Genomic DNA, 57,478 nt, shown 5'->3' on the forward strand with positions numbered 1-57,478 from the left:
GCGCAGTGTCGTCCAGGCGGGCTCCGGTGTCTTGGATCTGCCGCACGTGCGCCGAGTTGATCCGCGCCTCGGTGAACGCCTGCATCGTCACCGGGTACCGGGTGACGAGTTCTGCGGCGCGGGCCATCCGGGCCTGCACGACCCGGTCCGACATGTGCAGCACTCCCGCCAACTCCGCCGCGACGGACCGGGACGCAAGCTCCACCGACTCACCCCGCCCGGCCGGGCCCTCCTCGGCGGCGAGGTGCTCGGCGAGCCGGTGCGCGACGGCGAGATGCGCTTCCTTCAGCGCCTGCAACCGGATGATCGTGGCTTCTGTCGTCTCAAACCCATCCACCAGCGCGGCCAGCACGACGACCGGATCCACCGGGTCCACCCCGGGATCAAGAACCGTGCCGGTCGAGCTCGTCATACCCCCATTCAACCCGGGGCCACCGACATTCCAGACCCCGAAAGAACCAGATCAGGCTTAGAAAAGACCACGAACAGATCACGAAATCCAGACCTCGATCCAACACCCGCTTCTCGTGGATCGAAGAAGACATCGACCACCCGACACGCCCGCGTCATCGAACACCGATCAGCTTTCCCGGTATGCATATACTCGGAAACAGATTCCGGGAAAGGAAATACTCATGTCGGTGCGCCAGAGCCTTCTCGCCATTCTCGATCAAGGCCCGTGTTACGGGTATCAGCTGCGTGCCGAATTCGATCGGCGCACCGGCTCGACCTGGCCCCTCAACGTCGGTCAGATCTACAACACGCTCGAACGTCTGGAACGCGACGGGTTCGTCGAGCGCGGCGACGCCGACGACCAGGGGCATGTGTACTGGGCGATCACGGACGCCGGATCCGCGGAGGTCGCGGGCTGGCTCTCCTCCCCCGTCGAGCGCGCCACCGGCACCCGCGACGAACTCGCGATCAAGCTCGCCGTCGCTGCGACGCTGCCCGGCATCGATGTCGCCGCCGTCTTCCGCGCGCAGCGAGCGGCCTCGCTCGCACGGCTGCAGGAGCTGCAGGGTTCGGCGCCGATCGCCGCGACATCAGACGGACCCGAACAGCTCGCCCGAGCGCTCGTGATCGACGCGCTGATCTCCACGGCTGAGGCTGAGCTGCGCTGGCTCGACCAGGCCGAACAGCGCGTCGCCGCGCATCCGCAGCACACCCTCGCGCTGGAGCTGTCGACAGAGCACCCCAAGCGCGGCCGCCCTGCGCGCGTCGTCGTCTGAGCACGCGAGGCGGCGAGCGACGGCCTGATCGCCGAGGGCGTAGCGGATCCACAGCCCGCGCACGGTCCGGGACCATAGGATCGGCGCATGGCCGGTTTCTGGGGCAGACGCAAACGTGAACAGGAAGAACTGCAGGCGCAGGACGCGGATCTCGCGCGTCGCGCCGAGCAGGCGATCGTCGCCGCCGACGAGCGGATCCGCACGTCCTCCGACGAGCTGGCCTTCGCCACCGCCGAGCTCGGCGACGAGATGACGGCCGACTTCAACCAGGCGCTCGAAGCGGTGCGCACTCACATGGGCGAGGCGTTCCAGCTGCACCAGCTGAACCACGACGAGATCCCGGACACCGCGGAGGAGCTGCGCACCCGCAACGCCCGCATCGTGCAGCTGTGCCAGTGGGCCGAGGACCTGATCGACGAGAAGTCCGCCGCGATCGCCGACGCGGTCGCGCGCGTGCGCAACGCACCGCAGGTGGTCGCCAAGGTGCGGGCGGACGCGGCGACGCTGGAAGGCCGCGTGCCTCAGGCGCAGGCGTCGGTGGAGCGGCTGGCCACGCGATACTCCGATGCCGCCATGCAGCGCATCGCCAAGAGCGCCGAGGAGGCGGCTCAGCTCGTGGTCTTCGCGAACCACGGGGCCGACGTGTTCGAGCGGCGCCGCGACGCCGGCCGCAATCAGGAGGCCGTGCTCGCGCTCGAGACGGCGACCGAGGCCACACGTCGCGCCGCGGCCCTGCTGGACGCCGTGGACGACTTCGAGATCGAGGCGCTGCGGGCCGAGTCCACACTCGCCGAGGTCGTCGCCGACTCCCGAGGCGATCTGGCCGCTCTGCCGATGGCTCCCGATGCACCGACCGTGGCCGCGGCGGCGACCGAGCTGCAGCGCGCGCTGAACTCGCTCGCCCCTGCGGGCAGCCGGACCGACCCGTTCGGGGAGCTCACCCGCCTGCGCGCGGCGAACACCGCGCTGGATGCGGCCATCGCGGCCGCCCGCTACCGCGCGGAGCACCCGCTGCCCACGATCGCCACGGTGCAGCATGCGCTCGATGACGCGGACCGGCAGCTCGGAGTCGCGCGCGGCCTGATCGAAGGTCACCGCGGCTGGATCGGCGCGGATGCCCGCACGCGCCTCGCCGAAGCCGAGCGACTGCGCGTGGACGCGCCGTCGCTGCTGCCCGCCGAGGAGACCCGCGAGGAGGCTCTCAGCACCGCACGACGTGTCGCGCAGCTCGCCGCGGAGGCGCTGCAGCTCGCCCAGCACGACATCGACCGGTCCCGCCCCGACCAGGGCTGGGGTGGAGGCGGCGGCTGGGGCGGAGGTGGCGGCAACGGCTGGGGCGGCGGACGCGGATCCGGCGGCGGAGACGTCGTGACCGGCGTGCTCGGCGGCCTCGTCATCGGCGGGCTCCTCGGCGACATCTTCGACTGACGGCGTCGGCTCATCGGGCCGCTCCGCAGCGGATCCGGCACGATCGCACCTCGCACACAGTGATGCACCCCGGCCTCGAAGGCCGGGGTGCATCGTCGTCTGACCGAGGGCCGTCAGCTCACGAGAGCCTCGACGGGAGCCGCCTGGGTGGTGAGCGAGATCACGCCGTAGTCCCAGCCCTTGCGGCGGTACACGACGCTCGGGTGGTCGCTGCGCGCGTCCACGAACAGGAAGAAGTCGTGCCCGACCAGCTCCATGCGGTCGACGGCCTCCTCGACGGTCATCCACTCCGCATCGAAGTTCTTCGTGCGGATGACGACCGGGGAGTACTCCTCCTCGACCTCGATGGTCGGGATCGCTCCCGTCGAGACCGCGTGCAGAGTGTCCGCGGAGACGGGGCTGACGTCGATGCCCGCGAGCTCGCCGGTGCCCTTCTCGAAGCGCGCGCCGCGCGGATGGTGACGGCCGTCGATGCGACGCTCCTTGGCCCGCCGGACCTGCTCGATGAGCTTGTCCACGGCCAGATCCAGCGCCACGAACTTGTCCGCGTCGCGCGCCTCCGCGCGCACCAGCGGCCCCTTTCCGATGAGAGTGAGTTCGACGGTCTCGTCCTCCACATGACCGCCGCGATAGGAACGATGAGTGACCTTCACGTCGAGGCTCTGCGCCTTCGTCGCGATAGTCGCGATCCGTGCGGTCTTCTCTTCGACCACCGCTCGGAATCGATCGCTGATGCCGACTCCGACACCGACGATGTTCGTTTCCATCCTGACCTCCTTGTTCCGGTCCGCCCGGCCAAGGGCGGACCGTGGTCGCCTTTGTGAGTCCCCACCGTAGTCGTCGGATCCCGTGATGTCATCCACAATTCATCTGCGTGTCGTGAGGATCCGCATCAGGGTCCGCCATGATGTGCATCCGCGCCGTTCGCGCACCGTTCGCGGCGGCGCGCGAACGGCAGCCGGGACGTCATCCCCGTCGCCGGGTGGCCGCGACAGCCACCCCGCCCACGACCAGGAACCCCGCCGAGCGGAGCGCTCTGGCGGCCTCCTCGCAGGTCGCCCCTGTGGTGATCACGTCGTCGACGATCAGGGCGGCCCGGCCGCCGCCCGCCCTCGTGGCGACGAGACCACCGGCGAGGTTGCTCCGGCGCTCCTGCACGCCGAGTCCGCGCTGATCCCGCACCCGGCGCGTGTAGGACAGCGCCCGCAGGATCGGGATACCCGTGCCGCGGGCCAGCAGCTCCGGCAGCCGGAATCCCCGCCGCCGAAACGCCGCCCGCGTCGTCGGCACGGGCACGACGACGTCGATGCGATGCGGCGGAGAAGCTCCGCTGCACAAGTCGTCCACGGCCGCATCGAGCGCCGGCCGCAGCGACCGGATCAGCGAGGTCTGGCCGTCCTCCTTGACCGCGCGCAGCACGGCCGCCGCGGCGCTGTCGAACACGAGCCCTGCGCGCAGCGCGACGACCTCGGAACGGGGCCGCACCACGCTCGGCGCGAGACCGACCGCACACGAGCCGCACAAGGCCGTGCCGGCCGCGCCGCAGCCGGCACAGACGGAGGCGAAGGCGAAGTCGGCGACCTCCCGCAGGAGCCGGCGCACGACCCCGTCGGCGGGCAGCAGGACGGATGACATCTCGCGGGGCATGCACCCAAGAGTGCCCGCCTGGCATCATCACCCGAGGTCCGCGACCGCGATCGGCGCGGAACGGGCGCAATCCGGCGCCTGTGCAGGATGGTCGATGCCGTCCGTCGACCCGATCTCCGCGCGGATCCGGACCTTCGAGGACCGCGGGCTTCAGCCGCCCAGCTGCACGGCGAGCACCTTGACGTTCGTGCTCACCTGCGTCGGAGTCGGTCCGCTGCGCACCCACAGCACGCCGTTGCCGAACAGCTGCACGCTCGTGGTCGGCGATGCCGGCGCGATCGACTGGGTCGCATCAGGCACGTCGACGGTCTTCGCAGGTCCGCCGACCTGCTGCGCGCGCAGAACCATGCTGGACCCGTCGGTCGTGAGCACGCCCACGGTCGCATCATCCAGCCAGGCGATGTCCGTCGCCCCCGCCGGCCAGGCGATCACGTTCGGGTTCGCCACGCCGATCGCCGTGGGCGCACCGCGGTCGTCCCGGGTGATCGCCGCGACCTCGATGCGGACCTGACCGTTCGCGCTCACGGCCATCGCGAGCCGGGCGCCGTCCCTGCTCACCGCCATCGCCGTGATCTGACCGGCATCCGCGGGTCCGGCGAGGGCCGGCTGGGACTTCCCCAGGCTGGACCAGGCCAGGATCGACGAGGGCGACGTCTGCGGCACGGTCCAGATGTAGCCGAACGGATCCAGCGTCGGCGGGATGAGCCCGGGGCGCGTGTCGATCTCGTCGGTCCTGCCGTCTGTGACGGCGTACACGATGCCGCTCGCGCCCTGCACAGCCACGCGCTGGGCGCCGGTGGCCGCACGAATCGCGGTGATCGGCTCGGGGAAGCCCTCCAGCGGCGCCGAGACGCCGGCGATCGGCACGAGCTCGCCGCCCGCCAGATAGCCGAACCCCTTGTCCGTCAGCACGAGTGGGCGCGGGTCGACCGACGTCGACGACGCCGGGGCGGACCCCGCGCTCAGATCACGACCCGCCACCGTGAGCTTCACCTGCAGCACGCCCAGCCCGCTCAGGCTGCGCTCGAGCTGAGTGCGCATACGCGCCAGCGTGACCGGATCCGCGTCCGCGGCCGCAGTGGTGAGGGCCACCTCGGCGACCTGCGAATCCAGGGTGACGGTGTTGCGGCCCAGCGCGATGTCGCCGGTGAACGCCGTGCGCACCGCGCCGGTCAGCCAGGAGCTGGGCTTGCCGCTGACCAGCGACTGCACGATTCTGCTCGCAGTGTTCTCCCGCTTCGGGAACCACCGCACATCGGGAACCAGGTAGGTCCAGGTCGGATCGAAGTACTGCAGCTCGTAGGGGGCGAACACGTCGGCGGCCGCGAAGGAGTCCGCATCCAGCACGATGCCGTCGGGCGCCGCCGAGATCCGCCACTGCCCGTCCTTGTTCTTCACCAGCTCGAACGGAAGGTCGGCCGCGCGGTTCACGGGAGTCCCGGAGTAGGCGCCCGTCTCGTCCACGATTCCGGTCTGCTGCAGGCCCAGGCGCACGGACGCCGAGGTGGCGTCCTTCGGCAGGTCGGGCAGGTCGAAGCGGCGCCCGGCCGATCCGGTGTCGATCGTGACCCCGGCATCCGGCTTCCATTTCTGGGCCTCGCCGGAGGTGAGGAACTGCCGCGCGATGCCCCAGCTCTCCTTCGGGCTGGAGGCCGCGTCGATGAACCCGCGCACGATCTCCTTGGGATCCATCCCGTCCGATGGCCCCTGCGGCACGAACGCGAGATCCGACCCGCCATCGTTCTGATCGGCGGCGAGCCCCGGCCGCACGTCACCGGTCACAGGCAGCGACGCGCAGGCGGTGAGCCCGAGGAGAGCAAGCGCGACCGCCGCCCCACGCAGGATCCGTCCGATTCTCATGACTCCTCCTGCCCTCCGGCGGTCGGCGTCATGCGCGCCTGATCGCCGGGCTGGACGATCGGCGCGGTGTTCACGCCGATCTCCGCGATCGCTTCGACCGGCTCCAGAGGCACCGGCGACGCGCCGTCCAGCGGTTGCGCGCCGCGCGGCAGCGTCAGCACGAAGTTGGTGCCCTCTCCGGGCTGCGACCAGACGGCGAGGGTGCCCCGATGCAGCCGCGCGTCGCCCAGAGCGATCGACAGTCCCAGTCCGGTGCCGCCGATGGTGCGCGTGCGCGAGGGGTCCGCCCGCCAGAACCGGTCGAACACGCGCTCCGCGTCCTCGGCGGTCATGCCCATGCCGCGATCGCGCACGCCGACCGCCACCGCATCCTGGCCGCTGTCCACCGTGATGACGATGGGCCGTCCCTCGCCGTGCTCGATCGCATTGCCGATGAGGTTGCGCAGGATGCGGCGCACGCGGCGCGGGTCGAGATCTACCGGGGTGTGCCCGCCGGGGGCGACGAAACGCAGCTCCGTGTCGTGCGTCGCGGCCAGCGGACGCATGTCGTCCACCATGTCCTCGGCGAGGTGCGCGAGGCTGATCGCCTCGGTCTCCAGCTGCACGGAGCCCGCGTCGTAGCGGCTGATCTCCAGCAGATCCGCGAGCAGCGTGTCGAATCGGTGCACCTGCGTCTGCAGCAGCTCCGCGGTGCGCGCGGTCGTCGGGTCGAATTCGTCCCGGCGATCGTTGAGCATCTCGGCCGCCAGCCGGATCGTGGTCAACGGCGTGCGCAGCTCATGCGACACGTCCGACACGAATCGCTGCTGCACGAGCGACAGTTCGCCGAGCTCCTTGATCTGCGCCTCGATGCTGTCGGCCATCGCGTTGAACGAGCGCCCGAGCGTCGCGAGCTCGTCCTGACCGCGCACGGGCAGGCGGACGTCGAAGTCGCCGCCGGCAAAGCGCGCGCTCGTGTCGGCGGCCTCCGTGATCGGATGCACGACCGTGCGCAGCGCGAACCAGGCGATCAGCCCGATCAACGCGACGAGCACGATGCCCGCCACCCACAGGCTCCCCTGTACGAGCACGAGAGTCTGCTCGGTGTCGGTCAGGTCGTAGGCGATGTAGAGGGCATACGAGCCCAATCCCGAGGCTGTGAGCTGCTGCCCCACCAGGATCCCCGCGTGCGTGGAGCCGTCGGCGTCTCTGAGCGCGACCGGCTGCCACCACTGCTTGGCACTGTCCTTCGCGACGCGCTGCTGCAGCTGATCGGTGACGAGCTCGTCCCGACTGAAGCCGCCGAGCGTGAATCCCGCCGACGACGGCCGGGAATCGAGCGGGAAGACGCCGAGCACCCTCGACGACGAGACGGTCTGGACCGTGTCGCTGACGTCGCGCATCAGCCCGAACACGGCCGTCTGCGTCCCCTGTGTGTTCGCGGAGGTCAGAACCGCCTGCGCCGACCTGGCCGCGCGGGACGCGTCGTTGAGCGCCTGGTCCTTGCGCGACTCCCAGAGGTTGTTCTGCACCGCGAGCGCCATCGCCACGCACGTCACGAGCACCGCGACGCTGGTGAGCGCGAGGGCGATCACCAGGGTGCGGAACCGCAGCGACTGCCGCCACAGCTGCGCGGCGCGATGCCTACTGCGGCGCACGCCCCGCACGGCCGCGCCGGCCAGCGCCACGGTGTTCGTCATCGGCGGACTTTCAGCATCGGCGGGGACCGCTTCTTCTCGGCCGGGGCGTCGGCATGACCCGGATGCGGGTCAGACCACGCTCCCGGCGCGATATCCGACGCCGCGCACGGTGGTGACGATGCGCGGGTTGTCCGGATCGAGCTCGACCTTGGCGCGCAGGCGCTGCACGTGCACGTTCACGAGGCGGGTGTCGGCCTTGTAGTGGTAGCCCCACACCTGCTCCAGCAGCATCTCGCGGGAGAACACCTGCTGGGGCTTGGAGGCGAGCGCGACGAGCAGCTGGAACTCCAGCGGCGTCAGCGCGATCGGCGCACTGCCGCGGCGGACCTCGTGCGCGTCGACGTCGATCGTGAGGTCTCCGATGCGCAGCACCTCACTGGTGGACTGCGGGGTGGGACGCAGACGGGTGCGGATGCGCGCGACGAGCTCCTTCGGATTGAAGGGCTTGACCATGTAGTCGTCGGCGCCGACCTCGAGGCCTCGTACGACGTCCGCCGTGTCGCTGCGGGCCGTGAGCATGATCACCGGCACCCCGGACTCGGCGCGGATGCGGGTGCAGATCTCGATGCCGTCCATGCCGGGCAGCATGAGATCCAGCAGCACGAGATCCGGACGCTGCGCGCGCCACTCGTCCACGGCCTTCGCGCCGTCCGCGCAGAACACGGGCTCGAAGCCCTCCGTGCGCAGCACGATGCCGATCATCTCGGCCAGGGCCGTGTCGTCATCGACCACGAGGATGCGTGAGGTCATGGGCGGGCAGTCGTCTTTCGGATCTCGCGTTGTTTCGGATCTCTTGCGGGACGTGGGCGCGGGCGAGCGCCCCCACGTCGGTCCAGCGTACTTCACGACCCGCGGAAGTCGTCCGAAGGGTGCCCCGCGGGCGCGGTCGCGTCGCCGGACCCGGTGTCACGGCGGTGTGACACGATGGACCCACACGCGAACCGGAGGACTCGTGAGCCAGCAGAGTGTGAACGCGCAGGGCTGGACGCCCGCACCCAAGCCCGGCCTGATCCCGCTGCGCCCGCTCGGGTTCGGCACGATCCTCGGGAAGTCCTTCGCGGCGCTGCGGCACAACCCCAAGGTGCTGTTCGGCTTCGCCGTCGTGGTGCAACTGGTGGTGATGATCGTGGTCCTGGCGGTCATCGGCGCGGTCTCGTTCGCGACCCTGAGCCGACTGAGCACCGTGCAGGCGGGAAGCCAGGAGTGGATCACGCTCTACGTCGGCTCGATCGCGTTCATCGGACTCGCCGGCCTGCTGATGGGGCTGTTCTCCGTCGCGTTCAGCGCGATCGTTCAGGGCATCGTCGCCGCCGATGTGCGGGCGGCGGTGCTGCGTGAGACCGCGACGCTCGGCGCCCTGTGGAACCGAGTGCGCCCCGCGGCCTGGCGGCTCATCGGCTACACGCTGCTCTACGGCGTCGCGGGCATGGTGGCGGCCGTCCTCATCATCGGCGTTCCGTTCGTCGCCATCGCGGTGCCGACCGGTTTCGACGGCGCCGGCATCGCCTTCGCGATCATCGCCGTGCTGGCGGGGATCGCCGGAATCGTGGTGCTGTCGATCTGGGTCGGCACCAAGCTGATGCTGGTGCCGTCGCTGCTGGTGCTCGAGGGCGCCGGCGTGCGCGCCGCGATCGCGCGCTCCTGGCGGCTGACCCGCGGGCGGTTCTGGTTCGCCTTCGGGATCGTGTTCCTCATCGGGGCGATCATGTACGTCGGCACGCAGGCGATCAGCACTGTCGGCAGCCTGGTCACCTCGCTGTTCGGCCCCGTGCTCAATCCCACGGGCGGCACCGACTTCTCCCTCACGGTGAGCACGATCGTCGGCCTCGTCATCACCGAGATCGTCGTCGTCGTGCTGCAGTCCATCAGCTCCGTCGTCCAGTCCACCGCGGGCGCGCTCGTCTACATCGACTGCCGGATGCGCTACGAAGGTCTGGATCAGGATCTGATGGCGACCGTCGAGCGCCGCGCGGCCGGTCTCGACGACGGCACGGATCCGTTCCGGGTGGATCAGGCCAGGGCCGTGCGAGCGGGCTTCCGGCCGGCTCCGGCCGCGATCCCGTATCCGCTGCCGCCCGGGCCGGTTCCGGGATACCCGGCTCCTCAGGGATACGCCGGGGCACCGTTCCCCCAGGGCTACGCGGGACCACCCGCGCCACAGGGCTACCCGGCCGTGCCGCCCTACGCCGCTCCGGCCGTCCCGCCGTCCGCGCCCCAGGGCCAGCCCGTCGTACCGCCCTCCGCGGCTCCGGCCGCTCCCCCGGCACCCCCCGCGCCGCCCGCACCCCCGGCCCCGATCCCGCCCGCGCAGCAGAGCCCGTGGGCCGCCCCGGCGCCCGGCGAGGGATGGACCGCGCCCGGATCCGATCGGCCATGACGGGTCACGCCCTCCGTGCCGTCCTGATCGCCCTCCCCACGGCGCTCGGCGCGAAGCTCGCAGCGATCCCCCTCATCCCCGACGGCGACGGCGCGCGCGAACTGGCGGAGAAGGAGCTGGCGAAGCCCGAGTACCAGGCCGCGAAGCCCACGCTCATCGACCAATGGGCGCGCGCCGTGATCGACTGGCTGGCCGACCTGTTCACGCCGCAGCACGCCGTCGACCTCGGCCCATGGGCCGCGATCGTGATCGGCGCCGTGCTCGTCGCCGCTCTCATCGCGGTGCTGCTGATCTGGGGACGTCCGCGGCGCTCCCGATCCCGTTCTGCCGGATCCGTGCTCCTCGGATCCGCCGACGATCGCACCGCCGCCCAGCTGCGCGCCGACGCCGAGCGCGCGGCGCGAGACGAGGACTGGGCCGAGGCGATCGTGCTGCGCTACCGCGCCGTCGCGCGATCCCTCATCGAACGCGACCTCATCGCCCCCGCCCCCGGAGCGACCGCGCAGACGATCGCCCGCGAGGCCGTGGTGCCGTTCCCCGGCGAGGGCGAGGCGCTGCACACCGCCGCGGTGGCCTTCGACGACGTGCGCTACCTCGGCCATCCCGGCACCTCCGCCCAGTACCGTGCGCTCGCGGAGATCGACGATCGACTGCGCGCGCTGCGCCCGCAGGCGCTGCCCGAGGCGGTGTCCGCATGAGCAGCGCCGCTCCCCCACGCCCACCCGCGCCCACCCGCACCGACGGCCGATCCGGCGCCCCGTCCTCCGCGGACGACGCCCGTCCCGCCAGCACGCTCGTGCGTGCTCCGCGCCGGGTGCGGCGGATCCTGGGCTGGGTCCTGGTTGTCGCGCTCGTCCTCGTCGTCGCCGCCGCGGGCCTGCTGCTGACGTCGTCCTCGCCCGCGCAGCGGGACGCGCTCGACCCGGAGCGACCGGGCCCGGGCGGCATGCAGGCACTCGCGCAGATCCTCCGCCAGCAGGGCGTCACGGTCGAGGTCGTGCGCTCGCACGCCGACGCCGCGGCCCGGCTGGACGACGAGACCACTCTCGTGATGAGCGACCCGAGTCCGCTGACCGACGCTGCCGTCTCGCAGCTCGTGGATGCCGCGCACGACGTGGTGCTGATCTCCCCGAGCTCGCGGATGCTGCGGATGCTGGATCTCGGCGCCTACGCCTTCACGTCCTCGCCGGCCCGCGTCCGCGCGGGCTGCGACGTCCCCGCCTTCGCACACGTCGGGACCATCGCCCCGGGCCAGCTGTTCCTTCCTGACCCCGGCGTCACGGCCTGCTTCGGCGACGCGGCCGAGGGCGCCGCGGTGCTGATCGCGGAGGGCGACGACGGCCGTCACGCGATCGTCGACGGTGCCGCGCTGTTCACGAACGAGCATCTGGCCGAGAACGGCAACGCCGCGCTCGGTCTCGCGCTGCTCGGCGCACGGCCGCACGTCGTCTGGTACGTGCCCTCCTACGACGACTCCGATCGCACGGACATCGACGTGCCCAAGAGCCTGGCCGACCTCACTCCGGGGTGGGTGACGCCCGTGATCGTCCTGGGGATGATCACCGCCCTTCTCGCCGCCGTCTGGCGCGGGCGCCGGTTCGGACCGCTCGTCTCCGAGACTCTGCCGGTCACGGTACGGGCCTCCGAGACGATGCTGGGCCGCGCCCGGCTCACCGCGAAGGCCGCCGACGCCGCGCACGCCGCTGATGCGCTTCGCGCCGGCACGCTCTCCCGCCTCGCCGCGCACCTGGGCCTGGCCGCCCGGGCGGATCCCTCAGCCGTGGCGGACTCCGCCGCAGACCGGATCCGCGTGGACCGGGCCGACTGCCGCGCCCTGCTCACCGGCCCGTTGCCCGGCAGCGACGCCGAACTCGTCCCCTACGCCCGCCGCCTCGCCGAGCTGGAGACCGCCGTCGAGAACGCCGTCCGCATCGAAAGGAGCACCCCGTGACCGATCGTCCCGGCACCGAATCCGCAGGATCCGCCTCGCCCGGATATCCGCCGGCGCCGCCCGCACCTCCCGCGGCACCGACCCAGACCTCGTCCGGCACAGCCCCGTACGGAGCGGCGCCCGTACAGGCATCCCCGATGCTGTCCGGACAGGGAGCCCCGACGACCGGATCCGATGACGTCGCACTCCGCCAGGCGATGCAGCGCGTCCGCGCCGAGGTGGACAAGGCCGTGGTCGGCCAGGCCGGCACCGTCACCGGGCTGCTCGTCGCGCTGCTGGCGCGAGGCCATGTGCTGCTCGAGGGCGTGCCGGGGGTCGCGAAGACCCTGGTGGTGCGCGCATTCTCCCGAGCGCTCGGGCTCGACACCAAGCGCGTGCAGTTCACCCCCGACCTCATGCCCGGCGACGTCACCGGTTCGCTCGTCTACGACGCGCGCACCGGAGAGTTCGAGTTCCGCCGCGGACCGGTGTTCACGAACATCCTGCTCGCCGACGAGATCAACCGCACCCCGCCGAAGACCCAGGCGGCGCTGCTGGAGGCGATGGAGGAGCGCCAGGTCTCCTCGGACGGCGCGAGCCTGATGCTGCCGGATCCGTTCCTCGTCGCGGCGACCCAGAACCCGATCGAGCACGAGGGCACCTACTCCCTGCCGGAGGCGCAGCTGGACCGCTTCCTCATGAAGCTCGTGGTCGGCATGCCGGAGCGCGACGCGGAGGTGTCGGTGCTGCGTCGCCACGCCGACGGCTTCTCGCCGCGGGAGCTCACGGATCTGCACCCCGTGGTCAGCGCCGACGAGATCCTCGCCGCGCAGCAGGCCGCCGGCCGCGTGCAGGTGACGGACGACGTGCTCGGCTACGTGGTCGACCTCGCCCGCGCGAGCCGGCAATCGCCGTCCGTGCAGCTGGGAGCCTCACCCCGCGCGTCGACGGCGCTGCTCGCCGCCGCGAAGGCCTGGGCCTGGCTGAACGGTTCGAGCGCCGTCACCCCCGACCATGTGCAGACCATGCTGATCCCGGTCTGGCGGCACCGTCTGCAACTGCGCCCCGACGCCGAGATGGAGGGCGTATCGGCCGACGCCGTGCTCAGCAGCGTGGTGCAGCAGACCCGCGTCCCGATCTGAGCCGCGGAGACCTCCCCCGTCATGTTCCTCACCGGTCGTCTCGTGATCGTCGCCGCCCTGGGCGTCGTCCCGCTGGTGCTGCTCGATGCCCTCGGAGTGCCGCCGTGGTTCGTTCTGCTCGGATGGCTCGCGCTGTGCGCGGTACTGGTCGGCGTCGACCTGCTGGCCGCGGCCCCGCTCGGCGCACTCCGCGTCGCACGCGAGGTGCCGAACCGCGTGCGGCAGCACGAGCAGGTCACCGCCACCCTGATCGTGCAGAACCTCGGCGAGCGCCGGCTGCGCGGGCAGCTGCGCGACGCCTGGCAGCCGACCGCGGGCGCCGCGAACCGGGCCAGGGCGTCGCTGGATCTGCCCGCCGGTGAGCGCCGGCGCGTACCGATCACGCTGCTGCCGCGCCGCCGGGGCGAGCTGGCGAGCGAGTTCGTCGCCGTCCGCTCCGCAGGGCCTCTGGGACTTGCGGGACGCCAGGGGCGACACCGTGTCCGCGGCGCGATCCGCGTGCTGCCGCCGTTCACCTCCCGCCGGCACCTGCCCTCGCGGCTGGCACGGCTGCGCGAACTGGACGGCAACACGAGCGTGCAGGTGCGCGGACAGGGCACCGAGTTCGATTCGCTGCGCGAGTACGTGCGCGGCGACGACGTGCGCTCCATCGACTGGCGCGCCACCGCCCGCGCCGGCACCACGATGCTGCGCACCTGGCGTCCGGAGCGCGATCGGCACGTGGTGATCCTCATCGACACCGGGCGCACCGCGGCTGCGCGCGTCGGCGACGGCACGCGCCTGGACGCGGCCTACGAATCCGCGCTGCTGCTGTCGGCGCTCGCCCAGCGCGCGGGCGACCACGTGCACCTGCTGCTCTTCGACCGTGCCGTGCGCGGCAGGGTGAGCGGTGTCGACGGTCCGGCTCTGCTGCCGGCCCTCTCCGACGCGATGGCCCCCGTGCACGCCCGTCTCGTCGACACCGACTGGGGCGCCGCGTTCGCGGCGATCCGCTCGGTCACCACCCGCCCGTCACTCATCGTCGTGCTCACCGCGCAGGACGCCGTGGAGAGCGCTCGGTCGTTCCTCGGCGCCTTCCCGAACGCGTCGCGCGCGACGACGATCCTGGTCGGATCCTCCACCGACCTCTCGATCGATGACCTGGCGCGCGCCAGGCACTCCCGTGAGGACGTCTATCTCGCGGCCGCCGCGGAAAGGACGCTCGCCGATGCCGCACGCGTGGCGGACGCGATCCGGCGCGCCGGAGGCGAACCGCTCTCCGCGGATCCGGACGACCTGCCGCCGCGCATCGCGGACCGCTACCTGGAGCTCAAGGCGGCGGGCCGGCTCTGAGCGCGGCGCCGGGGTACGGACGCCCTGACCGCGAGACGGCAACGGCGTCGCGAAACAGCATGACAATCATGCAGTCTCGGAACGCGGATGCAGTCTCGCGGTCCCCGCCCGGGGCGATCCCGCTCTCTGGCGACGACCGACTGACGGCACCGAGGGTGCGACACGCCCAGACGACCGTAGCTTTTCCTGAATCATTCAGGAAAAGCTACGGTGGAGGAATGGACACCTCCGCGATCCTCCGCGACGCCGGCCTGCGCGTCACCGTGCAGCGCATCGCGGTGCTGCAGGCGCTCGCCCTCGCCCCGCACAGCTCCGCGGATCGCATCCACACCGCTGTCGAGGGCGCGGACATCGCCCTGCCGACCGTGCACGCGATCCTCGGCGACCTCGCCACAGCCGGAATCATCCGGCGGGTGAGCCTGCCCGACGCCGATCGTGCGCTCTTCGAGGTCGAGCCCGGTGACAACCACCACCACATGCAGTGCATCCGCTGCGGCCGTCTCGAGGTCGTCTCCTGCGCCGTCGGCGCCTCGCCGTGCCTGCACCCCGCCGAAGATCACGGCATGCGCCTGCTCGAGGCCTCCGTCACCTACCGCGCGGTGTGCCGCGCCTGCGACGAGGTGTCCCCGGCCGCCTGACCGAGACTCGCGCCGCCCGCCCGGGGATCCCCTCGGAGCGGTGATCGGCGTGCCAGAGACCCCACGAAAGAACAGGAAGGATCAGCCATGACTGAAGAACTCACCTGCCCGATCGACCACACCAGCAGCGCTCCTGCCCCGCGTCCCGCGGGCGGCCGCACCGGCAACACCGACTGGTGGCCGGAGCGCCTGAACCTGCGCCAGCTCGCGAAGAACCCCGCCGTCGGCGACCCGCACGGCGAGGACTTCGACTACCGCGCCGCGTTCGAGGCGCTCGACCTCGACGCCGTCAAGCGCGACATCGCCGCCCTGCTCACCGAGTCGCAGCCCTGGTGGCCGGCCGACTTCGGCAACTACGGCCCGCTCATGATCCGCATGGCCTGGCACTCCGCCGGCACGTACCGCGTGTTCGACGGCCGTGGTGGCGGAGGCAACGGTCAGCAGCGCTTCGCCCCGCTGAACAGCTGGCCCGACAATGTGGGTCTGGACAAGGCGCGCCGTCTGCTCTGGCCCGTGAAGAAGACCTACGGCAAGGCGCTGAGCTGGGGTGACCTGATGATCCTCGCCGGCAACGTCGCGCACGAGCAGATGGGCATGCCCACCTTCGGCTTCGCCGGCGGCCGAGCAGACGTGTGGGAGCCGGACGACGACGTGTACTGGGGCTCCGAGAAGATCTGGCTCGACTCCAGCGCCCGCATCTCCACCGACGAGCAGGGCGAGCGGTCGCTCGCGAAGCCTCTCGCGGCCACCATGATGGGCCTCATCTACGTCAACCCGGAGGGCCCCGAGGGCAACCCGGATCCGCTGCTCGCCGCGAAGGACATCCGCGAGACGTTCGGCCGCATGGCGATGAACGACGAGGAGACGGTCGCCCTGATCGCCGGCGGACACACCTTCGGCAAGACCCACGGCGCCGCCCCTGAGGCCGGCAACGTCGGCGAGTCGCCCGAGGGCGCCCCGATGGAGCAGATGGGCCTCGGCTGGAAGAGCAGCCACGGCGCCGGTCACGGCAACGACACCATCGGATCCGGCCTCGAGGTCACCTGGACCTATCACCCCACCCGCTGGGACAACGAGTTCTTCCACATCCTGTTCGCCTACGACTGGGAGCTCACCACGGGCCCCGGCGGCGGCAAGCACTGGAAGCCGAAGAACGGCGCGGGGTCCGACCTGGTCCCCGAGGCGCAGGGCGACGGCCGCCGCGAGCCGCGCATGCTCACCACGGATCTGTCCCTGCGCGAGGACCCGATCTACCGCGAGATCTCGCTGCGCTTCAAGGACGACCAGGAGGCGTTCACCGAGGCGTACAGCCGCGCCTGGTTCAAGCTGACCCACCGCGACCTGGGCCCGAAGTCCCGCTACCTCGGCGCCGAGGTGCCCGCCGAGGATCTGCTCTGGCAGGACCCGGTTCCCTCGCACGCCGGAGCACTCGTCGGCGCCGCGGAGATCGCCGACCTCGAGCAGCGCATCGCCGCGACCGGTCTCAGCGTGTCCGACCTGGTGTCGACCGCGTGGGCCGCGAGCTCCTCGTTCCGCGGCAGCGACAAGCGCGGCGGGGCGAACGGCGGCCGGATCCGCCTCGAGCCGCAGCGCAGCTGGGAGGTCAACCGCCCCGCCGAGCTCGCCCGTGTGATCGCGGCGCTCGAAGGCGTGCAGGAGGCGTTCAACGCCGCCGGCGGCGCCCAGGTGTCGTTCGCGGACCTCGTGGTGCTGGCGGGCAACGTCGGCGTGAAGCAGGCCGCGGCCGCCGCGGGGCGCGCCGTCGAGATCCCGTTCACGCCGGGGCGCACCGACGCCACCCAGGAGCAGACAGACGTCGCGTCGTTCCAGTATCTGAACCCGCAGGCCGACGGATTCCGCAATTACGTCAGCGACGTGGCGCGCGCGATCCCGGCCGAGCACCTGCTCGTCGACCGTGCCGGCCTGCTCACGCTGTCGGCGCCCGAGATGACGGTGCTCGTGGGAGGCCTGCGCGTGCTCGGCACGAACTGGGACGGATCCTCCTACGGCGTGTTCACCGAGACCCCGGGCGTGCTCACGAACGGCTTCTTCGTGAACGTGCTGGACCTGAACACGACGTGGAAGCCGCTCGACCCCGGCTCCCACGCGTTCCAGGCCACTGACGACGCGACCGGCGAGACGACGTGGGTCGGCACCCGCGCCGACCTCGCGTTCGGTTCGAACTCCGAACTGCGGGCGCTGGCCGAGGTGTACGCCAGCGACGACGCGAGCGCGAAGTTCGTCGACGACTTCGTCGCCGCATGGGTCAAAGTCGCCGAACTCGACCGCTACGACCTGCGCTGAGTCCGCAGCGCACGACGGCCCGCCCCGATCCCGGGGCGGGCCGTCGCCGTTGCGATGCCCGCTGCACCATGGCGGGTAGTGTCGCTGACGGACAGCGGCGCCCGCGGTCCGCGCGCCAGAGAGCAAGGAGCCCCATGTCGCCCTCCCCCGTCGACGCGTCGACCGCTCCGGAACGATCCCTCGCCCCGCGCCTGGTCGCAGAGGGACTCGGCACGTTCCTGCTCGTGGCCGCAGCGATGGGCACCGCCCTGTTCGCCTCGAGCCACTTCACCGACCCGGGCGCGCAGGGAGCCGTCTACCTCGCCGTGGCGCTCGCCGTGGGGCTCTCCGTCCTCGTCGGCGTCTACGCCTTCGGCCCGATCTCCGGTGGTCACTTCAACCCGGCCGTCACACTCGGGGCGGCGGCCGCGGGGCGGATCGCGTGGCGGGACGTCGGTCCCTATGTCGTCGCGCAGTGCGTCGGCGGCGTGGTGGCATCGACCGTGCTCACCCTGATCGGCACGTTCGGCCCGGACGGCTGGCTGCCTCGGGCGCAGGATGCCGGCTTCACCAGCAACGGCTGGGGCGCGCTCTCCCCCGGCGGCTTCGGCGTCTGGGCCGCGATCATCGCCGAAGTCGTGTTCACGGCGCTGTTCCTCTTCGTGATCCTGGGCGTCACCCACCCCGTGCGCGGCACGCCGTTCGCCGGCGTCGCGATCGGCCTGATGCTGACTCTGGGCGTGCTCGCCACCATTCCCATCGACAACGCCTCGCTGAACCCCGCACGGTCGCTCGCCACCGCGATCTACGGCGGCGTCGCCCCGCTCGCGCAGCTGTGGGTGTTCCTGGTCTTCCCGATCCTGGGCGCCCTGATCGCCGGCTTCACCTACCGCGCCCTGTTCGACCAGCCGAACCCCGCCGCCCAGAACTGACCGCGAGACCGAACCTGCGTCCCGAGACCGGCGATAAGAACCTCGGTCTCGGGACGCAGGTTCGGTTTCGCGGTCTGTCGCTCGACGGAGAGGCCGGATCCGGTGCCGGATCCGCCCGGAGGGCTCCCGAACGCGGCGTGCTCAGCCCGACACGAGCGTCGGCGTACCGGCCTCGAACTCGGCGAGATCGCCGCTCTCGCCGAGACGCTGGGCGCGACGACCCACGATCAGCATGTAGCCGGTGAAGACCGCGAGCGCGAGCGCGCCGATCCCGATCTTCACCGGCCAGGGCAGCCCCCAGCCGGTCACGAAGCCCTCGACCAGACCGGAGAGCCCGAGCGCGAAGACGAGCCCGATCGCGACCGTACCGAGCGAGCGCCCTGCGGCCGCGAGCGCCTCGCCGCGTGTGCGCTCCCCGGGCACCAGCCAGGCCCAGAAGATGTGCAGGCCCGCCGCCGCCGCGACGAAGATGCAGGTCAGTTCGAGCATGCCGTGCGGCAGCAGGTAGAGCACCACCACGTCGCCGCGTCCGAACGCGAACATGATCCCGACCGCCAGGCCCACGTTCACGGCGTTCTGCATGAGCACCATGATCGGCCAGATGCCGGTGACTCCGAGCAGCACGCACTGCGCGGCGATCCAGGCGTTGTTGGTCCAGACCATGCCGGCGAACTCGGCGGCCGGATTCTCGGTGTAGTAGTCCGTGAACGAGTGTTCGGCGTAGTACGTGAGGTCGGCCTTGGATCCGAGCGCCGCGACGAGAGCCGGATCCGAGGTGATCCAGATCGCGACGCCGACGATGACGACCAGGCTCGCGAGCGCGATGACCAGCGTGGTCCAGCGCAGCCGATAGAGCGCCGCGGGCAGCTGCCGGGTGAAGAAGCGACCGGTCTGGCGCAGCACGTTCTCCCCCTGGCCGGTGAGCCGCAACCGCGCCCTGGCGAGGATCGTGGAGACGTACGCGCTCTGCGGGGAGGATCCGACCGAGCTGCGCAGGTCGGCGAGATCCGCCGAGGCCGCACGATAGCGGGTGATGAGCTCGTCGACGCCGGCGCCGTCGAGCGACTGCCGGCTGAGCTCGTCCAGGCGCGCCCACTCGCGGCTCCTGGCATCGGCGAGTGCGTCGGCGTCCACGTGTTTTACTGTACCCATGTCGGATGCCAACGCCTCGAACGCGGTGGGCGCCGCGCATTCGAGCATGGCGCTCGACGGCGACGACGAGGTGCTCTCGGGCGAGGCGGTCGCGATCGAGGTGCAGCCGGTCGGCCTGTTCTTCCGTGCGCTGGGCGCCCTGATCGACGCCGCCCTGAGCTGGGCGGTCTTCTTCGGCTACATCGCCGTGCGCTACTGGATGCTCGGCGCGTTCGGCGATCCCGCCCTGGACCGGATCCTCGCCGTGCTGGCCCTGGTCACCGCCTTCGTGATCGTGCCGTGCACGATCGAGACCCTCACCCACGGCCGCAGCCTCGGCAGACTCGCCGTGGGCGGGCGGATCGTTCGCGTCGACGGCGGTGCCGCCGGATTCCGACACGCCCTCATCCGCGCCCTCATCGGCGTGTTCGAGACCTACCTCACCTTCGGCGCCGTCGCGTTCCTCACCGCCGCCTTCACCGCACGATCGCAGCGCCTGGGAGACCTCGTCGCCGGCACCTACAGCCAGAAGGTGCGCACTCCGCGCCTGGCCGCGCGCGTTCCGGTCATGCCTCCGGGCCTGGAGTCGTGGGCGGCGATCGCGGATGTCGCCCGCATGCCCGATCGACTCGCGCGGCGCATCTCCCAGTTCCTCGACAGCGCGCCGCAGCTGATGCCCGCGGCCCGCGCGCGGATCGCGCACGAACTGCTCGCGGAGGCGATGCCGTTCATCTCGCCGGTGCCGGCCGCAGCACCGGAAGCCGTGCTCGTGGCCGCGACCGTGCTGCGCAGGGAGCGCGAACGACGGGCGCTGGCACTCGCCGATGCCCGCGTGCAGCGGCTCAGCGGCGTGGACGTCGGCGCCTGATCACAGCCCCGCCGGCCCCCTGCGCGAGCGCCGCGAGGCGAAGGGCGGTCCGTGAGAGACGAAGGGTCAGGCCTGCAGCGTCTCGTGCCGGACGACGATCCAGCCCGCCGGCACGGAGAGGCGTTCGGCGTGGATCGCGCACAGGTCGTGGGCGTGCGGGTCGTTCTCGGCGCCGAGCGGCCCGAGAGCGGCCATCTGGTCGCCGTAGTCGTAGGTGAGGGTCGCCGCGGCCTCGCGCGCGCAGCCCACCTTGGAGCAGAGTCGTCCGTACATCCCTCTCAGGCTACGACCGCGCACCGCTCGCACCGGGATGCCGCGCGCACGCGAGCCCGATCCGCCCGTCCCGCGGCAGAGCGGGCGCGGTGCCACCGAGCCGCCGTCGCCGCCTAGACTGGCCGCATGCGCCGTGCCCGTGGAACATCCCGCCGCGCGGTCCCCGCGCGCCGCGGCGACCGGCACGGCCGGCACGGCCGCCTCGGCCGCAGCTCCGTGGTGCGGCCGCCGCTGCCGCCGCTCGACGGCCGGCTCGACACGTTCGATCTGCACGTCGGCTCCGCGGTCGAGCTGCTGCGCTCGATGTGGCCGGATCTGCGCCCCGTGCGCATCGAGATCGCCGCCATGCCCACCCACTCGGATCCGGACGGCCTGCCGCGCTGGCTCGTGGACACCGAGGCACAGCGCATCGTGCTGTTCCGCGTGCCCATCGAGCGACTGCTCGAGCACGGTCACGACGACGGCGCGCATCGTCGCGTCGCCATCGAGGGCGCCGTGTTCCGCGCGGCGGCGCAGTACATCGGACGCGAGCCGTGGGAGATGGATCCCCGCGGCTTCGACACCGACGAGTGAGGCGCCCTCCGGATCAGCGGTGACCGGCCCTGGCGTCTAGCGCTGGTACACCGTGATCGGCGCTGCGGCGGCGTCCGTCGCCCAGACCGGATACCCGGCCAGCCTGCCGATGCCCGAGTAGACCACCGCGGCGCGCACCGCGGTCGGCGATGACAGCGAGTACGTCGTGGACGCGCTGACCGCGACCGTGGCGGCGCCATCGGGCTGCAGGGAGACGCGCTGAGTCGCTCCGCCGTCGATCGGGGTGAGCTCCACCGTGGTCGCCTGAGCCGACGCGTTCTGCAGATGCAGCTGCGGCCCCGGCCCGTCCGCCACGGCGAAGGCCGTGGTCCCGGTGATGGCCGGCGCCGGGGTCATCCAGGCGAAGTCGGATCCCTTGGTGAACCCCGTGGTCTGCCAGGCCGCGGCCACCACCGGGTTGCTGGCGGTCACGTCGATCGCATACAGGCCGGGCTTCAGCGCCGAGAAGTTGGCGGATCCGACCTGGCCCGCCGTGAGCTTCACCGTCTTCGGCTCGCCGACCTTGCTGCCGTTGGCGGCATTCCGCGGTTGCAGCGTCACCGTGGCGTCGGCGTCGGGAGCCAGCAGGCGCACGGCCGTCGAGGCGTTGTCGTCGTCGTCCGAGCCGACCACGGCCCGCACGCCGAGCAGAGAGAAGTCCTTCTGCGGCTGCGCGATCGCGTCCTGCACATCGATGCCGACGGGATCCAGCGTGCGGATCAGACTCGACTGCAGCGCCGCGCGCACCGGAGCACCGCTGGAGGTCACCTTGACGACGGGGCTGCGTTCCCCCGCCGACCCCGCGACCAGCGGGACGGTGGACTGGGTGCCGGCGGGCACGACGAGCTCCGAGGAGTGCGTGCCGCCGGACGAGCCGTACTCGGTGAAGGTCACCGTCGCCGTGACCGCGCCCGGGTTCGCGATCAGCAGGATGTCGCTCGAACCGGTGGTTCCGGCGCCGCCGACGATCCACGACTCCATGCTGGGCGGTCGGCAGGCGGACGCCGCGAAGCCGGAGAGGTCGTCGGCGGAGACGGCCACGGACTGGGCCGCCGCGGCCAGCGCAGGTTCACGGCCCTGCGGGGAGGCCGTGAACGACGGCGCCGAGCTCGCGCCGACCACATCGGACATGCCGAGCTCTCCCGGAGTCAGGTTCGCGCTCGCGGAGGCCCCGCTGACGAGAGCAGGAGTGCCCGCGACGCTGAGCTGGGACGCCTGCGCGGCGTCGCGCCCGAGCGCCAGGAACGAGCCGGTGCAGCTGAGCAGGGTGTCGCCCGCCACCGGCTTGACGGTCGAGTGCGCCGGCGACTGCGCGATCGTCGGCCAGGCGGCCGGGATCGCGATGATCGCACCGGCGACGCACGCCGCGGACACGACGACGCCCGCGACCAGACGGGCTCCGGTGGCGACGAGACGCGCGGAGGTCCTGCTGCTCATTCGTCGGCCTCCTTCGCGGGCGCCGATGCCGTGTCGGCGGGGATGGATCCGGGTTCCTGCGGATCAGGTCCGGGATCGGCTTCCGCATCTGCGGACGGATCCGGGTGCGTCCGATCGTGCTCCGGCACCGGATCGGCCGGTGGCGTCTCGGTCTCGACCGGCGCGAGTCCCGTTCCGTCCTCTGCGGGCTCGGCGACCGGTTCAGCGTCTCCGGGCGCCGGGGCCTCGACCACGGGACCGGCCCCTGCACCATCGATGCTCGCGTCGCCGGTGTCCGCCACCGCGCCGGGGATCACCACGGACCCGGGTGCCCCCTTGCGCTTCTTGGGGGCGCGGGCGGGGCGCTCACGCGCCGGCCTGACCGGGCGGGGAGCCCGCTCGGGCAGCACGCCGACCGCGCGCGGAACCGATCGTGCCGCCCGGCGCGAAGCACGGGTCGGGATCGACAGCAGCAGCGCGGCGAGCAGCACGATCAGCTCGACCGTGACCACGAGCTGCGCCGTGGCCCGCTGTGCGGCGCTCGGCTCGGCACGCGCGGCAGGCTCGGCATCCATGCGCCACAGCACGCCCCGGGGCGTCTCCCCCACACGCACGAAGCCCGCGCGCTGGTCGAGAGCCGTCGCGGACTGCAGGCGCAGCGCGCGCTCCGCCGAGGTCTCCTTCTCGGACGCCGCCTGAAGCAGCACGAAGCGCACACCCAGCGCCCCCAGCGCCTTGGGCGCGTCGAACTGCCGCGCGGAGACGAGATCGACCGACAGCTCGGTGTAGTCCTTGCCGGGCACGGAGGTCGCCGTGTTGATGATCGTGGCCTGCGCGCCGAGCGTCGCACTCGCGCCCCAGACGACTGTGGTGGCGAGCGCGCCATCCGGCTGGGCGCTGAGCACCAGCGTGCCGAGCTCGCGATCCGCCCGCGCCTGAGCGTTCACGTATGCGGGCAGCGTGGTCAGGTCGCCGCGCTGGATCGTCGCCGTCCCCGCGACGAACGACACCGCGGTCGGCACCGCGCACACCACCACCCCGGCCACCGCGACGAGCGCAGCGGCTCCGCGCAGGGCCGGACGGGTGATCGCGCAGTCCAGGGTCACCAGGGCGCCGCCCAGCACGCCGATCCACGCGAGGCTCAGCCCGGACCCGGGCCAGATCGGCACGGCCTGCGACTGCGCGAAGGCGACGGTGACGCCGACCGCGGCGAACGCGGTGGCGAGCCCGGCGGCCGCGACCAGGAGGGATCCGATCCCGACGCTCCACCGACGCGTGATCGTGGAGAACACCGCGAGCACGGCCAGCGGAGCGGCGAACCAGAGCACCCAGGCCGCGTCCTTCACACCCAGCAGCGCCGGCCAGCCGGCCTGGTCCATCGTCGGCAGCCCGGCGAGCAGCGACAGCCGACCCGCCGCGTCCGCGGTCGCCTGCGGCGCCGCGACGATCGCACCGGGATCCGACAGCAGAGCCCACAGCGATCCGTGCGCGACGTGCCAGATCGCCAGCGGCGCGAAAACGACCACGGCAGGAACAAGGACCCAGACCATGCGCACGGCACCGCGCACCGAGCGTCGTGCCAGCAGCCACACGATCGCGATCAGCCAGAGCAGCACGAACGCCGGCGCGAGCGAGGGCGCACAGGCCAGCGCAGCGGCGGTCATCAGCGATGCCGCCCCGGCAGCACCCCAGGAGCGCTGGGCGACGAGGGCGGTGTGGAACACCCAGGGCAGCAGCAGGTGCAGCAGCACCGCGGCCGGACGCCCCTCCGCCAGCGCGATCAGGAAGGCGGGCGAGAGCGCCCACACCACGCCCGCCAGGATCCGCAGCCCCGGCTTGTCGGTGATCCGGGTGGCGGCGAACCAGCCGCCGAGCACCGCGAGCGGCAGGGCCGCGACCCAGAGCAGCAGCAGGGCGTAGGAGGGGGATCCCGGCCAGAGCGAGCCGAGCAGGGCCAGCACGCCCGAGAACGGATCCGCGGGGCCGACCACATCGACCCCGAAACCGCGCTGGCCGTATGCGGCGTCCCGCCACAGCGCGGCGACGGTCTGCCGCAACGGCAGCAGGGCGCCGCCCCCGAGGGCGGGCCAGGCCAGCAACGAGGCGAACAGCGCGACACCCGCGACCAGCGCGGCGAGGACGGCCCAGGCGCCCCCGCCGGAGAAGAAGCCGAGTTCCTCGTGCACGCCCGCCTCGGTGCCGTGTCCGTCGTCGAGACGCTGGCGCAGTTGGGCCCTGGTGATCCGGAGCGGGGCGATGCTCGCCCAGCTGGCGCTGCGTTCGGATCGGATCGCCCGCCGGGAGCGCGCCACGGCCGATCCTGAGACCATCGCGACGCCGGCCGCCCCCCATTCCGGAAGAACGGCGGCGGGACGCTTGCCGGTGAGATGCGTGATCGAGCGCCACAGTGCGAGCGGAAGCAGCGAGAGCCAGTGCAGCGGCACAGCCACCGCAGGTGCGTAGCTCAGGCGACGGTGCAGCTGCGCGCGTCGGCGGGCGAAGGCGTCGGCCGCCGTGCCCTCGGCCTCGGCGCCGTCGTCGACGGAGATCCTCGCCCCTGCGGCGAGCACCAGGCGGCCTCCGGCGAGGCGCGCGCGGATGCCGAGGTCGAGCCCCTCGTCGCGGCCGCCGAGACCGGCATCGGGGCGCAGCCCGCGACCGGCGCGCACCAGGAGCCCGCGCACATCGGCGCCGAGCGCATCGTCCATGCCGTCGTGCTGACCCTGGTCGAGTTCGCCCCGTGCAGGGTCCACGGCCCGACCGAGACGTGTCATGCTCTGCCCGAAGGACGCGATGCGGTGCTCATCGACGTCGCTCACCAGCTTGGGAGCGGCGATCGCGGCCGCCGGCGAACGCTCCAGCGCCCCCGCGAGCTGCTCGAGCGCGGTGGGAGCCGGCGCGCAGTCCTCCGTGAGGATCCACAGCGCCGCATCCTCGGCGACGCGCGGCAGCGCGAGCGCCACCGCGGCGGCCAATGTCGTGGAGGCTTTGGTCTCGATCACCGCTTCGGCGGCCTCGGCGACGCGGGCGCTGCCACGGAGGGCACTGGACGAGCCGCACGCGACGATCGTCAGCGCATCCGGCCGACGGGTCTGCGCGGCGAGCGCGTCGAGGGCGCGCAGCAGGCGCGCGAGGGAGGTCGCACCCGAACGGGCGACGAGGACGGCGTGAACTCGGGCAGACATGACGGGGTCAGCCTAAGCGGGCTGCCGCCGCAGGACGGGGTGGGACGTGGGCGCGTCCCGGTTTTTCCGGCAGATGCATCGCTCGCGTCCTCCCTCGGAGGTGCGCAGTCACGAGACGCAGGCTCGCGACCATGGTGTCGCCGAGGGGAATCCGCACCCCGACGACATACCCCGCGGTGGTCGCAGGGTTCCGGCGAAGCGCGTCAGCCGGCGCGGCGCTTGAGCTTGCGGCGTTCGCGCTCCGACAGGCCGCCCCAGATCCCGAAGCGCTCGTCGTTGTTCAGTGCGTACTCGAGGCATTCGCCCCGCACGTCGCAGGTGGTGCAGATGCGCTTGGCGTCGCGTGTCGAGCCGCCCTTCTCCGGGAAGAAGGCCTCGGGGTCGGTCTGCGCGCACAGCGCGTCGCTCTGCCACGCGAGTGCATTGTCATCGCCCTCGGTCGGGCGGCGGACGCCCGGCACCCCCAACTGGACCGGATCGACGAACCAGTCGTCGGGAACGTCTGATCGGTATGCCGTCATGTCGCCCTCTCCCTCGTTTCCCCCCGGGTGCCCCGCGGGCCGCGTTGCATTACTAATTACACCCGTGTCATTCGCCCTGGTCAAGTCGCGGATCGTAAACCCTCAAGCTCGCGTTGAACGTTCTTCGGCCTCCTCGGCGTGTCGCCCCGGCGTGTCGGAGACCGGTGGCGCTCGACGGCGCGCCGAGGTGCGGGCGGTACTCTGAAGCACGATGGCGCAGCACTCCAGACTCTCCACGGCTCCCCCGCCGAGCGCTCCGGCACGCGAATCCACCCGGCATCTGCTGCTGCGCGCGCACATCGTGCTGCTGCTCTTCTCCGTCTTCGCGCACACGGCGGTCTTCAATCTGCTCGGCGTCGACGGCGCGGCCGTGGTGCTGGGCGTGCTGCTGCTCGGCACGCTCGGGCTCGCCATCCCCCGCATCGCACTGGCGCGTCCCGCCCGCTTCCCGTGGCGGCGGATGCCCTGGACGGCGCTCGGCTACACCGCGCTCGCCCTGCTGTCGGTGTTCTGGTCCGGCTGGCCCTGGGCGACGCTGCTCACCTGGACGCTGCAGGCGGCGATTACCGTCGTCGCCCTGTTCATCGCCTTCACGCTGAGCTGGCACGAGATCGTGCGGGCCCTCTCGAGCGCATTGAAGTGGGTCCTGGGTCTCTCGCTGCTGCTCGAGCTGTGGGTCGCCCTGGTGCTGCGGCATCCGCTGCTCCCGTTCTTCTCGAACCTGCCGGCCGGGAAGCCGGATCCGCACTGGTACTGGGTGCGCGGCGACCTGTTCGACGGCGGCCGGGTGCAGGGCATCGTCGGCAACTCGAACACGCTCGGGATCCTCTGCGCTTTCGCTCTGGTCGTCTTCGCGCTGCTGTACGCGCAGGGTGCGCGGCGGCGGCCCGCGCTGCTGATCTGGATCGTGCTCGCCGCGTTCTTCTTCCTCCGGGCCGGATCCGCGACGGCGTACGCGTCGTTCGCCGTCGGCGTGCTGGTGCTGGGCGCCGCCCTGCTCATGCGGCGGGCGCGCACACCGAGCGCCCGCACCCGGATGTACGCGCTGTTCACGGCGGTCGCCGTCGCGGGCGCGGCCGCCGTCTGGTTCGCCCGAGGCGTGGTGTTCGGCGCCCTGGGCAAGTCCTCCGACCTCACCGGACGCCTGGAGATCTGGCGCAAGGTCTGGGAGCGCGCCGTGCACCGCCCGGTCTTCGGCAACGGATTCTCCTCTCCCTGGGTGCCGTGGGATCCGGCGTTCCACGACTGGATCATCGACCATCGCATCACCGTGTTCATGGCGCACAACATGTGGCTCGACGTGTTCCTCCAGCTCGGCGTCGTCGGCGTGCTGCTGATCGCGGTCGCGTTCTTCGCGTTCGCGTGGCGCGCATGGTTCTTCGCGGTCGACCGCCCCCGCTGGGATCTCGTACAGGACCGCCCTTACGCGGCGCTGTCGCTGCTGCCGACAGTGCTGGCCGGGATGCTGCTCGTGCTGGGCATGGCCGAGTCGACGCCGATCATGCTGTGGGGATGGCTGCTGCTGATCCTGCTGTCGTTCAAGATGAAGATCTCACCCTTCGTGGGCTCCGGACCCGGCGAGGGCGCGCCGCCGCAGTCGCGCCGGCAGACGGCATGACCACTCCGCGGCGGCGCCTGGCGAGGACCCTCGCCTCGGTCGAGATGGCGCGCGCCTACACGACCTGCGCGCTGCTGAGCGTGTTCGGATCGTTCGCGATCTCGGCGTTCACCTCGTCGCTGACCCTCAACACGATCATCGCCGTGCTCTGCGTGATCGGCATCGGGATCCTGTGGGTGCGCCGCGAGGAGCTCAGCCCGTTGAGGATCGCTCCGTCGACGCTGCTCGCCTTCCTCGCGTGGACCCTCGCGAGCGCGGTGTGGTCGACGGCTTCGACGTCGACGTTGAAGGCCTGGGCAGCACTCGCGGGGTACGCCGTGATCGCGGTCGTCGTCGGACACATCCGCGATACTCTGCAGACCGTGCGCGCGCTCGGCGATGCGCTGCGGATCCTGCTCGGCGCATCGCTGGTCGCCGAGATCATGAGCGGGATCCTGCTGGACATGCCGTTCCACTTCCTGGGCATCCAGGGCGAGATCGCCGCCGGGGGTCCGATCCAGGGCCTGTTCGGCACCCGGAACATGCTCGGCCTGATCGCCGTCATCGCGGTGATCACGTTCGTCGTGGAGTGGCGATCTCAGTCGCTGTCGGCGGCGATCGCCATCCCGTCGGTCGTGCTGGCGGGCTTCCTGGCGCTCTTCTCCGCCTCCCCGACCGTGCTCGTGCTCGCGGCCGTCGTGGGCGCGGCGAGCGTCGCACTGGTCATCGTGCGCCAGGCTCCGGTGGCACGACGGCGCCCCCTGCAGTGGGCGATCGGCGGGGTGGTGCTGGCCGCGCTCGCCACGGCGGCGATCTTCCGGAGCCGGATCATCGCCCTCCTCGACGCGGGCAGCGACTTCAACATCAGAGTCGAACTGTGGAGCAACCTGCTCACCTACGTGCAGCAGCGGCCGGCGCAGGGATGGGGCTGGTTCGGTCTGTGGAGCGACGCGCTGTACCCGTTCAACTCGATCAACTACTTCACGAACGACCACCACGGCAGCGCGTTGAACGCGTACTTCGATGTCCTCCTGCAGGTCGGAGCCGGCGGACTCCTGCTGTTCTGCCTGCTCGGCGGCATCGCGCTCGTGCGCTCCTGGCTGGTCGCGAGCGTGCGGCGCTCCGTGGTCTACGCATGGGCGCCGCTGGTGCTGGTCGCACTCGCCGTCGACTCGGTCTTCGAGAGCTTCACGATCGTGGGCGCGGGATGGTTCCTGCTCGTGCTGTGCGCCCTGCGCGCCGGCCAGTCGCGGTCCTGGCGGGAGAACATCGACGCCGTGCAGACGAGCTCGACGCCGCTGCCGGATCACTGAGACACCGCGGCGGGGCCGGACGCGCGTGGCGCGCGCACGCGTTCGCAGGGTTGCCCAAGTCCCGCGGGTAGGCTGGAGGCCTCCCCAACCTCTCTGGAGCGACATCTGTGACCCCTGACCCCCAGAACGCCGCCGCCGGCTTCGACCCGGCCACCGCGACGATCGTCGTCGTCACCTACAACCGCTCGCACCTGCTGACGGGGCTGTTGGACAGCATCGTGCAGATGGATCCGAAGCCGGGGCGGGTCGTCATCATCGACAACGCGTCCTCGGACGACACCACGGACGTCGTGGACTCCTACCGCTCGCGGATCGACGCGGAGATCGTGTACCGGCGCCTCGAGACGAACACCGGCGGATCCGGCGGATTCAGCGAGGGCATGCGCACCGCGTACGAGCTGGGTTCCGAGTGGATCTGGATGATGGACGACGACGTCGAAGTGCTGCCGGACGGCCTGGCCAGGATGGGCGCGTGGGCGCCGCGGTTCAAGAGCATCCAGGGGCGCCGCTACGACTACGACGGCAGCGCGTTCTACTGGCAGTACCGGATCGCCGAGCGCATGGGCATCCCGATCCCGTTCGCCCCCGCCGGTTTCGACGCCACGGGCTTCAAGCCGATGAACAGCGGCTGCTTCGAGGGCATGTTCATCCACCGCTCGATCGTCAAGGAGATCGGCCTGCCGGATCCCCGGTTCTTCATCTACTGGGACGACCAGATGTACGGCTGGCTCGCCTCCCGGCGCACCCAGGCCGTGATCGTGGACGAGTTCGTGCTGCGACGCACCCGCGAGATCAAGCAGTGGGACATGGGCGTGCGGCACATGAACGCGTCCAGCAACGCCTACCGCTACTACATCATGCGCAACCGCGCCTATCTGAAGCACTATTACCGCGCGCACGACGTGTACAACCCGGTGCTGTTCGGCCTCGGCACCTCGATGACCTTCGCCAAGGAGCTCATCCGCCTGGTGTTCGTCGAGCGCACCGTGCGCGGCACCAGCAACCTGTTCCGCGGGCTGCGGGATGGCGGGAAGATCGGCCGCGACCACAGCTGGCGCCCGATGCCGGCCCTGGAGGACTGATGAGCGAGCAGAAGCCCGAGGCGGTCTGGATCTTCCCGGAGGAGCCGAAGAAGCGCGGTGGTCGCATCGCTCTGATCGTCGGACTCATCATCGCGGTACTGATCGTGGCGGCCGTCGTGGTGCTTTTCCTTATCCCGCGCGACGACGGCACTCCCTCGCCGACGGCGAGACCCACGACGACCAAGACCGCGACCCCGACGCCCAGCGCCTCGCCCACGTCGACGACCGGCCCCAGCGGCGCGCCCACCACCTCGCCGACGACGCCGCAGACCGCTCCCCCTCCGGTGCCGGATCCGTCCGTCGACCAGTTCCGCACTCAGGTGCAGCCGCGCCTCGACGACGGGTCGACCGGCCTCGATCTGGTGCAGAACCAGAGCGGCGACGCGGCGGTGCAGGTCGTCGACTCGCTGCAGAACGATGCGCAGAACCTCGCGGGCCAGCCCGCGCCGTCCTCGATCGCGACGCAGTGGGGCCAGTCCGTCAGCGCCTACGCGTCCACGCTGCAGTCGCTGCGCTCGGCCTACGCCGGCGGATCCGACCCGTCCGGCCCCCTGGCCGACGCTCGTGCGGCGCTCGGTCAGCTGCGCTCGCTCGTGGGCCTCTGATCGAGCCCGATCCGTCGGCTCGCCGCCGCTCCCGTCGGCGCATCGCTCCGTCGTGGCCGGCGGCGTTTCACGCGTTGTCGGCGTTGTAGCGGTCCAGCACCTCGTCGATCGGCGCGTCCAGCACGAGCCCGCCCTTGTTCAGATACAGGCCACGCGTGCAGAACCGGCGCAGGTCCTTCTCGTTGTGCGAGACGAAGAACAGCGTGCGCCCATCGGCGAGCAGCTCGTCGATACGCTGATAGCACTTGTCCCGGAACGCCTTGTCCCCCACCGCGAGCACCTCGTCGACGAGCAGGATCGGCTCCTCGAGCTGGGACACGACCGAGAACGCAAGGCGCACCTTCATGCCGTTCGAGAGATGCTTGTAGGGGGTGTCCTGGAACTTCTCCAGTTCGGCGAAGTCGATGATGTCGTCGTAGCGCGCGGTGACCTCGGCGCGGCCCATCCCGTGCAGGCCCGCGGTCAGTCGCACGTTCTCGCGCACGGTGAGGTCGCCGACGAAACCGCCCGTGAGCTCGATCAGCGGTGCCACGCCGCCGTGCACGCGCACCTGCCCCTCATCCGCGAGGAGGACGCCGGCGACGAGCTTCAGGAGCGTGGACTTGCCCTGGCCGTTCCGACCCACCACGCCGATCGCCTCGCCCTGCCGCACGCGGAAGGAGACATCGCGCAGCGCCCAGAACTCGCCGGGACGGTTGCGCCGCTTCTTACCCGCGAACAGGTCCTTGAAGCTGCGCCGGCCGCGCCGGCCGAGCCGGAACCGGACGCCGAGACCGTCGACCTCGATCGCGGACTGCTGCTCGGTCATCACAGCTCCTTCAGCACGTCGCGCTCGAGCGAGCGGAAGGTGAACAGTCCGAGGACGAGGAAGATCACCGTCACGATGGCGCCGATGATGACCGGCTCCGGCTGCCACTGCCCCGGGAACAGCCCGACGCGGTAAAGCGTGAAGATCCCCGACAGCGGGTTCAGCGCTCCGATGATGTGCAGCTGGTGCGGCAGGTCCTTGAAGCCGTAGATGATGGGAGACACGTAGAACAGCGCACGCAGGATCAGCGCGGTCGTGCGCTCGAGATCCGCCCACAGCACGCACAGCGGCGCGACGAGCAGTCCGAGGCCGATCAGCAGCACGGTCTGCCAGATCATGGCGACCGGGAACAGCAGCAGCGACCAGTTCGGCTTCGCCCCGGCGAACACCGCGAAGAGCACGAGCACCGGGATCGCGAACGCGAACTCCAGTCCCTTGGTGAGGATCACGCGCACGACCCAGATCGACCGAGGGATCGCCGTGGAGCGGATCAGACGCGCGTCCTTCTTGAAGGCGCGCGTGAACTCCCCCACCGCCGTGTTGAACCACACCCAGGGCAGCAGTGCGGTGATGAGGAACACGATGTAGGGCTGTTCCCCCACCTGACCGCGGTGGAACACCTGCGTGAACACGAACCAGTAGATCGCGCTCATGACCAGCGGATCCAGGACCGACCACAGGTAGCCGAGCACGCTCGTCGCGTACCGGACGCGGAGGTCGCGAGCCGACAGCAGCCACAGCGAGTGGAAGTAGCGCCGGGGCGTTCCGGGTGCGCCGGCCGTCGTGTGACTCACGGATCCGAGTCTAGGCGGCGTCGATGATCGTCCCTGCGTCACGGCTTCAGGAAGTCGCCGAGCTGCTGGTCGAGAGCGGGCGCGAGGGTCTTGACGAACGGGAAGCTGAGATGGTTGTTGTCGAGGTAGACCGAGACGTGTCCGAGCTCCGTGTAGCAGGTTCCGTTCGGGCATATCCACGGGGTGAAATCGACGAGACCGATCCGGTCGCCCAGCGATGCCGCAGGGTTGGTCTCGGCGAGCGCGCCGGAGAGCGGGAAGTCGCAGGGCTCTTTGTTGACCGCGCATTCCCAGTAGTTGTACTTGCTGGTGCGCGGATTGTCCCGCACGCCGAACAGGGGGATCCCCGCCGCGGTGACCTCGTCGATGACCTCGTCGATACCGTTGATCACGCGCTCGTCCGGGCTGTCCGGGGCGGCCGCGGTCACGATCGTGAACATCGCATCCGGATGGATCTCGATCAGTTTGTCCAACGCGGCGCGCTGCCAGCCGCCGCAGTATCCATCGGCTTCAGTGCCTTCCTCGTGCTTGTCGAGCGAGCACCACGGCCGCATCAGCATGACGATCCCCCAGTCCCGTTCCTTGGCGACCGGCTGCAGCGCTCCCGCGAACTCGTTCGCGTGCGAGTCCCCGATGACCACCACGAGATGCTTCGCATTCGAAGCGTTCATCGTCTGCGTGCAGCTTTCCTGCACCTCGGGCTGATCCGAGGCGAAGCGCCCGGTGCACGGTCCGTCGAGCTTCGCCCAGCGGCCGTCCTCGTCACCGGGGACCGGAATCACCGGGACTCCCTTGCCATCGCCCGCCGTATCGCCGCCCATCGCTCCGGTGTACTCGTCGACGTGCGTCGCCTGCTGCGCCGTGACCGTCGTGGTCGTGATCTGCTGCCACGGCACGAGGACCGCAGCCACGATCCCGACGCAGAGGAGCATGACACCGGCGTTGCGCCACTTCGAGCCGCGCTGTCCGCCGGGAAGCCGCAGCGGCTGCTCGACGAAGGCGGTGACCAGCCGGGCGAGCACCAGCGAGATCGCGATGATGCCCAGACCATCGAGGAACGATGCCTCGGGGCGCTCCCGCACGTTCAGCCAGAGGATGAGGACCGGCCAGTGCACCAGGTACAGCGCATAGGCATCGCGTCCGAGGAACAGCACAGGACGGGTCGCGAGGAGACGGCCGGGGCCGAGCTCTCCGAGTTCGGGGTGCTCGCCCTTCGGACGGGTTCCGGCGACGATCACCAGCGCTGCGGCGAAGATCGGCCAGAGCGCCAGGTACCCGGGGAAACCGCCACGGACGTCGATGACCATTCCGCAGACGGCGACGCCGATCAGCCCGATCCATCCCAGCACCGCCCGCAGCAGGCGGTTCACCCGGAGGCGGGGAACGGTGAGCGCCAGTAGCGAACCCGCCGCGAACTCCCAGAGCCGCGCACGGGTGTCGAAGTAGGCGAAGGTCTGCAGATCCGCCGTCTCCCAGATGGAGAAGGCGAGCGAGACCGCGAACACCAGGCCGAAGACCCACGCCATCACCGCCGTCGGGGACTTCTTCGTCCAGCGCACCAGCAGGGCTCCGAGCAGGAACAGCACCGGCCACAGCACGAAGACCTGTCCCTGCACCGACAGTGACCAGAAGTGCTGCAACGGAGAGGCCAGGGCGGAGTCGTGGGCGTAGTAGTCCACCCCGTCGATCGCGAGCACCCAGTTCTGCACGTAGCCGAGGGATGCCCATCCCTCCTTCCACAGCCGGGGCCAGGCGGTCTGCGGAAACAGCAGCCAGCACGCGCCCAGTGTCGCCGCCAGCACGACCGACGCCGCGGGCATGAGCCTGCGGAACCGGCTCAGCAGGAAGGAGCCGACGGCGAGCGGCCTTCCCGCCTGCATCGCGCGCACGAACGACCCCGTGAGGAAGAACGCGGAGATCATCAGGAAGACGTCGACGCCTCCGGACACCCGCCCGATCCACACGTGGTACACGACGACGAGAAGGATCGCGACGGCGCGGAGTCCGTCGATGTCGCGGCGATAGCCGGGCGCCTGCGAGTTCGCGGCGGCGCGGCGTCGCGCCGCCGCCGCCCGGTGGGCCCGTCGGGATTCTGCGTCTACCGTCATGCCAGCTGGTTGTTCCACATCGACAGGGCGGATCCGATCGCCATATGCATGTCAAGGTACTGATAGGTCCCGAGGCGTCCGCCGAAGTGGACGCCCCGCTCCCCCCTGCCGAGCTCGCGGTATGCGAGGAGGCCCTCGCGATCGGTCGCCGTGTTGACCGGGTAGTAGGGCTCGTCGCCGCGCTCGGCGAACCGCGAGAACTCGCGCATGATCACGGTCCTGTCGGTCGGGTACCGATCGGCGCGCTCGGGGTGGAAGTGCCGGAACTCGTGAATGCGCGTGAACGGCACATCGGCATCCGGATAGTTCATCACGCTGGTGCCCTGGAAATCGCCCACGTCGAGGACCTCTTGCTCGAGGTCGATCGTCCGCCAGCCCAGCTCCCCCTCGGCGTAGTCGAAGTAGCGGTCCACGGGTCCGGTGTACACGATCGGCAGCTGCCCGACGGTCGACCGCTTGTTCAGCTGCTGCTCCTCGTCGAAGAAGTCAACGTTCAGCTTCACCTCGATGTTGGGGTGGTCCGCCATGCGCTCCAGCCACGCCGTGTAGCCGTCCGTGGGCAGCCCCTCCCACGCATCGTTGAAGTAGCGGTTGTCGTAGTTGTAGCGCACCGGCAGACGGCTGATGATCGAAGCCGGCAGTTCTCTGGCGTCGGTCTGCCACTGCTTGGCGGTGTAGTCGCGGATGAACGCCTCGAAGAGCGGACGCCCGATGAGGGCGATCCCGCGCTCCTCGAGGTTCTTCGCCTCGTGCGCGTCGAACTCGCCCGCCTGTCCCGCGATGAGGGCCTTGGCCTCGTCAGGCGTGTAGGCGGCGCGGAAGAACTGGTTGATCGTGCCGAGGTTGATCGGCAGCGGGTACACCTCGCCGCGGTGGGTCGAGTAGACCCGGTGCACATAGTTCGTGAAGGTCGTGAACCTGTTCACGTACTCCCACACGGTCGGGTTCGAGGTGTGGAAGAGGTGCGCGCCGTACCGGTGCACCTCGATGCCCGTGGTCGGCTCGTCCTCGCTGTAGGCGTTCCCGCCGATGTGATGGCGGCGATCGATGACGGTGACCTTGCGGCCCGCGGCCGCGGCCCGCTCGGCGATGGTGAGGCCGAAGAAACCCGACCCGACGATGAGGAGATCCATCCCCTGCCCTTCTAGACGATCCGGTTCTGCGAGCATCGGGAGCGATCGCAAAACACTCCAAGCCTACGGGGATTCCCTCCGTTCTGCCTGGATCGGCGTGCTTCGGGCGCGATCGAGCGCTCCGCGCGTCCGATCGCGCACAATGGAACCACCATGACGAACTCCCGTGTCCCGCTCTCATGACCCTCGATATATGCGTCCCCTATTGGGGGGATCCCGCCCTGTTCATCGAGACGATCGCCTCCGTACTCGCTCAGGACGACCCCGACTGGCGCCTGATGATCATCGACGACGGATACCCGGGCACGACGATCGCGGATCATGTCGCGAGCATCGGCGATGAGCGCATCCGCTACCGCCGCAACGAGACCAATGTGGGGATCATCGAGAACTTCCGCCGCGCGGTCGACGCGGCGGAGGGCAGCCATGTCGTCGTCCTCGGTTCCGATGATCTCCTGCTGCCGAACTTCGTGGGGCACATCCGCGCGACGATCGCGGCCTTTCCCGACGCCGATGTCATCCAGCCCGGCGTGCAGGTCGTCGGCTCGCAGGGCGAGCCACGAAGGACTCTCGTCGACGGCGTCAAGGCCCTGCTGGCGCCCCGGCATCCGGCGACCTTGCGCGGCGAGGAGATGGCCCGGAGTCTGCTGGTGGGGAACTGGCTGTACTGGCCCTCGCTCGCGATCCGCACCGAGCCGGCGAGGAGGATCGGTTTCCGCGACGGACTGCCGATCATCCTGGACCTCGCCCTGCTGATCGACATCGCGTTCGAGGGCGGGACGCTCCGATACACCGGAGTCGACGCCTTCCGCTATCGACGTCATCCGGCGAGTCTCTCGCAGACCGCGCTGCTCGACGGCTCGCGCTTCGAAGACGAGCGTCGCTTCTACCAGGAGACCGCCCGCCGGGCGGAACAGGCCGGGTGGAATCGCGCGGCTCGCGCGGCGCGAGGACGGATAATGTCGCGTCTGCACGCGTTCAACACGCTCCCGACCGTCATCCTGCACGGCTCTCGGGCCTCGCGTCGGGCTACTTGGTTGCTCGCGTTCGGAGGCTCCCGATAGCGGCAACAGAGGACCGGGTCCTCCCGCCGAGACGAGCGCGACCTCCGCGTATGGCAGTATGAGCGACCAGGAACGTTACTGGGAGGTCCCTATGTTCGGTCGCATAAGTGTTGCGCTGGTCGCGGCGCTGGTGATATGCGCTGTCGCGCCGCAGGTGTCGCCCGCGAGCGCGTCGCCGCGGACGTCTCTCGCCGACGTCTCGCCATCGATGTCGGCGAGCAGCCCGGCTACCCCCGGGGATCAGCCGGTGCCGGTCTACCGATTCTGGAGCCCGACGTTCCAGGGCCACTTCTACACGGCCGATCCGGTCGAACGCGACAAGATCGTGGCTCAGTGGGGAAGGGACTGGACCTACGAGGGCCCCCGGTACTCCGCCTACTCGACTCAGATCCCCGGAACCGTTCCGCTCTACCGGTTCTGGTCAAATTCGTTCAAAGGCCACTTCTTCACCGCGGACGAGAACGAGAAGAACCTCGTTCGCGAGCAGTGGTCCGCGACGTGGTCCTTCGAAGGCGTCGCCTACTACGTCTATCCTCCCGGGTCGAGCGAGCCGGACACGGCACCGGTCTACCGGTTCTGGGGTGCCGGGGTATCGCATCACTTCTACACGGCGAGCAACAGCGAACGCGACACGGTGATCTCGCGATGGCCGAACACGTGGTCCTACGAGCGCGAGCGGTTCCGGGTTCCCGCCGAGGGACTCGCGATCAACCCTGCGCCGGCGAGGCCCGCCGACAAGGACTGCAGCGACTTCACGACCTGGGCCGATGCGCAGGCCTTCTTCGGCATGTACTACGCCTACTACGGAGACTTCGCCCGGCTGGACAGCGACGGCGACCTCATCGCGTGCGAACTCCTCCCGGGCGCCCCTCGATAGAGGGCCCGGTCCGGATGCGGACGGCGCCCCTTGTAAGCTGAACCAATGCCTCGCGTCCTCGTCGATCTGCTCTCCTACACCGGCACCAAGGGCGGAATGGAGACCTACGCCCGGGAGCTCTACCGCGCTCTGGGAACGATGCCGGACGAGTGGGAATACGTCGGCTACGTCTCCAGGGAAGGCGCGAAGCTGGATCTCTCGTGGTTTCCCGGACGCATCGTCGAGTCCGGGATCAGCGGTGAGAACCGTTTCGCCTGGGCGTGGGGAGAACTGACCCAGGTCGCTCGCGCCGCGAAGCGCGAGAGGGCGGACCTGGTCCACTCCCCCGCCACGCTGGGGCCCCGCAGGACGACCATGCCGTCCGTCGTCACCATGCACGACATGATCTACTGGAGCCATCCCGAGCTCATGACGACGCCGCTCTACACACGTCCGGTGCGGTGGATGGAGAAGCAGACGTCGCGCAACGCCACTCGGATCGCCACGATCAGCCCGACCTCGAAGAAAGAGCTGATCAAGTACCTGGGCGTCTCCGCGGAGCGCATCGACGTGACGCCGCTCGCCGGACAGGCGCCGAAGAACGTCGACCGGACGCTCGCGGGCTCCGAGGGCCCCATGATCCTCGCGATGGGAAACCGCCGCCCGCACAAGAACTGGGGGGCGCTCATCCGCGCCGCCGCCCTGCTGCCCGCCGAGCAGCGTCCGAGGATCGTCATCACCGGCGGACGCGGTGAGGATCCCCTGCGCCCGCTCGTCGACGAGCTCGACGTCGCGGAATGGATCGATCTGCGCGGCTGGATCGACGACACCGAGGTCGCGCATCTCTACTCGACCGCGACGGCTCTCGCCATCCCGTCCTTCGTGGAGGGATTCTCACTGCCCACCATCGAGGCGATGGCCGCCGGGATCCCCGCTCTTCTCAGCGACCTGGAGGTCCATCGGTACGTCGGCGGCGATGCCGCCCGCTACTTCGATCCGTCGGACGATCAGTCGCTCGCGGATCTGCTCGCTCGGGTCACGTCCGACCCGGACCTCGTGGCCGACATGGTGACCACCGGTTTCGAGCAGGCTCAGCTCTTCACCTGGGAGCGGACGGCTCGCGAGACACGTGCCGTCTTCGAGGCCGCGCTGGCGGACGCCGCCACACGCGGCTAGCACAAGGGGCGGCGGCTCCCGCTGTTCCCCGTTGGACGTGATCAGGCTGACGTCGGTGCGGACTGTCCCGTACGTACGAGAGCCACGCCATGCACGACCGCTCCGACGACGGGCGCGGCGACGAGAGCCACGAGGATCCGGAGCTGTGCATCGCCGGGCGCCGCGAGCACGACCACCGTCATGAGCGCGCTCACGAGCCAACCGGCCACATACCAGCGGTGCCTGCTCGCGGCGAGCAGCGCGGGCCCGGTGATGCACAGAACTCCGGTCAGTCCTGCGCTGGCGACGATCGCGGCGAAGACCACGCCCGAGAGCGGATCGAAGCCCGGGTAGAGCGCGTGGAGGATGACGGGTCCCAGCCATGCCGCAAGCGCCGACAGACCGGACACGATGAGGAGAAGCCCTCCGACCCAGCGGAGCACGGAGGCCGCGTGGTGTCGGTTCTCACGGAAATGCACGAGAAGAAAACCCTGCAGCGCAACCAGAGGAACGACCAGCGGCGCCCTTGTGAGAGAGATGACGAGGATCAGTGAGGCCAGGAACCCCACCCCGGCATCAGAGGCGAGGGCGCGCAGCAGAAGCGGAAGACCGCTGATCAGTGCTCCCGTGGCCAGCGAGGCGATCAGAGTCGCCGAGGTGTTCCGCAGGAGCTGGCTCAGTCCGACATCCAGCTGCAGGCGTCCGGAGATCCGGCGCCCCCTCCACAGCCACACCACGATGACCGCCAGCAGGAACGGGACGGCGACGGCCCACCCCAGCATCGCGGCAGTCCCGCCCATGAGGAGTGCGATCCCGAGGGTTGCTGCCCGGATGAGGGAGTCCGCGACGGTCATCCCCCCCACGCCGGGCCAGTCCTGGACCCCGTAGAGAGCTCCGCTGACCGCGGCGATCAGACAGTACCCGAACGCGGCGATCGTGATCGCGGCCACGAGCGCGATCGTGTCGACCGGAAAGATGTGACCGCCGATCATCGAGAAGATCGCGGCGACGACGAGGGCGGCGGTGACAGACGCGCTCACGGCGAACAGTCGCCAGGTGCGGTAACCGGTCCCCGAAGCCCCCGATCGAGACGCGCGAGTGAGCTCCTGTTGTACTCCGGCGAGACAGGAGACGACCAGATACGTGGCCGACCAGAACGTCGTGAAGGCGAGATAGTTGATCTGGGTCAGCAGCGGCGGCACCAGCGCCTGGATGAGATACCCGACGCCTCCGGCGAGAACGGTCGCGAGAAGGACCGTCCTCAGCCCTCGGCCGGCCTGCGCCTGATCACTCATCGTCGGACGAGGTCCGCCTGCGACCGATGTCGTCCGTCTCGATGGCCTCGATGCGTCGCACTAGCCCATCGTGCTCGGCGCGCAGAATCGCGAGCTCCTCGGCGGCACGCCGGATCTCATCCTCAGCCTGGGACTGCTCCCACGACAGGTGAAGAGCGACGCCCAGGAGCAGGAGTATCGCCATGGCGAAGAGAAGGTTCGCCGGCAGCACGACGCCGAAGAGGGTCGTGAGTCCCTGCAGGAGCTCCGGGAAGAGCCCGAGGACGAGCATTCCCAGCCCGATGATGATCCAGAGCGCGGCATACTTCTCGCGCAGCCGGCGGGTAAGCAGCAGGATCGTGACAACGGCCAACATCGCGACCGCGAGGACGACTCCGGTGATCGCGATCATGCCGTCTCCTCCGACCGACGAGCGCGGCGCGGGCGCCTCAGCAGCGCCAGACCCAGCGCAAGGACCGACCGGGCGAGGTAGACCGTCGACCCGATCGGACCCTGACTCGGCGTGCCGTGCATCCGGGGCCGCATCGCGACAGGCACCTGCGACACCCTCAGCCCGGCATGACACGCGACCACCAGGGAATCGAGCGTGTCCCCCAGATACTCGGCCGGATAGTAGGTGACGTACTGGTCGATCGCACGCGCGTTGGCGGCACGGAATCCGCTGGTGACGTCCGTCAGCCGGGCGTGGGCCACGCGGGACACGATCGCGGCCAGCACGACCATCGCCCAGCGGCGCGGACCGCGCACCTTGTAATCGCCGACATCGCTGAACCGGGCGCCGATCGAGATGTCGGCGTCGGCGAGGCCGCCGAGCACGCGCTCGATGTCCGCAGGATTGTGCTGCCCGTCCGCGTCGACCTGGATCGCACGACGGTAGCCCTTGCGCTGGGCGTAGGTAAATCCGGTACGCATCGCTCCTCCGACGCCGAGGTTGAACGGCAGGGTGAGGACCATGGCACCGGCGTCGCGCGCCACCTGCGACGTCGCGTCGACCGAGCCGTCATCGATCACGGCGACGTGATAATCGCGGCCCGTGGCGAGGATCTCACGCACGGTGTTGCCGACGTTTCGCTCCTCGTTCCAAGCCGGCACGATCACCAGCACGGTGTCAGGAGTCTGAGTCATAGTGTCCTCAGTCTATCGGCGCTCCCCTCCGAACCGCGTCGGAGCGGCGTCCGGCTTGCCTCGCCGAGCCGCCGAGGTCAGCTGCGGCGCGACGGCGCGCTGGTAGTCTGTGGGCGCATCGCGCGGTCGGTCCCACGACTCGTGCTGACGAGACGTCCGAACGCACAGATACACCCCCCGAGGAGAAGCAGTCGTGAGCAAGCGCGCATTGGTGACAGGGATCACCGGTCAGGACGGCCACCATCTCGCCGAGCAGCTGCTGGAGAAGGGGTACACGGTCCACGGGCTGATCCGCGGCCAGAACAACCCCAAGCGCGCCGCGTTCGAGACCGCGTTCCCGGACGTACGGCTGCTCGAGGGCGACCTCACCGATCCGGCCGCGCTCGTGCGCGCGGTGGAGGACTCCGATCCCGCCGAATTGTATAATCTCGCGGCGATCAGCCACGTCGGCTACTCGTTCAAGAACCCGTCACTGACCGCGGACGTCACCGGCAAGGGCGTCCTGAACATCCTCGAAGCCGTGCGTGTGACGGGGCGGGCCGAGACCACCCGCGTCTATCAGGCCTCGACGTCGGAGATGTTCGGCGGCCTCGACTACAACCGCCCTGGCAGCGGCTACAACGAGCAGTCGCTCTTCCATCCCCGCAGCCCCTACGGCGTGGCCAAGCTGTACGGCCACTGGATCGCACGGAACTACCGGGAGAGCTACGGCATGTTCATCTCCTGCGGCATCCTGTTCAATCACGAGGGCGAGCACCGCGGACCCGAGTTCGTGACGCGGAAGATCACTCGTGCCGTCGCCCGGATCAAGCTCGGACTGCAGGACAAGATCGTTCTCGGCGACCTCTATCCGAAGCGGGACTGGGGATATGCCGGCGACTACGTGCGCGGCATGTGGCAGATGCTGCAGCACGACGAGCCGGACGACTTCGTTCTGGCCACGGGCGAGACCCACTCCATCGAGGACTTCCTCACCCGGGCTTTCGCCGAGGTGGGCATCGAGGACTGGCGCCCCTTCGTCGTGCAGGACCCGGCCTTCATGCGTCCGGCCGAGGTCGACATCCTGCTCGGCAACCCGAAGAAGGCGGAGGATGTCCTCGGCTGGCGTCGGGAGACCTCGTTCGAGGGCCTGGTGTCCTTGATGGTGGCCAACGACCTCGCACTCGAGAGCATCGGCGCGAGATGACGCCCAGCAGGAGGCGCTCGGTCGTCGTCACCGGCGCTTCCGGCTTCGTCGGCCGCCATGTTGTCGCCGAGGCGCTTGCGCGAGGCTTCAAGGTCCACGGCATCGGCCGCGCCGAACAGAGTTGGCCCGATCGTAAGCGGCTCGATTCCTGGCATGTGACGGATCTGCGCGATGCCTGGCCTGAAGGGCTCGTCGTGGACGCCGTCATCCACCTCGCAGGGCTCGCCGCGGTCGGACCGTCGTTCGCCCACCCCCAGCACTACATCACGGCGAACAGCTCGATGATGACCACGATCGGCGAAGCAGCCCTCGCTGGCGCGATCACGGGCCGCATACTGGTCGTCAGCACCGGCGGGGTCTACGCCGGCAGCGGCGCCGCACCGCTCACCGAGGATTCTCCGCTGGCAGCCAGTTCGCCCTATGCCGTGAGCAAGATGCTCGTCGAGCATCAGGCCGACTACTACCGGCGCCGCGGCAGGGATGCCGTCGTCGCTCGCCCCTTCAACCACATCGGGCCTGGTCAGGCGCCCGGATTCGTGGTTCCCGACCTCTACGCGGCGCTGCGCGCCCTGCCCGCCGATGCGCCTCTCCCCACCGGGAACCTCTCCACCAGACGCGACTACACCGATGTGCGGGACATCGCCCAGGCGTATCTCGATCTCGTGACGGCGGAGTCTCTGCAGCACACCACCTACAACGTCAGCACCGGGAGCTCCCTCTCCGGGATCGAGATCCTGGAGCTCGTCTGCGAGGCCATGGGACGCCGCGTTCCGGAGATCATCGCGGACCCCGAACGCTGGCGGCCGACGGACGCGATGGAGATCATCGGCTCGAGCGAGCGACTCCGCAGCGAACGGGGGTGGGTCCCTCGACACGGCCCCCGCAGCGCGATCATGGACTTCGTCCTGGCCGAAGGCGCGGCAGCCGGTCGCGTCTGACGTGCGATTCCGCTCCCGCTGCCGACCGGGCCGCAGGAGCGGCGGGATCATCGCCGAACAGGGCACCGCACACGGGCTCCTCCACCGGCATCGGTAGCATGGATGCGTGTCCCCATCGCGTTCCCGCTCCCGTTCCGTGCGCCTGGCCGCCGTCATCGCCATCCCGCTGCTCGCGGTGCTGACGCTGTTCTCGTGGTCGTTCAGCTCCGCCGTCGGGTCGAGTCCCGACGATGATTTCCACCTCGCCTCCATCTGGTGCGGCCTCGGCGATCGCCCGGGACTCTGCGAGGAGCCGAGCGGAACCAGCGGGTCCACGGAGCGTTTGGTGCCGGCGCCGGTCGCCCAGGCGATCTGCGCAGCGCAGCACGCCGACATCAGCGGGAGCTGCTGGAACGGGAGCGCGCCCGGGCTCGCGCTCGTCAAGCGCGCGAACGTCGACCACCTGTACCCGCCGATCTTCTACGGCGCGATGTCCGTCTTCGCGAGCAAGGACGTGGCGGCATCCGTCATCGCGATACGCCTCGCCAACTCCGTCATCGCGGTCGGACTCATCACGGCGGTCTTCGTGTTCCTGCCACGGCGTCTTCGCCCGGCACTGATCCTCTCGGTGCTCGCCGCGTCGGTCCCTCTGGGGCTGTTCGTCTTCGCCTCGACGAATCCGTCGTCCTGGGCTCTGCTGTCCGCGGCGACCGTCTGGGTGTCGTTGTACGGTGCGCTGATCGCACCGACCCGAAGGCGATCGATCATCCTGACATCGCTCGCCGTGTTCGCCGCCGTGCTCGGCGCCGGCGCGAGGGCGGACGCCGCGCTCTTCGCGGTGTTCGGAGCGATGATCGCCCTGTGGCTCGGCCTGCGCCGTGGTCGTGCCGTTATCGCTCCCCTCGTCGGCGGGGCGGCGATCCTCGTGACCAGCGTGGCACTGTACTTCTCCGCGACGCAGAGCAGCGCCGCCACGGGAGGACTCGGCGGCTATGGCGCGCGCCTCAGCGGCGGGGAGCTGGTCCGCAACGTGCTCGACATCCCGAGTCTCTGGATCGGCATCTTCGGCTATTGGCCGCTCGGCTGGTTCGACACCGGCGTTCCCTCGGTCGTGTGGGTGCTCGGCTCCGCCGTCTTCGGCTTCGTACTGCTCGCTGGCCTCCACGGCGCGACGCGGCGCCGAGTCGTGGCGTCGCTCGCCGCACTCGCCGCGATGTGGTTCGTGCCGTTCTACATCCTGTGGCAGTCCGGCGCCCATGTCGGCGAGGGCGTACAGCCCCGCTACATCATGCCTCTCATGATCATCGCCCTCGGCGTTTCCGCGGCGAGCGAGAAGGCCACAGCGCTGTGGCGCGGCTGGCCGCTCATCGTCGCCGCTGCCGCTCTGGCGCTCACCAATGCGGTCTCCCTGCACATCAACATCCAGCGATACACGACCGGCCTCGACAAGACGAGCCTGGATCCGGGTTCGCACGCCGAGTGGTGGTGGGGCTGGGCACCGTCACCGATGGGAGTATGGCTGATCGGCTCCCTCGCGTTCGCCCTGCTCCTAGCCGGCCTTCTCTGGGCCAACCGTCAGTACGGCGACGAAGCGGAGTCGGAGCTTGTCGAAGCAGGCTCGGCACGCGGCCCGGTCGCGGACGACGCTTCGCCGAAGACGGAGGACCAGGTCTCCGCGCTGGAGAGCGAGCGCGCCTCCGCGCGGTAGCGCCGCGCCAGTGCGGGCCACTTCCACCACAGCTCGAGCACGGCGCGACCCGCTCCCAGGAGGTGGCTCGCCGCCGCGCGTCGATTCCGTCGGAGGAGGAATCCGCTGCTCCCGGCAGCGCTCTGCAGAAACACCTCGTCGACCAGTCCGAGAGACCACCACTTGCCGTGCTCCCGCCGGAGGACGATCGTCGTGGGCTCTGATGCCGGGCCCGCCGCCCGAGGCGAGCGCCGGAGCTGATGGGCAAGGACTCGCAGAAGACGTCCCGCGGAAGCGACCGCACCCCGTGGCACGACCGGCAGCGAAGCCTCCGGCGCGACCGACAGCCCGTCACGACTCTTCAGCGTTTGGCCTTCCTCGGCGAGTGCGGATCTGACGCGCGCCGGCGCACTCCGCAGACTCGGCACGAGATGCCCCGGCCCCGCGAGCACATCTCGCATTGCCATCCGCCGCACTGCCGCGGAGCCGTACTGAAGGCACAGTACGTGGTTGACGTCGAGGGCCAGCACATTCCGCAGCAGCGAGCCGCCACGACGGCGCGGCGAGTGGAGCAGGGCGGCGACCAGACGGTTGCGCAACTGGTAGTAAGCCTGCCAGTCCAGCCCGTCGTCCTTCGCCGTCCAGGGCACGTGCCAGAGCGCCGCGCCCGGAAGCGTGATGGTGCGATGTCCCGCCGCCGCGGCGCGCAGGCCGAACTCGGCATCGTCCCATTTGATGAACAGCGGCAGTGACGCGCCCACCGACTCGACGACGGAGACGGGGATGAGGCACATCCACCAACCGTTGAAGTCGACCGGACAAGGCTCGCTCAGGACCGGCAGACGATCGGGCCCCGCTTCCGCCAGATCGAGACCGGTCAGCTCGGGGTGGGCCGGCTCCCACCAGAATCGTCGACGGTCGATCCGCTCGCCCCACGAATGCAGTCGTGTCGGTTCGGTGAGTCGGAGCATCTGCGCCCCGATCAGCGGTTCGTCCTGCGCGTGCTCTGCGCGCGCGAGCATGCGCAGCAGGGATTCCGGCTCCAGGTTCACGTCGTCGTCGAGCACGAGCACGTGGCTGGCGGACGTGGCGCGCGCCTCCAGCATGCCCCGGCTGAACCCTCCGGAGCCGCCGAGATTGTCCTGCTCGATGACGCGGAGCAGGGCCCCCCAGGGGGTGGCTGCCTCCGCGAACGCCGGGTGGTTCCGGATCTGCTGCGTACCCTGATCCGCCACGACCACCTGCAGGATCCTCTTCCGTACCAGGGGATCGGACGCGAGGCGGGCGATGAGAGCCACGCAGTCGTCCGCGCGGTTGAAGGTGGTGATCGCGATCGACACCGTCGCCTCAGATCGCGCCGGTTCCGGAGCCGACCACTCCGCGTCGTGCAGCGTGAGCGGCTCCGAGGCCTCGACCTCGAACCAGACCCAGCCGGCCGAGCGCTCATCCAGGGGGAGCTCGAGAGCCCAGTCCCCCGACGCAGACGAGTCCGCGAGTTCCCGCACGGTACCGACCGCATCGGTTCCCCGCACGAGGATCCGTGCCTCTCCTTCGACGCGCAGCGAGAGCCGAAGGCGGTCGAAGCCCGTGTCCCCCCAGGCCACCCGCGGGAAACCTCCGAAGTAGGTCGCGAACGATGCGCGCGCATCAGCCCCGAGCCGGAGCGAGGTGCGCCCGAGGATCTCGGATTCGCCGTCCACGCGCACGTAGAGCTCCCGCGTCCCCGCTGGCACGGCATCGTCCGGCAGCACGACCCGCTGGACGGGACGCCAGATGATCTCGTTCCGCACGTTCATCGCATCCGCCGCGCACGCCACCGGCGCCGAGCCGCGCCGACGAGCCGCTGGCCGATCGTCCGTCGCTCATCCAGCTGCCGGGACACCTCGTCCTGCACGTAGCGCGCCAGGAACAGCGGAAGCCCGTCGCCGTGACCGGCGACATAGGTGCGCAGCGCCTCGTCCCGGATCCGGCGGTCGTAGTACTCATGCTCGTGTTCGAGCACGAACATGCTGTTCCCCAGGGCTCCGGTGGCGTTCGGGCGCTGCATCCAGAAGGCGAGCACCCGATCTCCGAGGAATCCGAGCGGGTGACGTGCTGCGACCCGCAGGTTGAATTCCCAGTCCTCGGCTGCGTGGACATCCTCGCGGTAGTACCCGACTTCGTCATGCAGGGCACGGCGGTAGAGATACGCGATCGGGACGAAGCGGTTCACCTGAAGGAGCTCCGCATAGGTGATCGACGTCAGAGCCGGCCAGAACGGCACGCGGCCGGTCTCCTCGAACCCCGTGGCCGTCTCACGTTCGTAGACGATCTCGGTGCGCGCCACGACGCCGCCGTCGCCGGGATTCTGATCGAGCCACGCGACGGTCGCGGCGAGGAATTCCGGATGCCACAGATCGTCGTCATCGTGCAGCACGACGTAGGCGCCGATGAGGCGCTGCACGCCGGCATTCGCGGCCGCCGACCGTCCCCTGCTGTCCGAGTGGTGGATCACGGAGAAACGCCCCCGCGCCGCGGTGCCGACAGCGGCGATGACGCGGTCGACTGCCGCGGCGTCTCCCCCGTCGTTGACGATCACGACGTGCCAGTCTTCGAAACTCTGCGACAGGATGTCACCGAGCGCGCGGGCCAGCATGGCGGGCCGGTCCTTGGTACGCACCACGATGCCCACGCGGGCGGACGCTGCGGCGGCCGTCGTGGTCTCGTCCCCGGAACTCGTACTCACAGGCGCTTCCCTCCCGGCCGACCGAACCGTCCGAGGCTATCATCCGCATAGACTTCCACCGTGCTGAGCATGCTTCGGACGCAGTGGCGCCGGTCCCGATCCCTGCCCGTCGCGGGGAATCTGCTCGCCGCGGCCGACCGGTTCTGGTGGGCCCGCACGATCCGCCGTGCACGCGTCGTCGATCTCGAGTTCGTTCGCGCCCAGTATCCCGGACGCCGGATCGGTATCCGCAGAGCCGTCCGAGCCTACGTACGGGGCGGATATCGCACCGGCCTCGTCCTCAACCCCCTTTTCCTCGAGGGACTGGTCTCCGCGCAGCTGCCGGATGCGGACCGCGTCCCCGCGCTCTACGCCTACCTCGTCTCCGATCCGGCCGAGATCGAGACCACGGCGGCCTGGAGCGCTCCCGACCATGCGCGCCTTCATCCCAGGGCGATCGGAGCGGTAGGCGGCCCCTTGGGCCATGCATGGCGCATGCTGGTGGACGGGAGCACTCTTCCGATGTCGTCGGGCTCGCGACTCGGTCTGCGCGCCGTGCAGCGGTCGGCGATCGAGGAGCCGGAGGCGCCGCCCGCGTCCGGCGCTCCGGACGATAGCGCTTCGGCGACGGCAGGTGTCGAGACCCTCCTCGAACTCGATCTCGGTACTGGGGACGAGGACGGCCGCATCCTCGGAGTTCTCACCGCGTTCCTCGGAACCAGCGATCCTGAGCGCACCCGCGCGATCGTCGATGTGCGGGCGGCTCGGCGGGATCTGCGCATCGCCGCCCGGCTGCTGGCGCTGGCCGACCACCGCATCGACCTCCGCGCCCGCACCGGGGTAACGCCCGCTGCGGAGGGAATGCTCCGACTCCGCCGGCGGATCGGCGTCGAGGTCGATGCCCCGACCTTGACGGCCCTCCGCGACCGGGCCGTCGACGGCCCCGTAGCTCCCCTTCTCCTCGCCGCGGACGGCACCGTGGCCTCCGCGGGCGTGGTCGCGCACGACCGCAGCGGATTCGCCCTGCTCGCAGGCTTTCCCGCGGAGGATGCGCGCGCGCTCGGCACCGCAACGCCGTCCGCCGCGCTGCCCGCCCCGGTGTCCGCGGGACGCGACGGCGACGCCACTGCACCGCGTGTCCTGCTCGACCTGAGCGCGGTCGTCTCCCGCCCCCTCCCCGGCTCGATACCGCTTCCCGGATCCGCGGATTCGGTGCTTCCGGAGCTCGGACGGGGGCTCTCCGTCGATGGGTGGACCGCGCACGGGCCTGCCATCAGGCGGACATCCGGCACGTTCGAGCTCCCCGAAGGCACCACGGTTCCGCGGCTCCGCTGGGCGATCAAGACAGCGGCGCCCGCCGGTGTGAGCGGCGAGAGCTGGGGCGACACGCATTTCGCTCGCGCGCTGGCTGCTGCGCTCGAGCGGATCGGGCAGTACGCCGCGGTCGACGCCCGTCCCGCAGCACAGCGCACAACCGCGGAGTACGACGATGTGACGCTCGTCCTGCGCGGGCCGCACCGCATAACGCCGCCGTCCACCGGCGTGCGACTGCTCTGGGTCATCAGCCATCCGGATGAGATCACGTCGGCCGAGCTCTCCGACTTCGATCTGACGTTCGCGGCTTCGCGCCCTTGGGCCCACGAAGCGGCGAGCCTCTTCGGCCGTCCCGTCGAGCCGCTGCTGCAGTGCACCGACGCGACGCGCTTCCGTCCCACCGGCGCGCGGCGGGACGGATCGATCGTCTTCGTCGGGACCGCACGCGGGCTGCACCGCCCTGCCGTCATCGCGCCGATCGCGGCCGGCCTGCCGCTGCGGGTGTACGGCCCCGACTGGCGCGGCTACATCCCCGCGACGCATATCGCAGCCACCGGAATCGCGAACGACGAATTGCCGGGACGCTACGAGACCGCCGGCGTCGTGCTCAACGACCACTGGCCGGCGATGCGGCGACACGGGTTCATCTCGAACCGGCCCTACGACGTGCTCGCTGCCGGCGGTCGCGTGATCAGCGACGAAGTCGAGGGCATCGTGCAGGAGTTCGAGGGAGCCGTACCGACCTTTCAGGACGGGGACGGACTCGTCGCCCTGTTGACAGGCGACCTGGACTCGCTGTTCCCCGATGCCGACGAGAGTGCGAGGATCAGCGCCGTCATCCGCGAACGCGACTCCTTCGATGCCCGGGCGCGGACGCTGCTGGACGCCGCGCTCACTGCACGCTGACGGCGCCTCCCGCGGGCCCGATCGTCTGCGCCGATCCCACCACGGTGAAACTCGCGCCGCCCTCGAGAGAGTGCGCACTCGGCGTGCTGAGACCGACGACGTTCGCGTTGACGATGTAGCGACCGGATCCGAGGCGGGCGTCGCTCACCCGGAGCTCGACAGTGCGCTCGCCCTCGATCGGCTCGAGTTCGACCCCGGCGAGGTCCGTGTTGGAGGCCAGAGCCATGTGACCGGATCCGGTGTCCACACTGAAACCCAGCGCCCAGGACTCGATCCGCACATCGGAACGCACGCGGATCCGGACGATGAACGGAGCTCCGGAGCTGATCTCGTCGATCTTCCGCCCCGATTCATCGCACATCTCGATGCCGAGCACCTTCATCGTCTGCATCGACAGGTTGTGCTGCCCGTCGCGCTCCGAGCCCTCCTTGAGGATCTCCCGGAATCGCTCGACCGCCGTTTCCGGGATGCCGTCGAAGACGACTTTCCCGTGGTCCAGCAGCAGCACGCGATCGCAGAGCTCCTCGATCTGTCCCAGCGCGTGGCTGACGAAGATGATCGAGCGGCCCTCCCTCTGGAAGGACTCGATCTTGTCCATGCACTTCTTCTGGAAAGCCTCGTCGCCGACCGCGAGCACCTCGTCCACGAGAAGGATGTCGGGATCCGTGTGGACCGCGACAGCGAACGCGAGACGGACGTACATTCCCGAGGAGTAGAACTTCACCTGAGTGTCGATGAAGTCCCCGATACCCGAGAAATCGAGGATCTCCGCGAACCGTGACGCGGTCTCCTCGCGTGTCAGGCCGAGGAGCGAGGCATTCAGATACACGTTCTCACGGCCGGTCAGGTCGGGATGGAACCCGGCGCCGAGCTCCAGGAGCGCGGCGACGCGTCCGCGCTGCCGGACCTCGCCCGACGTGGGCTGGATGATCCCGCCGATCACCTTGAGCAGAGTGCTCTTGCCGGAGCCGTTGTGGCCGATGAGGCCCAGGGTACTCCCGGCGCGGATCTGCACCGATACGTCGTTCAGCGCCCAGTAGTCCTCGCGATGGCGTCGTCCGGCTCGCCCGAGCGTGACGATGCGTTCCTTCAACGAGGAGTCCCGACGCACCGAGAAGCGCTTCGAGACGTCGGCGACGTCGACCACCACCGGGCGATCGATCACAGCGGGCGCGGTGTTCATCATCTCGTCCATGCGGTCACTCACAGTTCCTGCGCGAAGTTGCCCTGCAGACGCAGGAACACACGGTGGCTGAGCACCAGGAGAACCAAACCGACGACCAGTGCCACGATCTGCCGGAGCAGCAGATCATCGGGCTGCGGCAGGCTGTCGCCGGCCACCCAGAACGCCTTCTGGAATCCGATCACGGCCAGAGTGAGCGGATTGTTCGTATAGATCTCGAGGATCCAGGGGTGCTTGATCAGTCCCTTGACCATCGACCAGGCGTACACCACGGGCGATGCCCAGAACAGGAGCATGGTCGCGACCTCGACGAGGTACTGGATGTCGCGCAGATACACGTTCAGAGCGCCCAGGAGCAGCGCGAATGCGAGTCCGTAGACGATGATCAGCGCGAGAGACGGAACGACGTAGGCCAGCTGCGGGTGGATCGGCGGCTTGCCTGCGACGACGGTCGCGACCAGCAGCACCAGAAGCTGAACGCCGAAGTTGAACAACGCGGAGCCGGTCGACGCGAGCGGGAACAGCTCGCGCGGCACGTAGACCTTCTTGACGAGGCCTGCATTGGCGAGGATGGATCCGGTGCCGCCGACGGCGATCTCGGTGAACAGCCCCATCGCGGTCAGTCCCGAGAAGATGAAGATCGCGAAATCGGGGATGCCCCTGGCCGCGCCGATGAACTGCCCCAGCACCACGAAGTAGATCAGCAGCTGCACGAGCGGGCGGGCGAGCGACCACAGGAATCCGAGCGCAGAATCCTTGTAGCGCGACTTCAGATCACGCTTGATCAGCAGGTCGAGCATCTCGCGATGCGCGAGGATGTCGCGGATCGAACCGGCGAAGCCTCGGGGGGTGAACGGACGAAGCCCCCCGACTTCGCGGAGGGGAAGGGCGCTCAAGCGCGTATAGCGCTCCGAGGCCGATCCGGGTGTGGCCACAGACATAGGGTGCAGTTTACCGATCTGGTCGTCGAGGATGCGGGAGGCAGGCGGTTCTCAGCGGTGCCGCCACGAGGACGGGTGCCGGAGCCGCCAGAGGATCCCTCTGGCGCGCTCCGTCCGGCGGTAGACGCCCTTGGCACGATCGCGCAGGTGCGGGGCATGGAGGGTGACGAACATGCGTCCGAGATCACGAGCGGTGCCGTAGTCCCATTCGCCGAGGCGGCGCAGTAGCTGGATCTTGTCCATGGTGGTTCCTGGCATGGTCATGGACAGCTGATCGAGATTGTAGCTGAGCGCCGTGTAGCTCATCGAGAGGTAGTCGGATCCCGCGATGGTCCGGGTGTGATATCCGCGCTCGCCCGCCGCGTACGACGGCATCCTCTCCAGCACGTGAGCGAGCCCGCCGTCCTGGTAGGCGTCCGCGCCGCCGAAGTCCTCGTAGGTCCACGGATGCTCGACCAGCAGCCGCAGGGCTTCAGGCCGAGCGAAGTACATCGACCCGAACGGCGCCAGCGGCGAGCCCTCGTCGAGGGGTACCCGGATGCCGAGAGTGCGGCACCACTCCGCGAACGCGGGCTTGTTCTCCCACCAGCCGTGACCGATCGTCGGATGCCCGAGATGAACGGTCGGCGGAAAGGCCAAGCCGAGACCCGGCTCGCGTTGGAACAGCGCGACCACGTTGGCGGCGTACCCCGGAGAATTCAGCAGATTCCCGAACTGCTGCTCCTTGAAATGCGCGCCGACAGCCGGGGCGTCCTGCGGAGTCTTCTTGGAGTGGATCTTGACGAGGAGGTCGTACCCGCCGTCGAGGATCTCATCACGACAGCCGACGAGGAACGCCCCCTGATCCCGACCGTTGTTGGATTCGAGGACGCGCACCCGTGCGTCGCCACGAAGCGTCCGGCCTTCGAGGCGCTGTCGGATCTCGGCGGCGCGCGACTCTTCGGGAGTGGTGATCAACAGGTCATAGGCCCCCGGCAGGTTGTCCGCCCGGTCGAGCATCTCGTCGGTCATCTCCGGGTAGAAGACGTGCGCGACCACGAGCGTGCGCAGCGGGGCAACCGGATCGTACGAATCGTCCTCCTCCGGCAGCACGGACAGCAGTGCCGCGCCCGCGTTCATGACGCGAGGAGCGACGTTCCGCGCCATGTCCGCGTAGATGAGGTCGATCGGATATCCGTACTCCGCGGCCGAATCCAGCGTCCATCGGCTGACGACACCCGACTGGTCGAGATACGGAGGCCACTGGAAGAAGGCCCGACGCTTCAGCGTGGGGCACCCCGCGTCGAGCAGCTGTCGCGCATAGAGCACCGGATAGTTCTCGGGAGTGTCCAACAGCAGCGGGAACGCCACATCCCCGACGAAGCCCTGCTCGGTGAAGTGCTCGGTGAACACCCCTTCGTGTTTGACGACCGCGTCGGAGTACGTCGTCATCTCCGGCAGGTCGCGCCAGTAGTCGCCCCACTCCGGCGAGAGGAGCATGTCGCGCCGGACGGCGACCCAGTAGGACTGCAGGTGATATGGCAGGTACCCGGTGTTCGTGAACGGGTGCGGCTCCACGCGGGCGTGATCGGTGAGACCCCAGAAGTGCACGGCCCTCTCATCCATACGTTCGAAGACGTCGGCGAAGGATCGCACCGGGCCGTACCAGGTGTCGTTCGCGATGACGACCTCGTCATACTCCGCGATGCCCCCGCCCATGTGATCGAGGCCGAACTTGTAACCCCAGATGTCGTAGCCGCGGTTCTCCCGTTCGACGACCTCGTCACTGACCGTCGCGAGACGTCCCCGTCCACGTTCGGTCAGGACACCGTTCACCACCACCAGGATGTGCGTCGCATGCAGACGCAAGGCCGTCAGCGCGTGCAGCACGTAGTCCTCGACGTCGCCCCGGGGGTCGTAGACCACGTAGATGAGCAGGCGTCGACCGTCGGCCGGGAAGACCTCGGCTGGGCGCGGATAGGCAGGGATCAGCTCGCTGGTCGCGGTCATCGGTCTCCCCCGTCGTCCTTGTGCTCGTTGCGCACCGCCGAAAGGACGCGCTTCCCCATCAGACCCGCGTTGCGGGCCGTGCGATACAGGGGCTGCATCACGCTCGCGATCCGGGGATGGTTCAGATTGATGTACATCCGGGTGAGGGCGACCACTCCCCCATAGCCGGTCCATCCGGCGCGTCTCAGCAGGTGGATCTGCTCCACCGGATATCCGCGGGTCGTCATCGACAGCTCATCGAGCTTGAACTCGAGAGCCGTGTGGGAAATCTGCGCATGCTCGCGATTCAACACCGTGCGGCAGTGGTAGCCCGCCTCGGCAGCCGCCAGACCGAGCAGCCGCTCCTGGACGCGGGTGAGCTCGACCCAGCGTGCGCGGCGGCTACGGTGGTAGTCGCCCACGGTCCAGTCATGCTGGGCGAAGATCCTGAGTGCCGACGGCCGCCCGATCCACATCCCGCCATAGGGCGCGAGAGGCGACACCTCATCGAAGGGAACCGCGATCCCCAGCACGTCCGCGAGATCCTCGGCCGGCTCGCGGTACGCGCCCCAGCCTCGACCCATCGTCCCGTATCCGATGTGCACGATCGGCGGGAACACCATCCCGAGCCCCGGTTCAGCGCGGAACAAGTCGAAGATGCGCTGCACATACCCCGGTCCGCTCAGCAGGTTCTCCAGCTGGTATCGCCGTCCGTACTCGCGGATGTTGAGCGTCTTGCGTCGCGGCTCGCGCCCGTGCACGCGGATGACGAGATCGTAGCGATCGGAGAGCAGGATGTCCCGGCAGCCGATGAGGAGAGCGCCCATGTCGCGTCCGCCGGGGACCCAGGTGACCCGGACTTCAGCGTTCCGCGCCCAGTCGCGCTCGCTCGAGCGCAACCGCTCCTTCAGCTTCGCCGCCTTGCGCCCGTCCGTCGTGGTGACGACGAGATCGAAGGATCCGGGGATCTGTCGCAGTCGTTCAGCGAGCTCGTCCACGAATCCGAGGTGAGGCACATGTGCGAGCACCACCACGCGCAACGGAGCGCTCCCCTCGGTCGCCTCGTCCCTCGCGGGCGACGCGTCGGGCAGCACCTCGAGCATGCCCGCCAGGGCGTTGAGCGCAGCGGGTGGAGTGGTCCGCACGACGGCGCGCCAGAGGAGTTCGACCGGATAGCCCCGTCTGTCCATCTCCGCCACGATCGGCCGCACGAGCACCGCGAACCTGTCGAGAAGCGGCGGGAACTGTGCGAACACCGCGCGCAGGAGAACGGGGCATCCCGCTTCGAGCAGCGCGCCGGGGGCGAGGATGCCGGGATTGCCACGGGGGCCCAGGGTGGCCGGGAAGGCCGTCGAGCTGCGCACGCCTTGCGCCGCCAGAACCTCCGCAAACGCGTCCTCGCCATCCTCCCGCGCGACGGCCCAATACTCCTGCCAGGCTTGCGAGGCGACGACTTCGGCGCGGGCCGCAGTCCACGTCCACGGCATGAGGGCCTCCGGGAAACCCTCCATGGGGAAGGTCTCGGGCAGGTGGTCCGTCGTCTCCATCAGCCGCCACACGCCGGCATCGGATGCGTCCATGCGGGCGACCACGTCATCGAAGGATCCGATAGGGCCGAACCATCCGTTGCCGGTGAACAGCACTTCCTCATACGGCGCGACGTCTACGGTCTGCAGAGCGGTCCGGTACGCCCGGGCATCGACGGCGGCGCCGTCGTGGCCCACGACCTCATCGCTGATCTCCGCGACAGCGGCGAGGCCCTCTGCGGCGAGCCCGGGTTCGACGATCGCCACCAGCCGCGCTGCCAGCGGACGCAATGCCGCGAGCTGATGCAGAGTCGCGTCATCCGCATCGCCCCGGTCCGAATGCAGCGCGAACAGGACGATGCGACGCGCTCCGGCCTGGGGCTCCGCCTCGGACTCCACGGGATCCGTCGCGGTCATGCCTGCTGCGCAGGAAGCTGACGGCCCTGCGCGAGAGCCTTCAGCAAGTAGGCTCCGTAACCGCTCTTGACCAGCGGCTCCGCGCGCTCCCGCAACTCGTCATCGGTGAGGAAGCCCATGCGCCATGCCACTTCCTCGGGGCATCCGATCGAGAGCCCCTGACGCTTCTCGACCGTGCGCACGAACTCCGTGGCCTCGGCGAGGGAGTCGAACGTCCCGGTGTCGAGCCAGGCTGTGCCGCGCGTCAGCAGCTGCACCTGCAACTTGCCGCGCTCGAGGTACTCGCGGTTGACATCGGTGATCTCGAGTTCGCCGCGCGGTGAAGGCTTCAGGTTCTTGGCGATCTCGACCACGTCGTTGTCGTAGAAATAGAGGCCGGGCACGGCGTAGTTGCTCTTCGGCCGGGCAGGCTTCTCCTCGAGCGAAACCACATGCCCCTCGGCATCGAACTCGACGACGCCGTACGCGGTCGCGTCGTCGACCCAGTAGCCGAACACCACGCCGCCGTCCAGCTCGGTGTACTTTCGCAGCTGCGTGCCCATCCCCTGGCCGTAGAAGATGTTGTCGCCGAGCACTAGAGCCGCCGAGTCTGATCCGACGTGCTCCTCGCCGAGGATGAAGGCCTGAGCGAGACCGTCGGGCGAGGGCTGGGTCTTGTAGGTGATCGAGACGCCGAAGCGTGAGCCGTCCCCGAGCAGCCTCTGGAAGGACTCCGCGTCATGCGGAGTGGTGATCAGCAGGATGTCGCGGATGCCCGCCAGGATGAGCGTCGACAGCGGGTAGTAGATCATCGGCTTGTCGTACACCGGGACGAGCTGCTTCGACGTGCCGAGAGTGATCGGGTGCAGCCGGGAGCCGGTGCCACCGGCCAGGATGATTCCACGCATGCCCCCATTCTCTCGCATGACGTGCACTTTCCTGTGAATTCGCCGTCGCCCGACTCATGTTCCGGCCGCACGCGCCGCTACCCTGGAAGCCATGCAGAGACTGCTCGTCACCGGCGGGGCCGGCTTCATCGGTTCGAACTTCGTCCACCACGTCGTGGAGAACACCGACCACCACGTCACCGTGCTGGACGCCCTCACCTACGCCGGCAACCGCGCCTCCCTCGACGGGCTCCCCGCCGACCGGGTCACGTTCGTGCACGGCGACATCACCGATGCCGAGCTCGTCGACTCCCTCTTCGCCGAGACCGACGCCGTGGTGCACTACGCGGCCGAGTCGCACAACGACAACTCGCTGCACAGCCCTCGCCCGTTCCTGGACACGAACATCGTCGGCACCTACACGCTGCTCGAAGCGGCCCGCAAGCACGACCGCCGCTTCCACCACATCTCGACCGACGAGGTC

General features: G+C 69.9%; 48 protein-coding genes and 1 pseudogene (1 of these 49 cut by a window edge). 24 read left to right on the top strand and 25 right to left on the bottom strand.

Annotated features, from left to right (window positions below; genetic code table 11):
- Positions 1-412: DUF222 domain-containing protein (locus tag ACFWCK_RS00005; RefSeq protein ID WP_378803981.1), on the bottom strand; the 412-nt coding region annotated here is incomplete at its 3' end.
- Between the two features lie 223 nt (positions 413-635).
- Between ACFWCK_RS00005 and ACFWCK_RS00010 the strand changes: the two genes are divergently transcribed.
- Positions 636-1,229 (top strand): PadR family transcriptional regulator, encoded by a 594-nt coding sequence (locus ACFWCK_RS00010; RefSeq protein WP_378803982.1) that lies wholly within the window; start codon positions 636-638, stop codon positions 1,227-1,229.
- Positions 1,230-1,316: 87 nt separating this feature from the next.
- Positions 1,317-2,657 carry a hypothetical protein gene (locus ACFWCK_RS00015; RefSeq protein ID WP_378803983.1) on the top strand — a complete coding sequence of 447 codons (1,341 nt, stop codon included), beginning with the start codon at positions 1,317-1,319 and terminating at the stop codon, positions 2,655-2,657.
- A 113-nt stretch (positions 2,658-2,770) separates the two neighbouring features.
- Here the strand turns inward: ACFWCK_RS00015 and hpf are convergent, their stop codons facing one another.
- From hpf to mtrA, 5 genes are all read right to left on the bottom strand, one after another.
- Entirely contained in the window at positions 2,771-3,424 is a 654-nt protein-coding gene (gene hpf / locus ACFWCK_RS00020) for a ribosome hibernation-promoting factor, HPF/YfiA family (protein ID WP_233310600.1), read from the bottom strand.
- 199 nt (positions 3,425-3,623) lie between these two features.
- A complete protein-coding gene (locus ACFWCK_RS00025) occupies positions 3,624-4,304 on the bottom strand; it encodes a ComF family protein (protein ID WP_378803984.1) in 681 nt (226 codons plus the stop codon).
- A gap of 150 nt (positions 4,305-4,454) precedes the next feature.
- Complete coding sequence (locus tag ACFWCK_RS00030) at positions 4,455-6,164, bottom strand: LpqB family beta-propeller domain-containing protein (RefSeq protein ID WP_378803985.1); 1,710 nt, start codon at positions 6,162-6,164, stop codon at positions 4,455-4,457.
- A complete protein-coding gene (gene mtrB / locus ACFWCK_RS00035) occupies positions 6,161-7,843 on the bottom strand; it encodes an MtrAB system histidine kinase MtrB (protein ID WP_378803986.1) in 1,683 nt (560 codons plus the stop codon). Before mtrB ends, ACFWCK_RS00030 begins: the two co-directional genes overlap by 4 nt.
- A gap of 69 nt (positions 7,844-7,912) precedes the next feature.
- Entirely contained in the window at positions 7,913-8,593 is a 681-nt protein-coding gene (gene mtrA / locus ACFWCK_RS00040; protein ID WP_045249345.1) for an MtrAB system response regulator MtrA, read from the bottom strand.
- Between the two features lie 202 nt (positions 8,594-8,795).
- Between mtrA and ACFWCK_RS00045 the strand changes: the two genes are divergently transcribed.
- The 8 genes from ACFWCK_RS00045 to ACFWCK_RS00080 all read left to right on the top strand — a co-directional run bounded on the left by ACFWCK_RS00045 (position 8,796) and on the right by ACFWCK_RS00080 (position 18,477).
- Positions 8,796-10,220, top strand: a complete 1,425-nt coding sequence (locus ACFWCK_RS00045) for a glycerophosphoryl diester phosphodiesterase membrane domain-containing protein (protein WP_378803987.1) — start codon at positions 8,796-8,798, stop codon at positions 10,218-10,220.
- Positions 10,217-10,918, top strand: a complete 702-nt coding sequence (locus ACFWCK_RS00050; RefSeq protein ID WP_378803988.1) for a DUF4129 domain-containing protein — start codon at positions 10,217-10,219, stop codon at positions 10,916-10,918. Before ACFWCK_RS00045 ends, ACFWCK_RS00050 begins: the two co-directional genes overlap by 4 nt.
- Positions 10,915-12,171 (top strand): DUF4350 domain-containing protein, encoded by a 1,257-nt coding sequence (locus tag ACFWCK_RS00055; RefSeq protein WP_378803989.1) that lies wholly within the window; start codon positions 10,915-10,917, stop codon positions 12,169-12,171. Before ACFWCK_RS00050 ends, ACFWCK_RS00055 begins: the two co-directional genes overlap by 4 nt.
- Before the next feature lie 137 nt (positions 12,172-12,308).
- Positions 12,309-13,292, top strand: a complete 984-nt coding sequence (locus tag ACFWCK_RS00060) for an AAA family ATPase (RefSeq protein WP_378805026.1) — start codon at positions 12,309-12,311, stop codon at positions 13,290-13,292.
- A gap of 21 nt (positions 13,293-13,313) precedes the next feature.
- Positions 13,314-14,624, top strand: a complete 1,311-nt coding sequence (locus ACFWCK_RS00065; protein ID WP_233310593.1) for a DUF58 domain-containing protein — start codon at positions 13,314-13,316, stop codon at positions 14,622-14,624.
- Between the two features lie 218 nt (positions 14,625-14,842).
- Positions 14,843-15,262 carry a Fur family transcriptional regulator gene (locus ACFWCK_RS00070; RefSeq protein ID WP_233310592.1) on the top strand — a complete coding sequence of 140 codons (420 nt, stop codon included), beginning with the start codon at positions 14,843-14,845 and terminating at the stop codon, positions 15,260-15,262.
- 87 nt (positions 15,263-15,349) lie between these two features.
- The gene (gene katG, locus ACFWCK_RS00075; RefSeq protein ID WP_378803990.1) at positions 15,350-17,566 is read left to right on the top strand and encodes a catalase/peroxidase HPI; all 2,217 of its coding nucleotides are present in this window, start codon (positions 15,350-15,352) and stop codon (positions 17,564-17,566) included.
- Positions 17,567-17,700: 134 nt separating this feature from the next.
- Complete coding sequence (locus ACFWCK_RS00080; protein WP_378803991.1) at positions 17,701-18,477, top strand: aquaporin; 777 nt, start codon at positions 17,701-17,703, stop codon at positions 18,475-18,477.
- A 141-nt stretch (positions 18,478-18,618) separates the two neighbouring features.
- On the opposite strand, the gene ACFWCK_RS00085 is transcribed toward ACFWCK_RS00080, so the two are convergent.
- On the bottom strand, positions 18,619-19,611 hold the full coding sequence (locus ACFWCK_RS00085; RefSeq protein ID WP_378803992.1) for a stage II sporulation protein M: 993 nt from the start codon (positions 19,609-19,611) through the stop codon (positions 18,619-18,621).
- 16 nt (positions 19,612-19,627) lie between these two features.
- Between ACFWCK_RS00085 and ACFWCK_RS00090 the strand changes: the two genes are divergently transcribed.
- A complete protein-coding gene (locus tag ACFWCK_RS00090; protein WP_378803993.1) occupies positions 19,628-20,476 on the top strand; it encodes an RDD family protein in 849 nt (282 codons plus the stop codon).
- 66 nt (positions 20,477-20,542) lie between these two features.
- Here the strand turns inward: ACFWCK_RS00090 and ACFWCK_RS00095 are convergent, their stop codons facing one another.
- The gene (locus ACFWCK_RS00095) at positions 20,543-20,749 is read right to left on the bottom strand and encodes a DUF3499 family protein (protein ID WP_233310587.1); all 207 of its coding nucleotides are present in this window, start codon (positions 20,747-20,749) and stop codon (positions 20,543-20,545) included.
- Between the two features lie 126 nt (positions 20,750-20,875).
- On the opposite strand from ACFWCK_RS00095, the gene ACFWCK_RS00100 reads away from it, so the two are divergent.
- The gene (locus tag ACFWCK_RS00100) at positions 20,876-21,322 is read left to right on the top strand and encodes a hypothetical protein (RefSeq protein ID WP_378803994.1); all 447 of its coding nucleotides are present in this window, start codon (positions 20,876-20,878) and stop codon (positions 21,320-21,322) included.
- A 36-nt stretch (positions 21,323-21,358) separates the two neighbouring features.
- Here ACFWCK_RS00100 and ACFWCK_RS00105 read toward each other — a convergent pair whose 3' ends face one another.
- The 3 genes from ACFWCK_RS00105 to ACFWCK_RS00115 all read right to left on the bottom strand — a co-directional run bounded on the left by ACFWCK_RS00105 (position 21,359) and on the right by ACFWCK_RS00115 (position 26,444).
- On the bottom strand, positions 21,359-22,759 hold the full coding sequence (locus ACFWCK_RS00105; RefSeq protein WP_378803995.1) for a DUF5719 family protein: 1,401 nt from the start codon (positions 22,757-22,759) through the stop codon (positions 21,359-21,361).
- Positions 22,756-25,923 (bottom strand): glycosyl transferase, encoded by a 3,168-nt coding sequence (locus tag ACFWCK_RS00110; RefSeq protein WP_378803997.1) that lies wholly within the window; start codon positions 25,921-25,923, stop codon positions 22,756-22,758. Before ACFWCK_RS00110 ends, ACFWCK_RS00105 begins: the two co-directional genes overlap by 4 nt.
- 203 nt (positions 25,924-26,126) lie before the next feature.
- Positions 26,127-26,444 (bottom strand): WhiB family transcriptional regulator, encoded by a 318-nt coding sequence (locus ACFWCK_RS00115; protein ID WP_082076464.1) that lies wholly within the window; start codon positions 26,442-26,444, stop codon positions 26,127-26,129.
- Positions 26,445-26,655: 211 nt separating this feature from the next.
- On the opposite strand from ACFWCK_RS00115, the gene ACFWCK_RS00120 reads away from it, so the two are divergent.
- From ACFWCK_RS00120 to ACFWCK_RS00135, 4 genes are all read left to right on the top strand, one after another.
- Positions 26,656-28,062: an O-antigen ligase family protein gene (locus ACFWCK_RS00120; RefSeq protein WP_378803998.1), complete on the top strand. Its 1,407-nt coding sequence runs from the start codon at positions 26,656-26,658 to the stop codon at positions 28,060-28,062.
- The gene (locus tag ACFWCK_RS00125; protein WP_378803999.1) at positions 28,059-29,354 is read left to right on the top strand and encodes an O-antigen ligase family protein; all 1,296 of its coding nucleotides are present in this window, start codon (positions 28,059-28,061) and stop codon (positions 29,352-29,354) included. The genes ACFWCK_RS00120 and ACFWCK_RS00125 overlap by 4 nt, the downstream gene beginning before the upstream one ends.
- Before the next feature lie 107 nt (positions 29,355-29,461).
- Positions 29,462-30,436 carry a glycosyltransferase family 2 protein gene (locus ACFWCK_RS00130; RefSeq protein WP_378804000.1) on the top strand — a complete coding sequence of 325 codons (975 nt, stop codon included), beginning with the start codon at positions 29,462-29,464 and terminating at the stop codon, positions 30,434-30,436.
- On the top strand, positions 30,436-31,041 hold the full coding sequence (locus tag ACFWCK_RS00135; RefSeq protein ID WP_378804001.1) for a hypothetical protein: 606 nt from the start codon (positions 30,436-30,438) through the stop codon (positions 31,039-31,041). The genes ACFWCK_RS00130 and ACFWCK_RS00135 overlap by 1 nt, the downstream gene beginning before the upstream one ends.
- Before the next feature lie 67 nt (positions 31,042-31,108).
- On the opposite strand, the gene ACFWCK_RS00140 is transcribed toward ACFWCK_RS00135, so the two are convergent.
- From ACFWCK_RS00140 to glf, 4 genes are read right to left on the bottom strand one after another with little or no spacing between them, the layout of a single operon-like run.
- Positions 31,109-31,849 carry an ABC transporter ATP-binding protein gene (locus ACFWCK_RS00140; protein WP_378804002.1) on the bottom strand — a complete coding sequence of 247 codons (741 nt, stop codon included), beginning with the start codon at positions 31,847-31,849 and terminating at the stop codon, positions 31,109-31,111.
- Positions 31,849-32,643 (bottom strand): ABC transporter permease, encoded by a 795-nt coding sequence (locus ACFWCK_RS00145; RefSeq protein WP_233310578.1) that lies wholly within the window; start codon positions 32,641-32,643, stop codon positions 31,849-31,851. The genes ACFWCK_RS00140 and ACFWCK_RS00145 overlap by 1 nt, the downstream gene beginning before the upstream one ends.
- Before the next feature lie 38 nt (positions 32,644-32,681).
- The gene (locus ACFWCK_RS00150) at positions 32,682-34,751 is read right to left on the bottom strand and encodes an acyltransferase family protein (protein WP_378804003.1); all 2,070 of its coding nucleotides are present in this window, start codon (positions 34,749-34,751) and stop codon (positions 32,682-32,684) included.
- On the bottom strand, positions 34,748-35,884 hold the full coding sequence (glf, locus tag ACFWCK_RS00155; RefSeq protein ID WP_378804004.1) for a UDP-galactopyranose mutase: 1,137 nt from the start codon (positions 35,882-35,884) through the stop codon (positions 34,748-34,750). Before glf ends, ACFWCK_RS00150 begins: the two co-directional genes overlap by 4 nt.
- A gap of 179 nt (positions 35,885-36,063) precedes the next feature.
- Between glf and ACFWCK_RS00160 the strand changes: the two genes are divergently transcribed.
- The 3 genes from ACFWCK_RS00160 to ACFWCK_RS00170 all read left to right on the top strand — a co-directional run bounded on the left by ACFWCK_RS00160 (position 36,064) and on the right by ACFWCK_RS00170 (position 38,980).
- Positions 36,064-36,948 carry a glycosyltransferase family 2 protein gene (locus tag ACFWCK_RS00160; RefSeq protein ID WP_378804005.1) on the top strand — a complete coding sequence of 295 codons (885 nt, stop codon included), beginning with the start codon at positions 36,064-36,066 and terminating at the stop codon, positions 36,946-36,948.
- 247 nt (positions 36,949-37,195) lie between these two features.
- Positions 37,196-37,825 (top strand): hypothetical protein, encoded by a 630-nt coding sequence (locus tag ACFWCK_RS00165; protein ID WP_378804006.1) that lies wholly within the window; start codon positions 37,196-37,198, stop codon positions 37,823-37,825.
- A 45-nt stretch (positions 37,826-37,870) separates the two neighbouring features.
- Positions 37,871-38,980 carry a glycosyltransferase family 4 protein gene (locus ACFWCK_RS00170; protein ID WP_378804007.1) on the top strand — a complete coding sequence of 370 codons (1,110 nt, stop codon included), beginning with the start codon at positions 37,871-37,873 and terminating at the stop codon, positions 38,978-38,980.
- A gap of 41 nt (positions 38,981-39,021) precedes the next feature.
- Here ACFWCK_RS00170 and ACFWCK_RS00175 read toward each other — a convergent pair whose 3' ends face one another.
- From ACFWCK_RS00175 to ACFWCK_RS00185, 3 genes are read right to left on the bottom strand one after another with little or no spacing between them, the layout of a single operon-like run.
- The gene (locus ACFWCK_RS00175) at positions 39,022-40,254 is read right to left on the bottom strand and encodes a hypothetical protein (protein WP_378804008.1); all 1,233 of its coding nucleotides are present in this window, start codon (positions 40,252-40,254) and stop codon (positions 39,022-39,024) included.
- Positions 40,247-40,645, bottom strand: coding sequence for a DUF2304 domain-containing protein (locus ACFWCK_RS00180; RefSeq protein WP_378804009.1), 399 nt, complete (start codon positions 40,643-40,645; stop codon positions 40,247-40,249). The genes ACFWCK_RS00175 and ACFWCK_RS00180 overlap by 8 nt, the downstream gene beginning before the upstream one ends.
- Positions 40,642-41,379, bottom strand: a complete 738-nt coding sequence (locus ACFWCK_RS00185; RefSeq protein ID WP_378804010.1) for a glycosyltransferase family 2 protein — start codon at positions 41,377-41,379, stop codon at positions 40,642-40,644. The genes ACFWCK_RS00180 and ACFWCK_RS00185 overlap by 4 nt, the downstream gene beginning before the upstream one ends.
- A gap of 193 nt (positions 41,380-41,572) precedes the next feature.
- Here ACFWCK_RS00185 and ACFWCK_RS00190 point away from each other — a divergent pair, with 193 nt between their 5' ends.
- The 3 genes from ACFWCK_RS00190 (at position 41,573) to ACFWCK_RS00200 (ending at position 45,190) form a co-directional block, all read left to right on the top strand.
- Entirely contained in the window at positions 41,573-42,565 is a 993-nt protein-coding gene (locus tag ACFWCK_RS00190) for a GDP-mannose 4,6-dehydratase (RefSeq protein ID WP_378804011.1), read from the top strand.
- Positions 42,562-43,503, top strand: coding sequence for an NAD-dependent epimerase/dehydratase family protein (locus ACFWCK_RS00195; protein WP_378804012.1), 942 nt, complete (start codon positions 42,562-42,564; stop codon positions 43,501-43,503). Before ACFWCK_RS00190 ends, ACFWCK_RS00195 begins: the two co-directional genes overlap by 4 nt.
- A gap of 106 nt (positions 43,504-43,609) precedes the next feature.
- Positions 43,610-45,190 (top strand): DUF2142 domain-containing protein, encoded by a 1,581-nt coding sequence (locus ACFWCK_RS00200; protein WP_378804013.1) that lies wholly within the window; start codon positions 43,610-43,612, stop codon positions 45,188-45,190.
- Positions 45,191-45,192: 2 nt separating this feature from the next.
- On the opposite strand, the pseudogene ACFWCK_RS00205 reads toward ACFWCK_RS00200, so the two are convergent.
- Both ACFWCK_RS00205 and ACFWCK_RS00210 read right to left on the bottom strand, forming a co-directional pair.
- A pseudogene (locus tag ACFWCK_RS00205) lies at positions 45,193-46,965 on the bottom strand (glycosyltransferase); the annotation flags it as partial.
- The gene (locus tag ACFWCK_RS00210; RefSeq protein ID WP_378804014.1) at positions 46,962-47,894 is read right to left on the bottom strand and encodes a glycosyltransferase family 2 protein; all 933 of its coding nucleotides are present in this window, start codon (positions 47,892-47,894) and stop codon (positions 46,962-46,964) included. The pseudogene ACFWCK_RS00205 and the gene ACFWCK_RS00210, both read right to left, overlap by 4 nt.
- A 60-nt stretch (positions 47,895-47,954) precedes the next feature.
- Between ACFWCK_RS00210 and ACFWCK_RS00215 the strand changes: the two genes are divergently transcribed.
- Positions 47,955-50,093, top strand: a complete 2,139-nt coding sequence (locus tag ACFWCK_RS00215; protein ID WP_378804015.1) for a hypothetical protein — start codon at positions 47,955-47,957, stop codon at positions 50,091-50,093.
- On the opposite strand, the gene ACFWCK_RS00220 is transcribed toward ACFWCK_RS00215, so the two are convergent.
- Genes ACFWCK_RS00220 through rfbA form a run of 5 tightly spaced genes read right to left on the bottom strand, consistent with a single transcriptional unit; the run spans position 50,080 to position 57,015 of the window.
- Complete coding sequence (locus ACFWCK_RS00220) at positions 50,080-51,279, bottom strand: ABC transporter ATP-binding protein (RefSeq protein WP_378805027.1); 1,200 nt, start codon at positions 51,277-51,279, stop codon at positions 50,080-50,082. The genes ACFWCK_RS00215 and ACFWCK_RS00220 overlap by 14 nt on opposite strands.
- Before the next feature lie 17 nt (positions 51,280-51,296).
- Complete coding sequence (locus ACFWCK_RS00225; protein WP_378804016.1) at positions 51,297-52,217, bottom strand: ABC transporter permease; 921 nt, start codon at positions 52,215-52,217, stop codon at positions 51,297-51,299.
- Between the two features lie 51 nt (positions 52,218-52,268).
- Entirely contained in the window at positions 52,269-54,206 is a 1,938-nt protein-coding gene (locus tag ACFWCK_RS00230) for a rhamnan synthesis F family protein (protein ID WP_378804017.1), read from the bottom strand.
- A complete protein-coding gene (locus tag ACFWCK_RS00235; protein WP_378804018.1) occupies positions 54,203-56,128 on the bottom strand; it encodes a rhamnan synthesis F family protein in 1,926 nt (641 codons plus the stop codon). The genes ACFWCK_RS00230 and ACFWCK_RS00235 overlap by 4 nt, the downstream gene beginning before the upstream one ends.
- The gene (gene rfbA / locus ACFWCK_RS00240) at positions 56,125-57,015 is read right to left on the bottom strand and encodes a glucose-1-phosphate thymidylyltransferase RfbA (RefSeq protein ID WP_378804019.1); all 891 of its coding nucleotides are present in this window, start codon (positions 57,013-57,015) and stop codon (positions 56,125-56,127) included. The genes ACFWCK_RS00235 and rfbA overlap by 4 nt, the downstream gene beginning before the upstream one ends.
- A gap of 91 nt (positions 57,016-57,106) precedes the next feature.
- On the opposite strand from rfbA, the gene rfbB reads away from it, so the two are divergent.
- Positions 57,107-57,478 carry the start of a dTDP-glucose 4,6-dehydratase gene (rfbB, locus tag ACFWCK_RS00245; protein WP_378804020.1) on the top strand. It continues 627 nt past the right edge of the window, so 372 of the gene's 999 nt are visible here — the first part of the coding sequence; its start codon is at positions 57,107-57,109; its stop codon lies off the right edge, out of view.

It is taken from the genome of Microbacterium sp. NPDC060117, assembly GCF_042729315.1.
Lineage (GTDB): Bacteria > Actinomycetota > Actinomycetes > Actinomycetales > Microbacteriaceae > Microbacterium.

Coding starts and splice junctions, on each gene's coding strand:
- ACFWCK_RS00010 (WP_378803982.1), top strand. CDS start 636: ATGTCGGTGCGCCAGAGCCTTCTCGCCATTCTCGATCAAGGCCCGTGT.
- ACFWCK_RS00015 (WP_378803983.1), top strand. CDS start 1,317: ATGGCCGGTTTCTGGGGCAGACGCAAACGTGAACAGGAAGAACTGCAG.
- hpf (WP_233310600.1), bottom strand. CDS start 3,424: ATGGAAACGAACATCGTCGGTGTCGGAGTCGGCATCAGCGATCGATTC.
- ACFWCK_RS00025 (WP_378803984.1), bottom strand. CDS start 4,304: ATGCCCCGCGAGATGTCATCCGTCCTGCTGCCCGCCGACGGGGTCGTG.
- ACFWCK_RS00030 (WP_378803985.1), bottom strand. CDS start 6,164: ATGAGAATCGGACGGATCCTGCGTGGGGCGGCGGTCGCGCTTGCTCTC.
- mtrB (WP_378803986.1), bottom strand. CDS start 7,843: ATGACGAACACCGTGGCGCTGGCCGGCGCGGCCGTGCGGGGCGTGCGC.
- mtrA (WP_045249345.1), bottom strand. CDS start 8,593: ATGACCTCACGCATCCTCGTGGTCGATGACGACACGGCCCTGGCCGAG.
- ACFWCK_RS00050 (WP_378803988.1), top strand. CDS start 10,217: ATGACGGGTCACGCCCTCCGTGCCGTCCTGATCGCCCTCCCCACGGCG.
- ACFWCK_RS00055 (WP_378803989.1), top strand. CDS start 10,915: ATGAGCAGCGCCGCTCCCCCACGCCCACCCGCGCCCACCCGCACCGAC.
- ACFWCK_RS00060 (WP_378805026.1), top strand. CDS start 12,309: ATGCTGTCCGGACAGGGAGCCCCGACGACCGGATCCGATGACGTCGCA.
- ACFWCK_RS00065 (WP_233310593.1), top strand. CDS start 13,314: ATGTTCCTCACCGGTCGTCTCGTGATCGTCGCCGCCCTGGGCGTCGTC.
- ACFWCK_RS00070 (WP_233310592.1), top strand. CDS start 14,843: ATGGACACCTCCGCGATCCTCCGCGACGCCGGCCTGCGCGTCACCGTG.
- katG (WP_378803990.1), top strand. CDS start 15,350: ATGACTGAAGAACTCACCTGCCCGATCGACCACACCAGCAGCGCTCCT.
- ACFWCK_RS00080 (WP_378803991.1), top strand. CDS start 17,701: ATGTCGCCCTCCCCCGTCGACGCGTCGACCGCTCCGGAACGATCCCTC.
- ACFWCK_RS00090 (WP_378803993.1), top strand. CDS start 19,628: ATGTCGGATGCCAACGCCTCGAACGCGGTGGGCGCCGCGCATTCGAGC.
- ACFWCK_RS00095 (WP_233310587.1), bottom strand. CDS start 20,749: ATGTACGGACGACTCTGCTCCAAGGTGGGCTGCGCGCGCGAGGCCGCG.
- ACFWCK_RS00100 (WP_378803994.1), top strand. CDS start 20,876: ATGCGCCGTGCCCGTGGAACATCCCGCCGCGCGGTCCCCGCGCGCCGC.
- ACFWCK_RS00105 (WP_378803995.1), bottom strand. CDS start 22,759: ATGAGCAGCAGGACCTCCGCGCGTCTCGTCGCCACCGGAGCCCGTCTG.
- ACFWCK_RS00110 (WP_378803997.1), bottom strand. CDS start 25,923: ATGTCTGCCCGAGTTCACGCCGTCCTCGTCGCCCGTTCGGGTGCGACC.
- ACFWCK_RS00115 (WP_082076464.1), bottom strand. CDS start 26,444: ATGACGGCATACCGATCAGACGTTCCCGACGACTGGTTCGTCGATCCG.
- ACFWCK_RS00120 (WP_378803998.1), top strand. CDS start 26,656: ATGGCGCAGCACTCCAGACTCTCCACGGCTCCCCCGCCGAGCGCTCCG.
- ACFWCK_RS00125 (WP_378803999.1), top strand. CDS start 28,059: ATGACCACTCCGCGGCGGCGCCTGGCGAGGACCCTCGCCTCGGTCGAG.
- ACFWCK_RS00135 (WP_378804001.1), top strand. CDS start 30,436: ATGAGCGAGCAGAAGCCCGAGGCGGTCTGGATCTTCCCGGAGGAGCCG.
- ACFWCK_RS00140 (WP_378804002.1), bottom strand. CDS start 31,849: ATGACCGAGCAGCAGTCCGCGATCGAGGTCGACGGTCTCGGCGTCCGG.
- ACFWCK_RS00150 (WP_378804003.1), bottom strand. CDS start 34,751: ATGACGGTAGACGCAGAATCCCGACGGGCCCACCGGGCGGCGGCGGCG.
- glf (WP_378804004.1), bottom strand. CDS start 35,884: ATGGATCTCCTCATCGTCGGGTCGGGTTTCTTCGGCCTCACCATCGCC.
- ACFWCK_RS00160 (WP_378804005.1), top strand. CDS start 36,064: ATGACCCTCGATATATGCGTCCCCTATTGGGGGGATCCCGCCCTGTTC.
- ACFWCK_RS00170 (WP_378804007.1), top strand. CDS start 37,871: ATGCCTCGCGTCCTCGTCGATCTGCTCTCCTACACCGGCACCAAGGGC.
- ACFWCK_RS00175 (WP_378804008.1), bottom strand. CDS start 40,254: ATGAGTGATCAGGCGCAGGCCGGCCGAGGGCTGAGGACGGTCCTTCTC.
- ACFWCK_RS00180 (WP_378804009.1), bottom strand. CDS start 40,645: ATGATCGCGATCACCGGAGTCGTCCTCGCGGTCGCGATGTTGGCCGTT.
- ACFWCK_RS00185 (WP_378804010.1), bottom strand. CDS start 41,379: ATGACTCAGACTCCTGACACCGTGCTGGTGATCGTGCCGGCTTGGAAC.
- ACFWCK_RS00195 (WP_378804012.1), top strand. CDS start 42,562: ATGACGCCCAGCAGGAGGCGCTCGGTCGTCGTCACCGGCGCTTCCGGC.
- ACFWCK_RS00220 (WP_378805027.1), bottom strand. CDS start 51,279: ATGATGAACACCGCGCCCGCTGTGATCGATCGCCCGGTGGTGGTCGAC.
- ACFWCK_RS00225 (WP_378804016.1), bottom strand. CDS start 52,217: ATGTCTGTGGCCACACCCGGATCGGCCTCGGAGCGCTATACGCGCTTG.
- ACFWCK_RS00230 (WP_378804017.1), bottom strand. CDS start 54,206: ATGACCGCGACCAGCGAGCTGATCCCTGCCTATCCGCGCCCAGCCGAG.
- ACFWCK_RS00235 (WP_378804018.1), bottom strand. CDS start 56,128: ATGACCGCGACGGATCCCGTGGAGTCCGAGGCGGAGCCCCAGGCCGGA.
- rfbA (WP_378804019.1), bottom strand. CDS start 57,015: ATGCGTGGAATCATCCTGGCCGGTGGCACCGGCTCCCGGCTGCACCCG.